This window comes from Nitrincola sp. A-D6 (genome assembly GCF_000764495.1).
In the GTDB taxonomy this organism is placed as follows: Bacteria; Pseudomonadota; Gammaproteobacteria; order Pseudomonadales; family Balneatricaceae; genus Nitrincola.
The window spans coordinates 56,439-99,963 of record NZ_JRLB01000009.1 but is presented as its reverse complement, the minus strand read 5'-3'; the positions used below and the strand labels follow the sequence as shown (position 1 = coordinate 99,963).

47 protein-coding genes, 1 tRNA gene and 6 pseudogenes are annotated in these 43,525 nt (G+C 49.2%); 35 read left to right on the top strand and 19 right to left on the bottom strand.

Annotated elements, in window-relative coordinates:
• The 4 genes and pseudogenes from LH51_RS02385 to LH51_RS18715 form a co-directional block, all read right to left on the bottom strand.
• A pseudogene (locus LH51_RS02385) lies at positions 1–336 on the bottom strand (M23 family metallopeptidase); the annotation flags it as partial.
• Positions 337–442: 106 nt separating this feature from the next.
• Positions 443–907 (bottom strand): DbpA RNA binding domain-containing protein, encoded by a 465-nt coding sequence (locus LH51_RS22015; protein ID WP_442934806.1) that lies wholly within the window; start codon positions 905–907, stop codon positions 443–445.
• A 51-nt stretch (positions 908–958) separates the two neighbouring features.
• Positions 959–2,217 (bottom strand): annotated as a pseudogene (locus tag LH51_RS22010) (DEAD/DEAH box helicase); the annotation flags it as partial.
• A gap of 211 nt (positions 2,218–2,428) precedes the next feature.
• Positions 2,429–2,893 (bottom strand): exonuclease domain-containing protein, encoded by a 465-nt coding sequence (locus LH51_RS18715; RefSeq protein WP_052063375.1) that lies wholly within the window; start codon positions 2,891–2,893, stop codon positions 2,429–2,431.
• A gap of 112 nt (positions 2,894–3,005) precedes the next feature.
• Between LH51_RS18715 and LH51_RS02370 the strand changes: the two genes are divergently transcribed.
• From LH51_RS02370 to LH51_RS02295, 17 genes are all read left to right on the top strand, one after another.
• On the top strand, positions 3,006–3,503 hold the full coding sequence (locus tag LH51_RS02370; protein WP_036519391.1) for an FKBP-type peptidyl-prolyl cis-trans isomerase: 498 nt from the start codon (positions 3,006–3,008) through the stop codon (positions 3,501–3,503).
• A 37-nt stretch (positions 3,504–3,540) separates the two neighbouring features.
• Positions 3,541–4,332, top strand: coding sequence for a PAS domain-containing protein (locus tag LH51_RS02365; protein WP_052063374.1), 792 nt, complete (start codon positions 3,541–3,543; stop codon positions 4,330–4,332).
• 144 nt (positions 4,333–4,476) lie between these two features.
• Positions 4,477–4,608 carry a hypothetical protein gene (locus LH51_RS23350; RefSeq protein WP_268746517.1) on the top strand — a complete coding sequence of 44 codons (132 nt, stop codon included), beginning with the start codon at positions 4,477–4,479 and terminating at the stop codon, positions 4,606–4,608.
• Between the two features lie 206 nt (positions 4,609–4,814).
• A complete protein-coding gene (locus LH51_RS02355; protein WP_036519388.1) occupies positions 4,815–5,180 on the top strand; it encodes a response regulator in 366 nt (121 codons plus the stop codon).
• 22 nt (positions 5,181–5,202) lie between these two features.
• Entirely contained in the window at positions 5,203–7,365 is a 2,163-nt protein-coding gene (locus LH51_RS02350) for a chemotaxis protein CheW (RefSeq protein WP_036519386.1), read from the top strand.
• Between the two features lie 9 nt (positions 7,366–7,374).
• Entirely contained in the window at positions 7,375–7,866 is a 492-nt protein-coding gene (locus LH51_RS02345) for a chemotaxis protein CheW (RefSeq protein WP_036519384.1), read from the top strand.
• 16 nt (positions 7,867–7,882) lie between these two features.
• The gene (locus tag LH51_RS20350) at positions 7,883–8,800 is read left to right on the top strand and encodes a Tar ligand binding domain-containing protein (RefSeq protein ID WP_052063373.1); all 918 of its coding nucleotides are present in this window, start codon (positions 7,883–7,885) and stop codon (positions 8,798–8,800) included.
• Entirely contained in the window at positions 8,797–10,263 is a 1,467-nt protein-coding gene (locus tag LH51_RS02340; protein WP_052063372.1) for a methyl-accepting chemotaxis protein, read from the top strand. Before LH51_RS20350 ends, LH51_RS02340 begins: the two co-directional genes overlap by 4 nt.
• A gap of 97 nt (positions 10,264–10,360) precedes the next feature.
• Positions 10,361–12,883: a methyl-accepting chemotaxis protein gene (locus LH51_RS23895; protein WP_052063371.1), complete on the top strand. Its 2,523-nt coding sequence runs from the start codon at positions 10,361–10,363 to the stop codon at positions 12,881–12,883.
• A gap of 53 nt (positions 12,884–12,936) precedes the next feature.
• Positions 12,937–13,782, top strand: a complete 846-nt coding sequence (locus LH51_RS02330) for a CheR family methyltransferase (protein WP_200881840.1) — start codon at positions 12,937–12,939, stop codon at positions 13,780–13,782.
• Positions 13,779–14,393, top strand: coding sequence for a chemoreceptor glutamine deamidase CheD (cheD, locus tag LH51_RS02325; RefSeq protein ID WP_036519382.1), 615 nt, complete (start codon positions 13,779–13,781; stop codon positions 14,391–14,393). Before LH51_RS02330 ends, cheD (LH51_RS02325) begins: the two co-directional genes overlap by 4 nt.
• Positions 14,394–14,417: 24 nt before the next feature.
• Complete coding sequence (locus LH51_RS02320) at positions 14,418–15,446, top strand: protein-glutamate methylesterase/protein-glutamine glutaminase (RefSeq protein ID WP_036519381.1); 1,029 nt, start codon at positions 14,418–14,420, stop codon at positions 15,444–15,446.
• Positions 15,447–15,457: 11 nt separating this feature from the next.
• Positions 15,458–16,600, top strand: a complete 1,143-nt coding sequence (locus LH51_RS20725; protein WP_052063370.1) for a methyl-accepting chemotaxis protein — start codon at positions 15,458–15,460, stop codon at positions 16,598–16,600.
• A 12-nt stretch (positions 16,601–16,612) separates the two neighbouring features.
• A complete protein-coding gene (locus LH51_RS02310) occupies positions 16,613–16,900 on the top strand; it encodes an STAS domain-containing protein (protein WP_036519379.1) in 288 nt (95 codons plus the stop codon).
• On the top strand, positions 16,897–18,615 hold the full coding sequence (locus tag LH51_RS02305) for a fused response regulator/phosphatase (RefSeq protein WP_036519378.1): 1,719 nt from the start codon (positions 16,897–16,899) through the stop codon (positions 18,613–18,615). The genes LH51_RS02310 and LH51_RS02305 overlap by 4 nt, the downstream gene beginning before the upstream one ends.
• Before the next feature lie 19 nt (positions 18,616–18,634).
• Positions 18,635–19,240: a chemoreceptor glutamine deamidase CheD gene (cheD, locus tag LH51_RS02300; protein WP_036519376.1), complete on the top strand. Its 606-nt coding sequence runs from the start codon at positions 18,635–18,637 to the stop codon at positions 19,238–19,240.
• 31 nt (positions 19,241–19,271) lie between these two features.
• Complete coding sequence (locus tag LH51_RS02295) at positions 19,272–19,727, top strand: ATP-dependent zinc protease family protein (protein WP_036519374.1); 456 nt, start codon at positions 19,272–19,274, stop codon at positions 19,725–19,727.
• On the opposite strand, the gene LH51_RS02290 is transcribed toward LH51_RS02295, so the two are convergent.
• The 3 genes from LH51_RS02290 to LH51_RS02280 form a co-directional block, all read right to left on the bottom strand.
• Positions 19,710–20,663: an alpha-L-glutamate ligase-like protein gene (locus LH51_RS02290; protein ID WP_036519373.1), complete on the bottom strand. Its 954-nt coding sequence runs from the start codon at positions 20,661–20,663 to the stop codon at positions 19,710–19,712. The two genes, LH51_RS02295 and LH51_RS02290, sit on opposite strands and share 18 nt — an antisense overlap.
• Complete coding sequence (locus LH51_RS02285; RefSeq protein WP_235263445.1) at positions 20,664–22,106, bottom strand: inactive transglutaminase family protein; 1,443 nt, start codon at positions 22,104–22,106, stop codon at positions 20,664–20,666.
• Positions 22,107–22,207: 101 nt separating this feature from the next.
• Positions 22,208–22,957: an ATP-dependent zinc protease family protein gene (locus LH51_RS02280; protein WP_036519369.1), complete on the bottom strand. Its 750-nt coding sequence runs from the start codon at positions 22,955–22,957 to the stop codon at positions 22,208–22,210.
• Between the two features lie 221 nt (positions 22,958–23,178).
• Between LH51_RS02280 and LH51_RS02275 the strand changes: the two genes are divergently transcribed.
• On the top strand, positions 23,179–23,493 hold the full coding sequence (locus LH51_RS02275; RefSeq protein WP_036519366.1) for an HPF/RaiA family ribosome-associated protein: 315 nt from the start codon (positions 23,179–23,181) through the stop codon (positions 23,491–23,493).
• A 38-nt stretch (positions 23,494–23,531) separates the two neighbouring features.
• On the opposite strand, the gene LH51_RS02270 is transcribed toward LH51_RS02275, so the two are convergent.
• From LH51_RS02270 to LH51_RS02265, 3 genes are read right to left on the bottom strand one after another with little or no spacing between them, the layout of a single operon-like run.
• Positions 23,532–24,080, bottom strand: coding sequence for a glutathione peroxidase (locus tag LH51_RS02270; protein WP_036519365.1), 549 nt, complete (start codon positions 24,078–24,080; stop codon positions 23,532–23,534).
• A gap of 52 nt (positions 24,081–24,132) precedes the next feature.
• Positions 24,133–24,423, bottom strand: a complete 291-nt coding sequence (locus LH51_RS23890) for a LysR substrate-binding domain-containing protein (protein ID WP_327124024.1) — start codon at positions 24,421–24,423, stop codon at positions 24,133–24,135.
• Positions 24,381–25,004, bottom strand: a complete 624-nt coding sequence (locus tag LH51_RS02265; RefSeq protein WP_327124023.1) for a LysR family transcriptional regulator — start codon at positions 25,002–25,004, stop codon at positions 24,381–24,383. The genes LH51_RS23890 and LH51_RS02265 overlap by 43 nt, the downstream gene beginning before the upstream one ends.
• A 108-nt stretch (positions 25,005–25,112) precedes the next feature.
• Between LH51_RS02265 and LH51_RS02260 the strand changes: the two genes are divergently transcribed.
• Entirely contained in the window at positions 25,113–25,712 is a 600-nt protein-coding gene (locus LH51_RS02260; RefSeq protein WP_036519362.1) for an FMN-dependent NADH-azoreductase, read from the top strand.
• 15 nt (positions 25,713–25,727) lie between these two features.
• Entirely contained in the window at positions 25,728–26,579 is an 852-nt protein-coding gene (locus LH51_RS02255; RefSeq protein WP_036519359.1) for a pirin family protein, read from the top strand.
• Between the two features lie 4 nt (positions 26,580–26,583).
• Here the strand turns inward: LH51_RS02255 and LH51_RS02250 are convergent, their stop codons facing one another.
• On the bottom strand, positions 26,584–27,315 hold the full coding sequence (locus LH51_RS02250) for a hypothetical protein (RefSeq protein WP_036519356.1): 732 nt from the start codon (positions 27,313–27,315) through the stop codon (positions 26,584–26,586).
• A 220-nt stretch (positions 27,316–27,535) separates the two neighbouring features.
• Between LH51_RS02250 and LH51_RS02245 the strand changes: the two genes are divergently transcribed.
• Positions 27,536–27,608 (top strand) — tRNA-Glu (locus LH51_RS02245).
• Positions 27,609–27,654: 46 nt separating this feature from the next.
• Here the strand turns inward: LH51_RS02245 and LH51_RS02240 are convergent.
• The gene (locus LH51_RS02240) at positions 27,655–28,098 is read right to left on the bottom strand and encodes a MerR family transcriptional regulator (protein ID WP_036519354.1); all 444 of its coding nucleotides are present in this window, start codon (positions 28,096–28,098) and stop codon (positions 27,655–27,657) included.
• 78 nt (positions 28,099–28,176) lie between these two features.
• Between LH51_RS02240 and LH51_RS02235 the strand changes: the two genes are divergently transcribed.
• The 9 genes and pseudogenes from LH51_RS02235 to LH51_RS02205 all read left to right on the top strand — a co-directional run bounded on the left by LH51_RS02235 (position 28,177) and on the right by LH51_RS02205 (position 33,847).
• Positions 28,177–29,253, top strand: a complete 1,077-nt coding sequence (locus tag LH51_RS02235; RefSeq protein ID WP_235263443.1) for a permease — start codon at positions 28,177–28,179, stop codon at positions 29,251–29,253.
• A gap of 39 nt (positions 29,254–29,292) precedes the next feature.
• The gene (locus tag LH51_RS02230; RefSeq protein ID WP_036519352.1) at positions 29,293–30,228 is read left to right on the top strand and encodes an ABC transporter ATP-binding protein; all 936 of its coding nucleotides are present in this window, start codon (positions 29,293–29,295) and stop codon (positions 30,226–30,228) included.
• A pseudogene (locus LH51_RS02225) lies at positions 30,225–30,997 on the top strand (ABC transporter permease). The gene LH51_RS02230 and the pseudogene LH51_RS02225 overlap by 4 nt, the downstream one beginning before the upstream one ends.
• On the top strand, positions 30,997–31,149 hold the full coding sequence (locus LH51_RS23885; RefSeq protein WP_327124020.1) for a hypothetical protein: 153 nt from the start codon (positions 30,997–30,999) through the stop codon (positions 31,147–31,149). Before LH51_RS02225 ends, LH51_RS23885 begins: the two are co-directional and overlap by 1 nt.
• A gap of 29 nt (positions 31,150–31,178) precedes the next feature.
• Positions 31,179–31,820 (top strand): NADPH-dependent 7-cyano-7-deazaguanine reductase QueF, encoded by a 642-nt coding sequence (gene queF / locus LH51_RS02220; RefSeq protein WP_327124018.1) that lies wholly within the window; start codon positions 31,179–31,181, stop codon positions 31,818–31,820.
• Positions 31,821–31,835: 15 nt separating this feature from the next.
• The gene (locus LH51_RS21995; RefSeq protein ID WP_235263441.1) at positions 31,836–32,156 is read left to right on the top strand and encodes a nitroreductase family protein; all 321 of its coding nucleotides are present in this window, start codon (positions 31,836–31,838) and stop codon (positions 32,154–32,156) included.
• 88 nt (positions 32,157–32,244) lie between these two features.
• On the top strand, positions 32,245–32,394 hold the full coding sequence (locus LH51_RS21990; protein ID WP_235263439.1) for a hypothetical protein: 150 nt from the start codon (positions 32,245–32,247) through the stop codon (positions 32,392–32,394).
• Positions 32,379–32,833, top strand: a pseudogene (locus tag LH51_RS02210) (YiiD C-terminal domain-containing protein). The gene LH51_RS21990 and the pseudogene LH51_RS02210 overlap by 16 nt, the downstream one beginning before the upstream one ends.
• Positions 32,834–32,923: 90 nt before the next feature.
• The gene (locus LH51_RS02205; RefSeq protein WP_442934804.1) at positions 32,924–33,847 is read left to right on the top strand and encodes a glutaminase; all 924 of its coding nucleotides are present in this window, start codon (positions 32,924–32,926) and stop codon (positions 33,845–33,847) included.
• 41 nt (positions 33,848–33,888) lie between these two features.
• On the opposite strand, the gene LH51_RS02200 is transcribed toward LH51_RS02205, so the two are convergent.
• Complete coding sequence (locus LH51_RS02200) at positions 33,889–34,461, bottom strand: peptidylprolyl isomerase (RefSeq protein ID WP_036519350.1); 573 nt, start codon at positions 34,459–34,461, stop codon at positions 33,889–33,891.
• 125 nt (positions 34,462–34,586) lie between these two features.
• On the opposite strand from LH51_RS02200, the pseudogene LH51_RS21985 reads away from it, so the two are divergent.
• The 5 genes and pseudogenes from LH51_RS21985 to LH51_RS02180 form a co-directional block, all read left to right on the top strand.
• Positions 34,587–35,098 (top strand): annotated as a pseudogene (locus LH51_RS21985) (cache domain-containing protein); the annotation flags it as partial.
• Positions 35,093–36,265, top strand: a complete 1,173-nt coding sequence (locus LH51_RS02195; protein ID WP_442934805.1) for a methyl-accepting chemotaxis protein — start codon at positions 35,093–35,095, stop codon at positions 36,263–36,265. The pseudogene LH51_RS21985 and the gene LH51_RS02195, both read left to right, overlap by 6 nt.
• Before the next feature lie 76 nt (positions 36,266–36,341).
• Complete coding sequence (locus LH51_RS02190) at positions 36,342–37,040, top strand: DUF6134 family protein (RefSeq protein ID WP_036519348.1); 699 nt, start codon at positions 36,342–36,344, stop codon at positions 37,038–37,040.
• The gene (locus tag LH51_RS02185; RefSeq protein WP_036519345.1) at positions 37,033–37,800 is read left to right on the top strand and encodes an SDR family NAD(P)-dependent oxidoreductase; all 768 of its coding nucleotides are present in this window, start codon (positions 37,033–37,035) and stop codon (positions 37,798–37,800) included. Before LH51_RS02190 ends, LH51_RS02185 begins: the two co-directional genes overlap by 8 nt.
• 14 nt (positions 37,801–37,814) lie before the next feature.
• On the top strand, positions 37,815–38,252 hold the full coding sequence (locus LH51_RS02180; RefSeq protein WP_052063368.1) for a nuclear transport factor 2 family protein: 438 nt from the start codon (positions 37,815–37,817) through the stop codon (positions 38,250–38,252).
• On the opposite strand, the gene LH51_RS02175 is transcribed toward LH51_RS02180, so the two are convergent.
• The 6 genes and pseudogenes from LH51_RS02175 to LH51_RS02155 form a co-directional block, all read right to left on the bottom strand.
• The gene (locus LH51_RS02175; protein WP_036519342.1) at positions 38,253–38,759 is read right to left on the bottom strand and encodes a DUF3833 domain-containing protein; all 507 of its coding nucleotides are present in this window, start codon (positions 38,757–38,759) and stop codon (positions 38,253–38,255) included. It abuts the gene before it with no gap.
• A 4-nt stretch (positions 38,760–38,763) separates the two neighbouring features.
• A complete protein-coding gene (locus tag LH51_RS24590) occupies positions 38,764–39,186 on the bottom strand; it encodes an MFS transporter (protein WP_442934803.1) in 423 nt (140 codons plus the stop codon).
• A 23-nt stretch (positions 39,187–39,209) separates the two neighbouring features.
• A pseudogene (locus tag LH51_RS24585) lies at positions 39,210–40,060 on the bottom strand (MFS transporter); the annotation flags it as partial.
• Between the two features lie 28 nt (positions 40,061–40,088).
• Positions 40,089–41,357 (bottom strand): SAM-dependent methyltransferase, encoded by a 1,269-nt coding sequence (locus LH51_RS02165; protein ID WP_235263433.1) that lies wholly within the window; start codon positions 41,355–41,357, stop codon positions 40,089–40,091.
• Positions 41,354–42,148 (bottom strand): DUF1365 domain-containing protein, encoded by a 795-nt coding sequence (locus LH51_RS02160; RefSeq protein WP_036519339.1) that lies wholly within the window; start codon positions 42,146–42,148, stop codon positions 41,354–41,356. Before LH51_RS02160 ends, LH51_RS02165 begins: the two co-directional genes overlap by 4 nt.
• The gene (locus tag LH51_RS02155; protein ID WP_036519337.1) at positions 42,145–43,515 is read right to left on the bottom strand and encodes an NAD(P)/FAD-dependent oxidoreductase; all 1,371 of its coding nucleotides are present in this window, start codon (positions 43,513–43,515) and stop codon (positions 42,145–42,147) included. Before LH51_RS02155 ends, LH51_RS02160 begins: the two co-directional genes overlap by 4 nt.
• Between the last annotated feature and the right edge of the window lie 10 nt (positions 43,516–43,525).

Genomic DNA, 43,525 nt, shown 5'->3' with positions numbered 1-43,525 from the left:
GATTTCTGTCAGATCGGCATCCAGGCGAATTTTTTCTTCTTCGAGCTGAGTGCGTTCGTAGAAAACTTCTGAATAACGCGTGCCTAACTCGGTCAGGTTTTCCAGATAAAGCTGTTGTGTACCAAGTGCTTCAGTGAACTGTTCTTCCAGGGTGATTTTTTCCTGTTCCAGTCCCTGTAGATCATCGCGGGTTTTAACCAGCAGCAGATTGGATATGAAGAAACTTAGTGCAGAGAGTAGTAGAAAGAGGGCTACCAGATAGCCTGCTACCTGACTTAAGGTGTATTGGCGAGAACCGCGGACGGTTGTCAGTGTGATGATCAGTTTCTGTCGCAAAATCAGAGAGTCCAGTCTGCAAGGTCGCTGTAATATAACGTTACTGGCTGGCTGGTGTCGAGTAGACAGGCACCCCTTGAGGGGGCCTGTCTGCTAGTCAGCTAAGTTAAGCGCGCGAACGTTCGCGGCTATTGCTGCTGTTACTGCTGTTACTGCGGCGTGGTGCTGGCTTGCGCTTTGGCTTGGCGGCCTGATTATCACGATCCGAAGGTAGATCATCTGACCAGGGGCGGATGTTCAGGGGTTGACCACAGATGCGTGCCCGTTTCAAAATTTGTAACATGGGTGCCGGAATGCTGTTAGGCAGATCGACAGTGCTGAAATTCTCACTGATATCTATGCGACCGATATACTGGCTTTCGACACCAGCTTCATTGGCAATCGCGCCAACGATGTTACCGGGTTTCACACCATGCTGATAACCCACACCTATCCAGTAACGCTGCATGCCTTCGGAGATGGCATCATTACCACGAGGACGGCGAGCCGCAGGCTTGCGATCACTACCGCGCTCATCTCGAGTGTCACGGGTACGTTTTTCACGCACTGGAGCTGGTTCACGCTCATCCATGAACAGCGGTATTTTTTTGTATAGCAGTTTCAGTGCAGCGGCGGCCATCTGCTCCGGGGTCATGTCCGTATTTTCAGAGAACTGCTTAATCAAGGGCAGATAGAGGTCGCAATCTGATGCGGCCGCTTCTAACTCAACTTGCAGACGGGTAACCCGCAGTGCATTGATATCTTTAGCTGTTGGCAGTTCCAGTGTTTCGATCGGTGAGCGTGTTGTGCGTTCAATCTGTTGTAACAAACGCTGTTCTCTAGGTGCAGCAAACAGGATAGCATCACCTGAACGACCCGCACGGCCGGTACGTCCGATACGGTGTATGTAAGACTCAGCATCATAAGGAATGTCGTAGTTGACCACGTGGGTAATGCGCTCGACATCCAGGCCGCGGGCCACAACATCGGTGGCTACGACTATATCCAGGGCGCCGCTTTTGAGCTTATCAACAACTTTTTCACGCTGATTCTGGGCAATGTCACCATGCAGTGCAGCGGCTGGGAAACCGGCGCGGGTAAGCTGTTCAGCCACTTCTTCCGTTGCATTTTTAGTGCGTACGAATACCAGAACACCTTCGTGTTCACGCAGTTCCAGCAGGCGCGTCAGTGCCATGGTTTTGGTCATGCCGCGTACTGTCCAGACACGCTGACGGATGGTGCTGGCCGTGGCTGTTTTGTTAACGATTTTGACAATAGCCGGATCTGACAGGTAATTGTCAGCAATACGGCGGATAACTGGTGGCATAGTCGCTGAAAACAGTGCGATCTGACGCTGTGCTGGCGTGTGCTGCAGAATCCATTCAACATCGTCAATGAAGCCCATGCGAAGCATTTCATCAGCTTCATCCAGTACCAGTGTTTGTAGTTGATCCAGTGCCAGCGTACCGCGACGGATATGGTCCATCACGCGTCCAGGCGTACCGATAACGACATGAGCGCCGCGGCGTAAACCACGCAGCTGCTCATCGTAACCCTGGCCACCGTAGATGGAGAGGGTACGTATACCGGTGAGATGTTTTGAATAGCGTTCGCAGGCTGTCGCTACCTGTAGAGCCAATTCGCGCGTTGGGCCAGAATTAATAGCTGCGGAAAGGTTTTTGATGGATCAAGGCGCTGCAGGAGTGGTAAAGCGAATGCAGCGGTTTTTCCTGTACCTGTTTGAGCCTGGCCAAGCAAGTCGCGGCCTGCCAGTAGAGCGGGAATGGTGCCAGCTTGAATAGGGGAGGGTATTTCATAACCCACATCGTTCAGTGCTTCGAGAATAGGTGCAGATAGACCCAGGTCACCAAAGTTGGTGGGGAGAGTTTCAGTATTGGACATGCTGTGATTTATACCTGATAGAAGAGAGGTGTTTTGTGAAACGTGCCGCTCAGTTAGCAAAGAGGCGGGCCGCACACATTTAAGCAGCAATGCCTCATAAAGAAGCGCAAATTGTACAGATCTACTGGACCTTTGTCTAGACGGTCTTTCCCTCGCTACGGACGCTATTCTCGGACAGCCTCCTAGTGATCTGGAAGAGAGGCGTAGCCCATTAGTATTTCACCAATGATCCTGCGTCGGCCAGCGCGCGGTGTGGCATCTGTTGTTTTTCCAATTCTGAGAAGATCAGAGCCTGGCGGCTGGGGTTAAGTACCGAATCAATTCCGGCAAGCTTAAATTGCATGCGTTGCTGCGTTGTTCTGAACAGACGACGTAACCACATGAAATCAAAATCCGGCGCATCTGAAATAACGCAGTTACTGTTGCCGGCATGCTGGTTAATATAGAGATTTAACTGATCACAGGCCAGCTCAGGTTCGATACCGTCACGAAACAGCTCGGCTCTTTCAATTCCATGAATTTCTTCGGCCACCTCATCCCAGTGAGACCAGTCTGCATGGGGTCTGATTAGAAAACTCAGGGAAGTGTCTGGTTCTTCAGTATTGTAAACACCGATTTCAATCGGGTAGGAGTGATCAGGGTCCAGACCTGAGGCTTCTATGTCAATAATCAGCATGGAAATAATCTAACCTGTGCCTGTGTTTTAAATTGTATGGGGTTGCCGCTAAGGATAGAATCAAAGCATACCATTATTACAATCAATTGACGCTCTTTACAGGAAAGGTGCAATGAAACAGATTGAAAACGATAGCGTAGTTGGTTTTTATTACACACTACGTGATGCGCAGGGTGAAGTCCTTGAAAGTAATCAAGGCGATACACCAATGGTTTATCTGCATGGGCACGATAATATGATTCCCGGGCTAGAGGCTGCTATGGCTGGCAGGTCAGCTGGAGATAGCTTTGAGATCACACTGCAGCCTGAAGATGCCTATGGTGTGCGGGAAGAGGATCAACAGCTCAAAGTGCCGGTCAAGCACCTGCAGGGCATGCCTAAGAATGTGCGTAACTGGCAAGCCGGTATGGTGGCGCTGGTTGAAACTGATCAGGGACCACGGCATGTCACTGTGGTGAAGGTCGGGCGGTTTATGGTGTCGGTAGATACTAACCATCCCCTGGCGGGTAAGGTGCTGACCTACGCCATACAGATAGACTCGGTACGCCCAGCTGAAGCTGATGAGGTGTCGCACGGTCACGCACACGGTCCGGGCGGCCATCATCACTGAAGCCATAGGCGTTAATTAATGTAGCCTGGGGGATAAGTTGTCTAGTTGGGAAGATATTTTCAGGGCGGCGGTTGAGCAGTCCTTTAATGCCGTTTTAATTACAGATGCCAACTTTGAGCAGGGTGGGCCGCACATTATTTTTGCTAATCATGCTTTTTGTCGTATGACCGGCTATTCGCAGGCCGAGCTGCTTGGGCAATCTCCGCGCATGTTGCAGGGCGAGTTTACCGATCAAAAGGTTATTGCGGAATTACGCCATTGCCTGAAACACAATCTGTATTTTCATGGCAGCACCGTGAACTATCGTAAGGAGGGTGTCCCCTACTATGTAGAGTGGAGTATTTCGCCTGTTCGCAATCATGCTGGCGAAGTCGCGAATTATGTATCTGTGCAGCAGAACATTACTGAGCATATGTTTGCAGAGCAAGAGCACAGGCTGTTATCACAAACGCTGAACTCGGCGGCCGATCCAATTGTAATAACCGACAACATGGAGCACATCCTCTTTGCCAACGCGGCTTTTGAGCAAATGACTGGCTACACTAGTGAGCAAATCATTGGTAAAACTCCTGACTCGATACGGTCTTCGGATCAAAATGAAAATTTTAACCAACAGTTGAGTGAAGCTCTCCAGCAGGGCGCTCCATTTCGTTGCGTTTTTTCCAATCGGCGCAAGGAAGGCGATCTCATTTTTACAGAACAAAACAATTCAGCAGTGAAGGGCGATAAAGAAACCGTTACGCGCCGTACAAGCGTTGGTAAGGACATCACCGATCTGCTTCAGCGCGAAATGCTATTGCAGGAAATAGCCCTTATGGACAGGGGCTAGGAGCTTGTAAGCATTATTATCTGGCTATTGGTAATGTGCTATGAGAATAGGTTCGCAATACCATGCCTTATGGCCATGATGGCTGCCACGTTAGGATCAAATTTTCGCGTAACCAGTTGTCAGCGCAGCCTGAGGTGTTCACCTGTGGATGACAAAGCGCTTTATTTCGCCAAGCATCATGGCAAAAATCAGGTTTGCTTCTATGATGAACTGGTAGAGCAAGGTCAGATTAAACCCGCTATGAGCTTTTCAGCCAATGAGGCAGAGCTTTTCTAAAGTCAGGCACATGTAGAGGTTTAATGAATCAGGGTGGAGTCCTGAGGTTGTAGGTTTGATGTGTTGGCAGCATATCACATGATCTAGTATTCAATCATCACTTCGTAAATTTCGTAATTTTGTGTATTAAAAAACACGCTTTCTAATGAAAACATAGGGCCTTTGGGGTTATAGTTTGTTTAATTCGGAAAATATAGGAAATCTTCATGGGTAAGTCCATTTTAACTGTTGATGACTCGGCATCTATCCGCCAGATGGTCAGTTTTACACTCAAGGGTGCTGGCTACACTATCACTGAAGCCGTAGATGGCAAGCAAGGGCTGGAAAAAGCTCAGGCAGGCCGCTTCGACCTGATTCTTACAGACCAGAATATGCCTAATATGGATGGTCTGACATTGATCAAAAGTCTGCGGGCTTTGCCAGCTTATCGCTCCACTCCAATTTTGGTTTTGACGACTGAAGCAGGCGATAACATGAAGTCTCAGGGGCGTGCCGCCGGTGCCACGGGTTGGCTGGTTAAGCCCTTTGATCCACAAAAGCTGATCGAGGTAGTGCGTAAGGTGATCGGTTGAATCTGCGACAGGAAAAGACAGCATGAGTATAGATCTGAGTCAGTTTCACCAGGTATTTATTGATGAGGCCTATGAACATCTCGGCACCATGGAGCAACTGCTGCTGGCTCTGGATGTTGAAGACCCCAGCCTGGAAGATCTTAATGCTATTTTTCGTGCGGCTCATTCGATCAAAGGGGGCAGTGGTACCTTTGGCTTTAGCGATATTGCTTCACTAACGCATGCACTGGAAACCCTGCTGGATAAGTTGCGTAAGCAGACCCTGGCGGTTACCGATGAGATGATCTCGGCCTTCCTTACCTGCTGCGATCTGCTCAGTGCGATGTTAGAGGCACATCAGGATGGTGCACCGGTTGATGAAGTTCAGGTGGAAACTGTACGGGCAGACTTATTACGTCTGGGCGATGAAACTACTGAAATTGCCACACCGGGTGTTGCTTTAAAATCAGCGGATAGTGAGCCTTCTGAGGATACACCGGTCTGGTTGATCGATCTGCATCCAAGAACGGATATTTTTTCCGGCGCGGCTTCGGTTGAAGCAGTTACTGAAGATTTGCAGGCTCTGGGCTTGCTTAGTGTGGTTCAGCAAGGTGCTGATAGTCATATCTGTTGGCGCTTGCAAGGTCCTGAAAACGCTGAGGCGATCAGTGAGATTTTTGCCTTTATTTGTGAGTCAGCAGAAGTCTCTATTGAGCGCGAATCAACTGTTGTCGATGAAGATGAGGGTTTTGGTTTCTTTATCGATGAAGCCGAGTTGCCAGCGCAACAGGAACAGGCGTTAAAAGAGGCTGATGAGGGGTTTGGTTTTTTTGTCGATACTGCCGAGTTGCCAGCCAGTCAGGTGGCGGCTCAGGAAACACAGCAGGGTTATGGTTTTTTTGTCGACGAAGCCAGCTTGCCAGCCTCTTCTGCTGAGGGCGGAAATCCGCCTGAACAGCAGACTGCAAAACCCCAGGCGCAAGCGACCAAAAAAGCCCGTGGCGAAGCGCCCAAAGCGCAAGCTGAAACATCAATCAGGGTGGGTGTTGAAAAAGTTGATCAGTTAATTAACCTGGTTGGAGAGTTGGTGATTACCCGCTCCATGCTGGCGCAGTCAGCGTCCCAGCTCGATGCGGTTGAATATGAAGCGATTCATAATGGCTTGGTGAATTTGGAGCGTAATTCACGTGATCTGCAAGAAGCGGTGATGTCTATCCGCATGCTACCTATCAACTTTGTATTTGGACGTTTCCCACGTGTTGTGCGTGATTTGACCCAAAAGATGAACAAAAAAGTGCGCCTAAAGCTGGTCGGTGAGGAAACCGAACTGGATAAAGGGCTGATTGAAAAGCTTGCTGATCCACTTACACACCTGCTGCGCAACAGTATCGATCATGGTATTGAAACCCCTGAAGTTCGTATGGCGGCAGGTAAGCCGGAAGAGGGAACGATCACCCTTAGTGCCAGCCATCAGGGCGGCAGTATTCTGGTCGAGATTGTTGATGATGGTGCCGGCTTGAATCGTGAGAAATTACTCCAAAAAGCCCGCGAGAAAAACCTGCCTCTCTCGGATAACCCCACAGATAAAGAAGTCTGGCAGCTGATTTTTGCCCCCGGATTTTCAACCGCTAAAGAGGTCACCGATGTGTCCGGACGCGGTGTGGGTATGGATGTGGTGCAGCGTAACATCGCCGAGATGAAAGGCCAGGTTGAAATTGAATCGGTTCCCGGTGTGGGGACGACCATTGGGCTACGCTTACCGCTTACGCTGGCGATTCTGGATGGTATGACGTTACGCGTGGGTAACGAAATTTTTATCCTGCCACTGACACGAATACTGGAATCTTTTCAGCCAGAGACGGATCAGTTGAAAACTGTATCCGGCAAAGGCCGGGTTGTACAGATGCGTGGTGAGTATCTGCCGTTACTCGAACTCTACAAAACGCTGAACCTGGAGCCTGATGTTACTGACCCTGAAAAAGGCATTCTGGTGGTGGTTGAAACCAACAGCGATAAAGTGGCTTTGTTCGTGGATGAGTTGATTGCTCAGCAGCAGGTAGTGATTAAAAGTCTGGAAACTCATTACCGCAAGGTCGATGGTATTTCTGGTGCAACCATCATGGGGGACGGACGTGTGGCACTGATTCTTGATATAGACAAGCTGGCACGCATGAGCAGCACAGATAACCCGTTACAGAAGGGTTGAGGTAGCGATATGACAGAGGCAACACAAGAAAACTCAATACTGAATCAGGCCGAGGAGTATCTTACATTTACACTCGGTGAAGAAGAATATGCGATAGATATCCTTAAAGTTCAGGAAATTCGTGGCTATGACGCGGTCACCCGCATTGCCAATACGCCTGACTACATAAAAGGTGTCATTAACATGCGTGGAGTTATCGTGCCGGTGGTAGATATGCGCCTGAAGTTTCATCTGGGTAACGCCACTTATGACCAGTTTACCGTGATGATCATTCTCAATCTTGGCCAGCGTATTGTCGGTATGGTGGTGGATTCTGTATCCGATGTGGTGGCGTTGAAGCCGGATGATATCCGTCCCGCCCCTGATTTTGGTGCAAGCTTCGACACTCAGTACTTACTGGGCCTTGCCTCTGTGGGTGAGCGTATGGCTATCGTAGTGGATATAGAAAAACTGATGACCAGTCAGGAAATGGGCCTCATTGATCAGTTAGCCACCGTTTAAATATCTGGAGTAAAGAATGAAAAATATCAGTGTTAAAGCCCGGTTGATTTTTGTTATCGGCTTGCTGTCAGTACTGCTGATTGTGATTGGTGGCATGGGGCTTAATGGTATGCGCAACGTTGACTTGCGCCTGGAAACGGTTTTTGAAGACCGGCTTGTTCCCTCACATCAACTGGCTGATATCGAATATATGATGCAGCGTAATATTATTGAGCTACAACTCGCCGGAATGCACGATCCACGACTCGAAGAGCACTCGCTGCATAACCATCCCATTCAATTGCACACTGATCGGGTACGCGAAAATATTGCCGGTATTACCCGGATTTGGGATGCCTATATGCAAACCTATTTGACAGCAGAAGAGCGTGCGCTGGCTGACAGTTTTGCTGAAGCACGCAGGGATTTTGTACAAAATGGTTTGCTGGTAGCTGTGGAGCTTTATGAGGACAGCCGCTACCGTCAGGGTAATATGCACATGATTCGTGTTGTGAACCCGGCGTTTAACAAGGCATATGATGTAGCGACAGAGTTGATGGATCTGCAGGCTGTAATCGCCGAGCAGGAATATTTGGCGGCATTGGCCGAATATGAACGTACTCGGAATATCGCCATTGCCATGATTGTTATTGGCGTACTCTTGTCAGCCCTTATTGGTTGGTTACTGATTCGCGCCATCGTTAATCCACTCAATCGTGCCGTAGGTTATTTTGGACAGATTGCCGAGGGCAAGCTGGATAATGTCATTCAGGTGGATAACCATGATGAGATAGGTAAGGTACTGCTTTCATTGGAAAGCATGCAGTCTAAACTAAACACAGATATTACTGAGAGCAAGCGCATCGCCAATATTAATCTGCGGATTAAAAATGCCCTCGACAGTGTGTCAGCTAATGTCATGGTGCTGATGCCAATTTCGATATTATTTACATGAATCCGTCTGTGCTGGATATGTTCCGCACCGCCGCAGAAGATATTCGTAAAGACCTGCCACGCTTCAATCCGGAAACACTGGTCGGCAATAGTATCGATCTATTCCACAAAAATCCTGCTCATCAGCGGCAACTATTGTCTGCACTCCAAGGCAAGCATGAAGCTACAGTGAAGATAGGTGGACGTACCTTTGATCTGGTAGCTAATCCTATTTTTAATCAGGATGGCGAGAGATTAGGGGCCGTTGTAGAGTGGAAAGATCGCACGCTAGAGGTGGCTATTGAAAGCAGTGTGACGGACCTGGTTGAAAAAGCATCACAGGGTGATTTTACTGCGCGTATCGAGTCAGATGAGTTGCAGGGCTTCTTTAAGCGTTTAGGGGAAGGTGTCAACAAGCTCATGGCAGTGACTGATACTGGCTTGCGTGAAGTCATGCGGGTTATGAACCATCTCTCTAAAGGTGAGCTGACTGAGCAGGTTACCGGTGACTACCGGGGTGCTTTTGGTGAATTGCAGAGCAGTACTAACTCCACAGTAGATCACTTGAAATCCCTGGTGAGTGAGATCAAGCAGTCAGTTGATGCCATCAATACTGCGGCACAAGAGATTGCGGCAGGTAATACCGACTTGTCGCAGCGTACTGAAGAGCAGGCCTCCAGCCTGGAAGAAACCGCGTCCAGTCTGGAAGAACTCACTTCAACTGTACGTCAGAATGCAGATAACGCGCGCCAGGCCAATCAGTTGGTGCAAAGTGCCGCTCTGGTAGCTGAAAGTGGTGGCGAGAAGGCCCGTCGTGTAGTGAAAACCATGGATGCAATCAGTGAAAGTTCCAGCAAAATTGCCGATATCACTACGCTTATTGATGGTATAGCTTTCCAGACCAATATTCTGGCATTGAATGCGGCTGTAGAAGCAGCACGTGCCGGAGAACAGGGGCGTGGCTTCGCTGTGGTTGCCGGTGAGGTACGCTCATTAGCCCAGCGATCCGCTGCTGCGGCTAAAGAGATCAAGGAGTTGATCAGCCGTTCAGTCGATATAGTACATGAAGGCAGTGACCTGGTTACTGAAACTGGCAAAACCATCGAAGAGATAGTTACATCGGTTAAACGTGTAACTGATCTGATGGGTGAAATATCTGCAGCTTCTGAAGAGCAGAGTCAGGGTATCGAACAGGTGAACCAGGCTGTTACGCAGATGGATGATGTGACCCAGCAGAATGCGGCGTTGGTTGAAGAGGCAGCGGCAGCGGCTGAATCCCTTGAAGAACAGGCCGGGTCACTGGCAACTTCCGTGGCTGTGTTCAAGCTGGATGAGCAGTCTGCGCTGACACACCGGGCACCCAGGTTAAATGCGCCACGTATGCCAGCTAAAAAGGCAGCCGCAAAACCTGCTTCGACTAAACCGGCAAAACGCTTAACACCTCCTCCGGCCAAGCCAAATGAGGATGAGTGGGAGGAATTTTAATCATTCTACTCAGTAACTTAAGCTATATTTCTTGCTGTTTTTGTACTCGAAACTTGAGTAAGCAGTTTTGTTTGGGGCACTAAAAAAAGGTATTAAAATGAAACTTAACAGTGTGCGCAGCAAAATTTTAGGGATTGTCTTTTTTATAGTCTTGGTGCCCTTGATTATTATGGGTGGTGTGACCTATAGCTTGATGAAATCTCAATTAGAAAGCGGCATTACGGCGATGCTTCAGGAAGTCGGTGATAGCACGGCTGAGCTAATGGATAACTACATTCACCAGCGCTTTGCGGAAGTTCAGTTAGTGTCAGGTTCAAGCACTCTGCGCAGGAATGATGCTGATGACGCCGCTTATGGTCTGAGTCGTTATCTCATTACCTTTGATGACTTTTCTTCACTGATCTTTGTTGATAATCGAAATCAAATAGTGGCACAACAAGGGAATGTCTTACTAAGTGATGGACAAGCCTCTGTTGAACAGGTGGTTAAGTCCTGGTTAATACAGGCTAAAGCAGGTCAAAAAATAATTGATCAAGCCACCCCGCTAGCGGGCCAAATGTCGCGTTATCTTGTTTACGTGAGCCCGGTAATTCATGAGGGAGTGAACTACGGTTGGGTTTTTGGTCAGGTTGACAGTGAAAAAATAGCGCAATATGCCATCAATGTGAACATTGGTGAGACAGGAGCCGCTACTCTATTCAATGCGGATGGTCAACTTATCGGTCATAGCAACAAGGCTCGATATGGTTATGATATGTCGGGTTACCCCATTATGGACGCTCCCATGCTTCATGACCAAGGTGATCCGGGTGCATTCTTTTTAAGTGGAGATGGGCAGACCAAGTGGGGTATGACACTTATTCTTGATCGATCTTATGAGCAGTTTGGTTTGAAATGGGGTTTGATTGTTGATCAAACAAAGGATGAACTCTATGCGCCAATCACTTTTCTGGCGAAGGTGCTGTGGGTGCTGGGTGGTGTTTCTTTAGTAATTGCGATGTTAGTACTGTTGGTATTTGCCAATAAATTGGTAAAACCCATCTCTATCATCACTACTCACCTGCAAAACCTAAAACAAAATTTTGATTTTAGCCAGCGTGTAGCAGTTAACGTACAGGATGAGACAGGGCAAATGGCGGATGCCACTAACGCACTGTTAGTTAGTTTAGAGCAAGCGATTTTAGAAGCTAACACCGCAGTCCACGCGCTATCAGAGGGCGATTTTAGTGCCAGTATGAAAGGTGAGTATTCAGGTGACCTACACAAATTGAAAGTAGGCGTTAATAAAAGCGCTGAAACGATGCAATTTTCGATGAGCGAATTATCCAAGGTAATGCAATCAATTCGTGAAGGTGAATTTAGTGTATCGATTAATCCTGAATTAGTAAGAGGTGACTATCGTTTAATTCTTGAAAATGCTGCCTATGGGATGCAGTCTCTCAAAGAGATAATGGATTCAGTAGTGTTGGTGATGACTCATGTGGCCAAGGGTGAGTTCAATAAGCGGGTTGATGCTAAAGCCTCAGGCGAAATGCTCAAACTGAAAAACATGATGAACCAGTCAGTGGCAGCGCTGGAAACGGCCTTCGTGGAAATACAAGTTGTGATGCAGGCGCTTGCCAAGGGTGATTTGATCCAGCAGGTACAAGGGCAGTACCCAGGTGATCTGGGAGCTCTGGCCAGTGCTGCAAATGCCACCGTGACGCAGTTGTCTGAGGTGGTTTATCAAATAAATTTGTCTGTAGAGAATGTTACTACAGCTGCAACAGAAATTTCTGCGGGTAATACAGATCTTTCCCAGCGTACCGAAGAGCAGGCTTCCAGCCTGGAAGAAACAGCCTCGAGCATGGAAGAGTTGACCAGTACTGTTAAGCAGAATGCGGATAATGCGCAGCAAGCAAATCAATTGGCAGGTCAGGCCAATAGTGTTGCCGAAGCAGGTGGTAGTAAAGTGCAGGAGGCCATTACTAGCATGCATGAGCTGACTGCCAGTTCCGAAAAAATTAACAACATCATTAGTGTGATTGATGGCATTGCCTTTCAGACTAATATACTGGCGCTAAATGCAGCGGTGGAGGCCGCTCGTGCGGGTGAGCAGGGGCGTGGTTTTGCCGTGGTTGCCGGTGAGGTGCGCACGCTCGCACAGCGCTCTGCTGCTGCGGCTAAAGAGATACAGGCACTCATTAAAGAAGATGCCCGAATTGTGGAAAATGGTAGCCGATTGGTGAGTGAAGCCGGTGTGTCCATGGCTGACATAGTCCAGTCAGTGAAGCGTGTCACCGATATTATGGCGGAAATATCCGCTGCATCTGAAGAGCAAAGTCAGGGTATTGAGCAGATTAATCAAGCCATTACACAAATGGATGATGTGACCCAGCAGAATGCCGCGTTGGTGGAAGAAGCAGCGGCGGCGGCTGAGTCCCTCGAAGATCAGGCCGCTTCACTCTCTGAGGCTGTTTCTGTATTCAAGATTGATCGGTCCAGAGCGGGCGGAGTACGACCACCCCGGTTGAAAGCCGATCATGTCAGTGCCGAATTGCCTGCAACACAGGCCAGACCCAACCCAAGCAAACATTTACCAGCAGCAGGCAGCGCTGAGGATGAGTGGGAAGAGTTTTGAGTCTGAAGGCTATTTTTTTTGAAGCTCTGCTTAACTAATGAGGAAATGTGTTAGTGGATCGCGAATTCGTATTCAGGAATGAAGATTTTGAACGTATCCGCGATTTAATCCGTGAGCGTGTGGGTATTTCTCTGACGGATAAAAAGCGTGACTTGGTATATAGCCGTATTGCCCGCCGCTTGCGGGCTCTGGGTCTGAGTGAGTTTTCCGGTTATCTGGATTTTCTGGAGCAGCATGAAGATGAGGCACAGGATTTTATTAACGCACTCACGACTAATTTGACCTCTTTTTTTCGGGAGTCACATCATTTTGATTATCTGTCACAGGCCATGCAGGTGGCACAGGTGACTCCAAAAAAACCGTTTCAAATCTGGTCCAGCGCCTGTTCAACGGGTGAAGAGGCTTACTCTTTGGCGATGACCGCGATTGAAACCTTTGGTCGCTGGGATCCGCCGGTCAGGATACTGGCTACAGATGTGGACACGCATGTACTGGAACATGCTCGGGCGGGAATTTATGGCATGGAGCGCTTGGAAAAGCTGCCAGTCGAACGCCTTCGCCAATTTTTTAACAAAGGGCGAGGCTCTCGTATTGGCAGTGCACGTATCCGGCCGGAAGTGCAGCAACTGGTTACCTTCCGCCCATTTAACTTACTGATGCCTCAGTGGCCGTTTAAGGGGCGCTTTGATGCTATTTTCTGCCGTAATGTGATGATCTACTTCGATAAGCCGACACAATACAAAATACTATCACGCTTTCATCCGCTGTTATCTGAGCAGGGATTACTCTATGCCGGTCATTCTGAAAGCTTTCAGCATGCCGCCGATCTGTTCCGCTCGCAGGGTCAAACTATTTTTGTGCCAGTGAGAACTGCACACTCAGTAAGGTCGAATGCATGAATGCCTCAACAGATGGCCGTCATGCGATAATGCCGGATATCTATTTTGACCCCTATTTTGAGCTGGACGCGGTCAAGCTACTTCCGGGTGAGTACTATGTAACCGCGCGAGACATGATTTTAGTAACGGTATTGGGGAGCTGTGTTTGTGCCTGCATTCGCGATCAGCTAACAGGTATCGGAGGAATGTGTCACTTTATGTTGCCAGACCAGCAAAGGGATAACGCACTTATCGATAGTTCAATGCGTTATGGTAGCCATGCTATGGAAACCTTAATCAATCAGTTACTAAAAAATGGTGCTCAACGAGAGCAGTTGCAAGCCAAAGTCTTTGGCGCCTGTAATGCATTGGCCTCACCAGGTGGGCATAAACTGGGTGAAAAAAATAGCCGCTTTGTGGTCAGATACCTTGAAAAAGAGAGAATTCCCGTTCTGGCGCGTGATTTGCTGGATGTGTACCCTCGCAAAGTCTACTTTTTCCCACGCACTGGCAGAGTCATGGTGAAAAAACTGAAAAAGCTGAATAACACCACCATTCTGGACAGAGAAGCCGATTACTATAATCGTTTGACAGAGATGGATATGTCTGGCGATATGGAGATATTTACTTGATAAGTAAAGAAAAAACTAAATTTAGTGGTAGATGATTCAGCGCTTATTCGTCAGTTGCTTACTGAAATTATCAACAGTCACGCTGACTTACAGGTGGTTGCCTGTGCACCTGATCCCATTGTGGCACGCGAACTGATTAAGCTGCACAATCCGGATGTTCTGACACTGGATGTAGAGATGCCACGTATGGACGGTCTGGAATTCCTGGATCGCCTGATGCGTTTACGTCCCATGCCGGTATTAATGGTGTCATCATTGACGGAGGCAGGTTCAGATGTAACGCTCAGAGCGTTGGAGTTAGGTGCAATAGACTATATCGCCAAACCAAAAGTTGATATTGCATCCGGTTTAATCAGTTATTCAGAGTTGATCGCTGAAAAACTACGTATTTGTGCGGCGGCCAATGTGCAGTCGGCGATACCCAAAAAGGCAGGTGTCGCCTCACGTATAAATCGAGGCTATGCGTCCACAGAAAAAGTGATTTTTGTCGGTGCGTCAACCGGTGGTACGGAAGCGATACGCCAGTTTCTAGAGCCTATACCAGCTGATATGCCAGCTATTATGATTACTCAACATATGCCTGAAAATTTTACTAAAACCTTTGCCGATCGATTGAATAAGCTCTGCACTTTGAGTGTAGAAGAAGCAACACATAATAAACGCTTACTACCAGGCCATGTCTATATTGCACCGGGTAATGCGCATCTTGAGATTGTACGTAGTGGTGCCAATTACATGACATCCCTGAGTGATTCGGCTCCCGTTAATCGTCACCGTCCGTCTGTGGATGTGCTATTTCTGTCGGCAGCCCGAGTCGCGGGAGCTAATGCTATCGGGGTCATACTCACCGGTATGGGCAAGGACGGTGCGCTGGGATTAAAAGCGATGAAGGAGGCCGGGGCAGTCACATTGGCACAGGATGAGCAAAGTTGCATCGTCTTTGGTATGCCTAAAGAGGCTATTGCCATAGGGGCTGTAGATGAAGTGTTACCTCTCACATCGCTGCCTGGTCGGGTGATTGAAAAAATTGGTCAGCGGATTAACCGGGTTTAAGGAAATGCATTATGAATAAAACCAAAATACTGATTTGGCTGGTTGCACTGGCTGTGGGTATCACCCTGGCACACTGGATTTATCCGGCATTGGGTGTGCTTGTAGCACTGGCAATTGGTCTGGCGGCTGCATTGAAAGAGGATGGTACGCGCAAGGTGGGGGATCAGCCAGCGCAAAGTAACCGCAATGATGATGTCGTTGATGAGATGCAAGAGATCGGCACCTGTATTGAGCAGGTTGTATCCGAAATAGTGAGTGATATGGATGCCCTGCAAAGTATGCAGAATGATGCCATGAACACCTTGTCAATATCATTTAGTCAGCTTAAAGAGCAGATAGAGCGGCAGCAGGCTGATGTATCCATGTTGTTATATGGAGATGTGGATGATGATGAGGGCAAGCATGTAGCGGGCCATCTGGGAGGTTTTGCACATAATACACTGGAAACGATGAATCATTTTGTTGAAACCACTGTAAGAATGAGTGCTGACTCCATGGAGATGCTTGAACGGGTATCTAAGCTATCGGAACGCATGCCGACCCTGATGAAGACCCTGGACGACATAGATAATATTGCCAAGCAGACTAATCTTCTGGCATTAAATGCGGCTATAGAGGCAGCGCGTGCTGGGGATAGTGGTCGTGGATTTTCGGTTGTAGCCGATGAGGTCCGGGCACTGTCCAGTCGTTCAGCCAACTTTAGCAAAACCATTCAGGACAATCTGAATATGATGAACGTTCAGATTTCAACACTGGTCGATGATGTCAGCCGTATAGCCTCTCAGGATATGTCCTTTATTCTGGAAGCTAAAAAAGAAGTGCAAGGCGCGATTGAGCATTTAATGAGCAAAACGGAAAAAGATCAGCAGATAACCCAAGGGATGGAGTCTATATCCCAGGAACTGATGACAGCCTTGTTTGATGCCATGCGAGCCATGCAATTCCAGGATATGAGTAGTCAGACTATCGAGCATACTACGAATGAGCAGCGCCATCTGTTGGTGTTGGCCGAAGTGCTGAAAAATGAACATAAGAATCTGGATGAAAAATCATTGCGTGACAGCATTGTGCAGTTCCGCGAAGATCGGCAATCCAGAAAATCCAATCCCGTATCCGCCAGCTCTATGAGCAGTGGCGACATTGATCTGTTTTAAGGAGTTTAACGCGTGAGCGATACAACACTATCTATCAAATTGCCGGAACGATTTGATTTTAGTTATCACAAGGAGTTTTACAATAAAATCGCCCAGGTTTTGGCTGACCAGAAGTTACAGGAAGTTGAAGTGGATTTTGCGCAAGTGGATTATCTGGACAGCTCAGCACTGGGCATGCTGGTGATGCTACAGAAAAAATGTGCTGAAGTGAGCAAGCAGGTCGTGGTTGTTAATGCGTCAGGGCTGGCGGCTGAAATTTTGAAAGTAGCCAATATGGAAAAAATTGTTGAGATCCGATGAAGCAACAGGATGTGGAAAATGATCGTTCAGGTATTACCCTACTGGTTGTTGAACATAATCCAGCGCTGAATGCATTATTCAAATCCTATCTTACTCGTCAGAGATTTAATGTTGTTACTGCCTTGTGTTTTGATGAGGCTCGGCTGATCCTGGCTTCCGGTACACGGATAGATATAGCGCTGATTGATTATGACCTTGAAGACCATAAAGGCACTGATCTGCTCAATTACTTCCCGGCTAACGCAACAAACAAAAAACTACCCGTGATCATACTCGGTTCCAGTCAGGACCAGGCTATCTTACAAGCCTGCTTTAAACTGGGTGTAGATGACTATTTGTTAAAACCGGTTAACCCCTTGTTGTTAAGCCTTAAAATTGATGCGCTGGTCTACAATATGCGGCTTCACAAGATCATCTCCGAGCAAAATGAAAAGCTGCAACTGCTGATCAATAATGCCGGGATGGAAGAGCAGATGGCATCGCATATTTTCTACAATCACCTTTTGAGTCGGCAGACAAAATCCATTGCTGGCTTTAGTCACTTTTTGAAATCTACCAGTGGCTTCGGTGGTGATATTATTCTGGCGCGTGATGCGCCCTGTGGGAGTATTTTTATACTGCATGCCGATGCCACCGGTCATGGCTTGTCCTCAACGATTACGCTGGTACCGATGGTGTCTATTTTTAAAACCATGGTGCAAAAAGGCTATCGGCTTGAACCCATCATCCGTGAAATTAATGCGCGCTTGCAAGAACAGCTGCCTGCTGATCGCTTTGTCGCTGCCTCGTTGGTTGAGATAGATATCAACCATGGCGATTTGAAGGTTTGGAACGGAGGGATGCCGGAGTTACTGCTTTTGGATGAGGGCCACAAAATTGTGCATCGTTTTCAATCCACTCATATGGCCCTGGGTATTCTGAATGATACACAGTTTGAAGTGCGCTCAACGCACCGAAAACTACCTGATAAGGGTGTGTTGTTCAGTTTCAGTGATGGGGTTGTTGAGCAGGAAGATCATATCGGACGTACTTTTGGTATTGAACGCTTAATTCAGATTGTTGTACGTACGCGTAACAACAAGATGGATACGATAGCCAAAGCCATGACTGATCACGTTCGCTCAGCTGGTTTTGATGATGATGTTTCCATGTATGAGTTGTGTTTTGACCAACTGGATGATCCCGTGACTATGAGTCGTTCTCCACGGGCTTTTGTTCGCAATATGACGGATTTGTCGCCGTTTGAATGGTCACTGGAGCTGGTTGGCACCCAGATTGCGAAGCAGGAACTGCCGTCCATGTGTAATCAGTTTCTTTCCAGTATGGGGTTTGAGCAGTCTGTGTGTCAGAGAAGTTTTACCATCATTAGTGAGCTGGTTAATAATGCTATCGATCATGGTTTGCTGGAACTGACTTCTTTATTGAAAGTTGGACCAGAGGGTTTTATGGCCTATTACCTCGAACGGGAAAAGCGCCTTGCTAATCTTCAGCAACAGGATGTGCTACGGCTGATGCTGAAATGGGGTGTGGATACACAGGGTCCTTATCTGCATATTGATGTAAAAGACAGTGGCAAGGGGTATCTACCTGAAGATGCTATTGTCGGTAGTACCAATCAGCATGCATTTGGACGCGGTATTACTTTGGTCAGACAGCTCGCCACTGACGTCGAAATGCGTGAACGCGGCACTTTCGTGCGCGCTATATTGCGTTAGTAACCCAGGATGAAGCCCCATGATCAGTGATGAACATCTCGCCACCAACAGTTACTACGATCGTTACTTTGATGCCCAGGCAGTCAAAGTACTGCCAGGGCAGTATTTTGCCACACACGGAGACATCATGATTGTCACTGTGCTGGGCTCTTGTGTATCCGTTTGTTTGCGTGATCGCTTGACTGGCGTCGGTGGGTTAAATCATTTTATGTTACCGCATGACTCCAATGCAGAAGCTAATAGCCTGGTTGCGGCATCGGGTCGTTATGGTCTTTATGCTATGGAGTTGCTGGTCAATCATCTGTTGAAGTTGGGTGCAAGTCGCAACCGCTTAGAGGCTAAAGTATTTGGTGGCGGACAGGTACTCAAAAATATGACCTTTATGAATGTTGGGCAGCGTAATGTGAAATTTGTAATGGAACATCTGCGTAATGAGTCTATTCCGGTGATAGGCAAGGATGTGTTGGATATTTACCCCCGAAAAGTGTACTTTTTTCCACAAACTGGCAAGGTTATGTTGAAAAAAATTCACTCACTGCACAATACGACTATTATTGACCGTGAAAAAGCCTATATGCATGAAATTGAAACACAACCTGTAGCGGGCGAAATCGATCTTTTTTGACTTTTATTTTTTAGGTAATGGATTGAACAGTATGACAACAACTGTGGGTAAAGCTGTACTTGGCTGGCGGGAATGGGTGGCTTTGCCACAGCTGGGCATTTCAGAGCTTAAGTGTAAGGTCGATACAGGTGCCCGAAGTTCGGCACTGCATGCCTTTGCGGTAGAAGAGTTTTACAAGGAAGATCAGCGCTGGGTGAGGTTTGGTTTGCATCCGTTGCAGCATAATGATGCAACCGAGGTCTGGTGCGAAGCCCCTGTAACTGACGTGCGCCGTGTAACCGATTCGGGTGGGCATACCACGGAGCGTTATTTTATTACCACGGATGTGGTGCTGGGCAATCAGTGCTTTCCTGTCACCCTGTCGTTAACCAGTCGCGATAATATGCTGTTTCGCATGTTATTGGGGCGTGAAGCGATGAAGGGACGTTTTCTGGTCGATTCGGGTGCATCCTATCAGCAGGGCAGGGTATCAGAGCCCTTGCGCTGAAAAGGTCTGCATCACATAGTTAACTCGCTCCTCAGCGGTTTTGTGGGGTTTGCGGATACTCTCTATATGCCGTAACCGTGGAAGCAATCCCCGGCCGTTGGCCACCTGAATCGATAAGCCTGGTCTGGCATTCAGTTCCAGTAACTGAGCGCCTCGGGACTTGTCCAGCACGATGTCCGTGCCGATATAGCCGAGGTTGCTCATTTCGTAACAACGCGAGGCCAGTAGCAACATCTCTTTCCAGTCGGGAATCACCATGTCGATTAATTGCTTGCCTGTGTCTGGGTGCTGTTCAATTGGAATAGCAAACTGCACGGCCTTCAGACTGCGTCCTGTGGCAATGTCCAGGCCGACACCCACAGCGCCCTGATGCAGGTTGGCTTTGCCATCGGAGGTGTGAGTGGCCAGGCGCAGCATCGCCATCACCGGATAACCACGAAACACTATGATACGTATATCCGGTACCCCTTCGTAAGAGTAGCCTTCAAAGGTATCATCAAACTCAATCAGATCTTCAATAATGGCGACGTCCGGATTGCCACGCAGTGAGTAAAGCCCTGCCAGAGTGTTGGTCAAATGGCGTTTGATATCTTCCAGGGTGATCTCGGTACCGGATGATTTGACGAACAAGTCATCACGACGTCCGATGATAACCAGTATACCCTTGCCGCCGGAACCTCTGGATGGCTTGATAGCAAAGTTTTTTAACTGCATCAGACGTTCTTCTACATGACTGATTTCATGCTGGGTTCTGACGACTGATATCAGTCCAGGCGTGGCTACCCCATACTCTTCAGCTAAGAGCTTGGTCTTGAGTTTGTCATCCACGAGTGGATAAAAGCGGCGTAAATTGTAACGTCCGATAAAGTCGACATTACGGCAATTCATCCCCAGAATGCCAGCTTTGTATAAGCGAAACGGACTGGCCCAGCGCATTTATGGCTGCTCCAGCATGGCACGAAATCGGCGTAACTCGGAAAGTTTATACCCTGTGTATTGTCCCATCAGCATGATGATGGCCAAAATGATCAGGTTCAGTTCCGGGAAGTTAAACGTCAGGTGACCGAACAAGGGCAGTTGCATAATCAAGTAGGCGAACACGGCTACCAGCAGACTGCCGCCACCCTGTACCACCACCTGTTTAGGGCCTTCCTCTTCCCAGAGTATGGACATGCGCTCAATGGTCCAGGCGATGATGATCATCGGGAAGAAAGTAATGGTCATGCCTGTACTGAACCCCAGTTGATAACCCACCAGGCTCAGCATGGAAACCAAAAAGACCACCAGTACCACCAGTGTGGCAATCCGTGATACCAGTAGAAGATTCAGGCGTGATAGCCAGGTACGGATAACCAGTCCCATAGCGACAATGCTGATAAAACTGATCAATCCCAGGCCCAGTGAGGTTTGTAAAAAAGCCAGGGCGATCAGAATGGGCATAAAAGTACCGGAGGTTTTTAGACCGATAATAATGCGCATGAAGACTACCACCATTGCACCTAATGGCAGTAAAAACAGCAATTTAAACATGCTTTGTTCTTCAATGGGCAGGCTGTGCACGCCCAGCCAGGCGAGCCCCTGTCCGGCAAACTGTGATTGCGCCAGTTTCAGTGAAGGTAGGGTCTGTTCTATCATTGAAAAACTCACACGTGAATTCCGCCCACCAACAACATCGAGTAATGACTCACCGCCGCGCTGCCATAACAGCAGGTTTTCCGGTAAACCCTGAAAACCAGTTTGTGGATCAAACACCAGCCAGCGGCCCTCAGTGAAGATCTCAATCATAGGGGTGAGTCCCTGACGTCGGCGAGCATCCTCAAGATACAAACCGACTGAAAGGCGTGTCGGGATGCCGGCCTGATTCAGCAGTTTATCCAGGGCTTCGGCTGTTGAGTGGTTAGTCAGCAAGAGCGCTGTATTCTGTCCAGGTTCGGGGTTGCGTAACAGGCGCAGTAATTCCCGTGTCAGGCTTTCAGGGGTACTCGACTTACTCCGTGCCTGGTCGATAATATCGGTCGCAGCTGTTGTTTCTGCATCACTCCAGAGCACCTGCCTTGCAATAGGCCTGGGTGACTCTGTCATATCTACCTTATTCGCATCAGGAATTAACTGGGCTTTATAATAGAGTGTTTGTAGTCCGGCCGCGTTATTTTTGGACCACTCTCCGCGGCGTTGCCCATCATGCTCGATAATGGCAAAGCCATACCCTGGTGAGGCGGCAACCTCATTGAGTAATGTAAAGCCCGGGGGGTTGTCTGGTAGCATCATGTTTGCCAGTACCGGCTCATTGAAGCTTTGAAAATCAATACGCGCTTCAATCAGCCAGGCCTGTTTTTGTTCACCTGGCCAAAATGGAATCCCCAACTGTATATGTCGCATAACAGCTATGCTGAGACCGGCCAGTATTAAAATGGCTATGATGGAGTAAAAAGGTACTCTGGATACCATTTAAATGCGTCCTCAAACAGGGTGTTAGCGGATCAATCCGGCTGGAATAAAAAATCTATCGGTGCAATATACTGCTTGCTGACATCAACTACCATCTGGTCACGCAACACATTGCGGCCAATCAGTAGCGGGAAGTCCAGATGGTCACGATCACTCAGAGTGAACTCAGCAGTATGGCTGATGCTGCCAAGCGTAAAGTGCAATTCCACTACAGGGCGACGTTCATAGTCATCACTAATCGATTGACTGATTCTAACCCGCCTGACGACGGGTCGTTCAAAGGAGATATCTTCTCCAGTTTCCGGATCCCTGGTGTCAAAGCGCACCCAACGACGACCATCACGTTCAAAGCGTTGAATGTTGCGGGCATCCAGTGATGAGGTGGTAGCCCCTGTGTCGATGCGGGCATTGAACACCAGATCCAGGGGGGAGATGTGCACGCGTTCAGCTTCACCTATCAGTTGTTTCTCCAACCCGCCCAGCATCAGGCTACCGTTATTATCGGCTTGTGGACATACCAGACGTGGAGCCGGTTTACATTCGGGTGGTTTAACCTGCTCAGCAATGCTGGATTGTAATTGGCTGATCACCGTTTCTTGTGCCGCTGCCAGTTGTTTAATGACTTGCAACTGCGTATCGTTCAATCGATTAATCTGATCATCCTGTGTAGCCAGTCGTTGATCGATGGATTCGACAACACCCTCTTCGATATAAAGGTGTCCGGGCGCACAACCGCCCAATAATAAGGCCGAACTGATAATTGCGATTGACCATTTAAGCATGTAGAGCTCCGACTGGCATAAGGTTCTCTGGAAAGGCGCTAATATTACGCCAATTCGTGCCTAGATAAAATTGATTCGCTGTGTTCAACACAGGTTTTATGGCGCTTGACCAAGCTAAAGGTTAAAATTCAGCAGACACTGATAATCCGTTGTGGCTCAGGCGATAAATCCTGGTGAATTCTGGAGTCAGTGGCCAATACCCGTATCTGATGGAGAAATAAATGATTATTCAGGTGAATACCGACAGCAGCATTGAAAATGATGATTCGCTGACTGCCCATGTTGAATCTGTTGTTGAAAAAGCGCTGGGACGTTTCAGCGAAAAAATTACCCGTGTTGAAGTGCATCTGCATGATGAAAATGCCCACAAACCAGGTGATCATGACAAGCGTTGTGTGCTTGAAGTGCGCTTGGCTGGTCTGCAGCCACAGGCTGTGACTGAGCATGCCGATACGGCACATAAATCCATAGCAGGTGCCTGTGATAAAATGAAAAGTTTGCTCGACAGTCTGCTGGGCCGGTTGAACAAACACTGATAGCAGTACAAAAACGGTAGGTATTCTATCCCTGCCGTCTAGCTACCGAGCAAGGCTTCTATGGCTTGCTCAACCTTCTTGGAGTCCGGGCTGGTAGTGCTTGGAAAAACCTCTACAACACGGCCGTTCTGGTCGATCAGATACTTGTAAAAGTTCCAGCGTGGTGCTCTTGACTGGCGGGCCAGTTCAGCAAAAATCGGGTGTGCATCACTGCCGCGCACGCTTACAGGTGCATACATATCAAAACTGACGCCGAAATTGAAAAAGCAGACTTTGGCCGTTTCAGCTTCATCATCGGCTTCCTGGCGAAAGCTATTGGATGGAAAGCCTGCAACGATCAATCCCCTGTCTTTGTAGCGCTGATGTAAGGCCTCAAGACCTTCGAATTGACCGGTAAAACCACAATGGCTGGCGGTGTTGACAAACAATAATGGTTTGCCTTGATACGCCGCTTTCATATCCACGGTCTCATTGGCATGCAAACGCTTGAGTTGGTGGCCGAGCAGTTGATTTACATCGACTTCGGCAGAGGTTTGTGCTGAAAATAACAAGCTGATCATGATGATTAATCCTACCAGGCGTGACATACCTTTAAGCCTGTGCTGACTGTTTGAAGGATTGTACGTAGCAAATAATGGTTCAGATGACTAAATCTTGTATAAGTCTGGCCAGACGCCTTGTGCCGGGTCCGGCAAACTCACCTTCGCTCATCACTAAATAGAGGGGCACATAGCGACTGGCTCCGGATTCCAGAGGCAGGGGTTTTAGTTCGCCTGTGTCCAGGTATTGCTGGATTTTAACTCGAGGATACCACGCAAACCCCAAACCCGCACAGACGCTTTTAATCGATGTGCTGGCGTTACTGAAGGTCCAGCGTTGTTCCGCACCTAACCAGCCAGCATCGAGCTTCCTGCTCCCTGAGTCCCGCACGACCAGTTGCCGGTGCTGACGCAGATTTTCCAGTGTGAGAGGGGTGGGAGTTGGTGTAGTGTGTGTTGTGGGTGTGCTACGGCAATAAACTCAATAGTCGTCAAGGCCTCCCCGGTAAATCCGGGGGGTACACGACCCCCGATAACCAGGTCGGCTTCGCGTCGTAGCAGAGCTTCTTCAGTTCCGCTCAGTACGCTTTCAGCCAGGACAATACGCGTTTGAGGCTGCTCCTCTGCAAAGCGGTTTAACGCCTGCAAAATAAGATCTTCAGGGAAGATGCTGTCGATGGTCAGGTGAATTTCGGCTTCCCAGCCTTGTGCAAAATGCTTAGCCAGTTTTTCGATCCTGTGAGCATGCTCGGTGAGGTCTCGTGCATGCCTGAGAAGTGCTTCACCCGCTTCAGTAAGTTGCGCGCGACGCCCCTCAATACGGAACACGGCAACACCCAGGCTTTGTTCCAGTCGATTAATGGCGTAGCTAATTGAGGACTGACTTTTACGCAGTGCCTCAGCCGCCTGCGCATAGCCTTGTGAGTCCACTACGGTGATAAAGGTATGCCACTGCTCCAGGGTAACTTGCATCGGTTATATATCTAAAAAATTGATCAAATTAAGCTAATTATTGCTGTTTATTATCTATAAATCAAACCTGATAATAACTTCATCAAAACAAATCACAGGAGTTATGTAATGAAAACCCTACTTCATGTTAAAAGCAGCGTATTTGGAGACCAAGGACAATCAGCTCAGTTAGCGGATCGACTGATTCAGCGCTGGTTGCATCAGAACCCTGAGGGGCAGGTCGTGGTACGTGATCTGGTCGCTGAACCCATTGCCCATTTTGATATGCAAACCATTTCGGCTTTGTCGACCGAGGCCGCTCAGCGCAGCCCTGATCAACAGGCTGTCGCTGCACTTTCAGACAGATTGATAGCTGAGCTTCAGGAGGCTGATACGCTGGTATTAGCTGCACCTATGTATAACTTCGCTGTACCTTCACAGCTGAAAGCCTGGTTCGACCAGATAGCCAAGAATGGCGTGACTTTTCGTTACACTGAGCAGGGGCCAGAAGGCTTATTACAAGATCGTCCTGTGTATGTGTTGGCAACACGTGGCGGTGAGTACCGTGATGCTGGCCTGGATTTTCAGATACCCTGGGTGAAACAAATTCTTGGGTTTATAGGGTTGAAGCAGATAGAGGTCGTCTACGCTGAAGGTCTCAATATGTCGGGTGCTGATGCCGCTATTGATCAGGCACACTCTGAGCTGGATAGTCTGGCATTGAGTTAAACCAGGAGGTGAGTCATGCAAACTCAAACTCGAAAAATTAAACGTATTATCAAGGGGATTGATAGCCAGGATGGCGCAGGTGTTAAGCTTAAGCGCAGTATTGGGCAGCGACAGCATCTGCGCATAGATCCATTTTTGATGCTGGATATGTTCTCATCCGATAACCCGGATGACTATATTGCCGGTTTTCCACCACACCCACACCGTGGCTTTGAAACAGTCACTTATATGTTAAACGGTAGTATGTTGCATCGTGACCATATGGGTAATGAAGGGTTGCTAAACACCGGTGGCGTACAGTGGATGACCGCCGGACGAGGGGTCATTCATGAAGAGCGTCCTCAGCAGGAGTCCGGGTTAATGCGGGGCTTTCAGCTGTGGATCAACTTGCCGGCTAGCGACAAAATGAAACCCGCTGCCTATCAGAATATTGAGCCAGAGCAGATCCCGGTGATTCAGAGTGATCAGGCGACTCTTCGATTGGTTGCTGGTGAGCTGGAGATAGGTGCAAAGGTTTACAAAGGGCCGGTTCAGGGAATCGTTACCCAGCCAGTATTTATCGATATTAGCTTGAAACCCCATAGTCAGTTGGTGTTGCCATTGGCTGCTGCCCTGAGTGGTTTTATCTACTTGTTTGAAGGTGAAGCGCTGCTACAAGATGAGACGTTGCAGACAGATGCAGCTGTTGAGCTTGATGCTGGTGAGCAGCTCAGTCTGGCCACTCACGCTAAGTCAGCCAGAATGCTGCTGGTAGCAGCAAAGCCACTGAATGAGCCTATTGCGCAGTACGGGCCCTTTGTCATGAATAATATGGAGCAGATAGAACAGGCATTGAGAGACTATCGTGATGGTGTGCTGGCTGGTTGAGTGTTCAGTTGGGTGGTGAGGCTGTTTCAGCGTTTTCTGAGAGTGAGTTTTCGTTGACTGGGTCATTGAGTTGAGCATTGAGCTGTTCTAACAGCTGATTTAGATTGAATACTTGTGTATCCAGTTGGTGCCTGGTATTCAGGCGTTTAAGCTGCATTAAGGCGCTGCGAAACTTATGTACTGCGACCTGTGCACCGCGATCATGTAATGCTTGCTGAGCATCCTGTAGCAGAAGGTCGCAGTTGCAGCGCACATAGGCACTCTTTAGTTGTTGCAGTTGTTGTTGGCAGGTCTGGCTGTTGATGGCATTTAGCTGTTTGAGATTGTTAATCAGCTCGGCTGTTTCACGTATCAGTGAGCGATTTCGTTGTGCTGTGTTACGGTCATGAAACAGCGTGACCTGATTTTCAGGGAAGGCTGGAGTCGTGAAAGTTTCTTTCTCGAGCTCATCCAGTTTCTGCAGTGCTTGCTGATGCCCGGTAGAGCGGTCCAGTTTGCTGGCGCTGTACCAGAGGTTACGCAGGTAGCCAATCAATAGCGTTCTGAGTTCCAGAGTTTGAAACTCTGCTGGCAGGTTGTCGAGTAGGTGTTCTGTGCCACGAATCCGGTTACGCACTGCAAGCAGTTGCATCTGTCTTTCCCGACGTTGGTTTTCAGCTGTTTGAATAGCAATAGCCACCATGGCCATGAAGAAAACTCCGGTCAGGATAATCGCAGCAGTTTCAGTTGGTGTCATAATGTACTTCGGTTGCTCAGGATCGACACTTTAATACTATCCTAGTCTGGCCTTTCCCGCATTGCATTTGGCTGAATCAACTGAGTTGAACGCGAAATAATCAGCCGATTTTGCATTTTTTTAATATCAGGTGTTGACGAGCATTATCTGTCTACGTATTATTTGCGCCTCTTCCAGAGCATGGCACGTCTGGAAGGGTGCATGCAAGTGCACAGGCTACGTCCCATTCGTCTAGTGGCCTAGGACACCGCCCTTTCACGGCGGTAACAGGGTCGAACCCCTATGGGACGCCACCTATCCGCATAAACTTATCCTGTCATTTCTAAATTACTCAATGGGCTAGTTTTCCATAAAGCCGGTCTTTTCTGTCGTGCTTGTGCTTTTCTGTTCAAAGAGTGTTTGAATAATCCGGCATTCAGCTGTCGTGCCGCCACGGCACTGTCTGACTACCTGACGTAATTCGTTGGCAAGTGTCTCCAGCGATGCAATGCGCTTTTCCAGTTGCTCAAGATGGTGGGTGGCAATTTCATCGGCTGCACGGCAGTCCGTATCCGGGTTGTCAGCCAGATTGAGCAGATCCTGAATGCTATGCAGATCCAGACCGAGTGAACGACCGTGGCGGATAAATCCAATGCGTTCCACCGCTCGGTGATCATAGTAGCGATAGCCCTGATCACTGCGCCCCGGCTTTTGCAATAGTCCGAGCTTTTCATAGTGACGTATGCTCTCCGCTGAACAACCCGTGAGCGCGGCCACCTGACCGATACGATATTTATCTGACATCTTACTTGACCCTGTAACGATTACAGGGTTTAGGCTAGCTAATAGAGTCTGATTATACAAGTGATGAGGGTGAAGAGAATGGCAAGTATCGCTGGGTTTCTGAGTGTCGCCTTGAGTGCGGCACCCTGGTTATTGTTGGGTTTGTTAATTGCCGGCTTGATAAAATCCTATATGCCGGAGCAGTTGTTACAGCGCTGGATGGGAGGGAAGAGTCTGGCCAGTATAGTTCGGGCGGCGATAATCGGTGTGCCTTTGCCGCTGTGTTCTTGTGGTGCGATTCCGACTGCACTGGCTTTGCATCGTGGTGGTGCTGGTCGAGGACCTACAACAGCTTTTTTGATCGGAACGCCCGGTGTTGGCGTAGATTCAATATTATTGACCAGTGTGTTGCTGGGGCCGCTAATGGCGGTTGCGCGTGTACTGGGAGCGGTAATTACGGCTATTTCAACCGGTCTATTGATTTCGCTGACCGATGCCCCCGCAGTTGTGCAACAAAACGTGACAGCAAAGCGTGCTTGCTGTGCTAATGATTGCAGTGATAGTCAGCAACAAAGTCATGCATCTGCAGCGAGCTTTCACGCAAGAGGAAAACTGGCTAGCGGACTGGCTTACGCGTTTGGTGACCTGCTCGATGATATCAGTGCCTGGTTGATCGCCGGTTTAGTGTTGGCTGGTGTGTTAGTCACACTGGTACCACCTGAGACACTGAGTGGTTTATCCGGCGGCTTTTTATCCTTGTTACTCATGGCTGTGATAGGTATCCCGCTGTATATCTGTGCCACGGCGGCGACACCGGTTGCCGCTGGGTTGCTGCTTGCAGGTATCACCCCGGCATGGCACTGGTATTTCTGCTGGCAGGCCCGATTACCAGCTGGCTACGCTGGGTGTTCTGAGACGAGAGTTTGGTACTCAGGCGCTGTTACTCTATTTAGGCAGTATTTTAGTGGTGACGACTGCGTTGGGCTGGTTGCTGGATCAGTCATTGCAATGGCTGAGGTTAGATCCGGTGATTCAGGCTACACAGGTGCAGGAACTGCTTCCAGGTTGGCTGGAAATGACTGCGTTGGCTGTGCTGTTGATGCTGGTCATACAGCCATTGCGTCGGCGCCTGCTGGGTTTTTGATACCAGTAGGCCGGTTGAAATTATCGCTTTGATCCGCATATAGACAACTTGGTTATTCGTAAGGACTATCTATGGCAATCGCACTGGCAATTAATTCACTGCAGAAAACCTACGGGAACGGCTTTGAAGCGCTAAAAGGCATCTCACTTGAGGTGAAACAGGGCGACTTTTTTGCACTGTTAGGTCCCAATGGTGCAGGTAAATCAACTACCCTGGGGATTGTTTCATCGCTGGTGAATAAAACAGCAGGTGAGGTAAAGGTCTTCGGTTATGATTTGGATAAAGACAAAACGCTGGCTAAGATGCAGCTGGGTGTGGTGCCGCAGGAGTTCAATTTCAACACCTTTGAGCGAGTGCTGGATATTCTGGTGACTCAGGCAGGGTATTACGGTATCAGTCGTAAACCGGCACTGGAGCGTTCAGAGTATTACCTGAAGAAATTGGGGTTGTGGGAAAAACGCAATGAAGCTGCCCGTATGCTGTCGGGTGGTATGAAGCGCCGTTTGATGATTGCCAGAGCGCTGGTGCATGAGCCCAAATTACTGATTCTCGATGAGCCTACCGCCGGGGTTGATATTGAGTTGCGTCGCTCTATGTGGAGTTTTCTGAAAGAGATCAATGCGCGCGGTACCACCATCATTTTGACGACTCACTACCTGGAAGAGGCTGAATCACTGTGCCGGAATATTGCCATTATCGATCAGGGTCGTATTGTTGAAAATACCAGTATGAAAAGGCTGCTACAGACGCTCAATACGGAAACCTTTATTCTGGACCTGGCAGCCGATCTGGAGGAGATGCCGGCACTCTCCGGCTACACCCTGCGTCAGATCGATGCGCATACCCTGGAAGTTGATATTCAAAAAAACATGGGGATGAATCAGGTATTTACTCAGCTGTCTGAGCAAGGTGTTACGGTGCTGAGTATGCGTAATAAATCCAACCGGCTGGAGGAGCTATTTGTGTCATTAGTTGAAAAAACCTTGAGTGCAGAGGTGTCAGTATGAATGCGCAGTTGCTGTTTACTGCCTTCTGGACGCTGTTGGTAAAAGAAATACGCCGTTTTAGCCGTATCTGGATACAAACCCTGCTGCCGCCTGCCATTACCATGACGCTGTATTTTATTATTTTCGGTAATCTGATCGGCTCACGTATTGGTGAGATGGGCGGTTTTGGTTACATGGAGTACATTGCTCCCGGACTCATCATGATGTCAGTGATTACCAATTCTTACAGCAATGTCGTGTCGTCTTTCTTTGGCACCAAGTTTCAGCGCAACATTGAAGAACTGCTGGTGGCTCCAGTACCAACTGGGTGATTCTGGCTGGCTATGTTACCGGCGGTGCTGCACGCGGGTTGGGGGTGGGGGTTATTGTGACGATCCTGTCACTGTTTTTTACTCAGTTGCATATCAGCCACTTCTGGATCACGCTGAGTACGGTGATACTGACTGCCATCGTATTTTCTCTGGGTGGCTTTATTAATGCGGTTTATGCGAATAGTTTTGATGATATCTCTATTGTACCGACCTTTATTTTGACGCCGCTGACCTATCTGGGTGGGGTGTTTTATTCCATCTCACTGCTACCGGATTTCTGGCAGGGGGTTTCCCAGTTGAATCCGATTCTGTATATGGTCAACAGCTTTCGCTACGGCATTCTGGGAGTGAGTGATATCAATATTGTGTTCGCATTTGCTATGATTATAGGCTTTATTGTTGTACTTAGTGCTTACTCGATGCACCTGCTCAATACCGGTAAAGGAATTCGCAGTTAATGACCGAAGATGATGTGGTGCTTAGTTCACCACTTGGACAAGAAACAGGCTATACGAATCAGTATGATCCGTCATTGCTTTACCCTATTGCTCGCGACTTGAACTGGCAGGCGCGCGGTGTTGGGCGTGAAAATCTGCCCTTTAAAGGGTAGATCTGTGGAACGCCTATGAGATCTCCTGGTTGAACGCACAAGGCAAGCCGCTGGTACGAATTGGTGAATTCCGTATTCCGGCCAGTTCCAGCCACATCATCGAGTCCAAGTCGTTCAAACTTTACCTGAACTCCTTCAACCTGACACGCTTTCAGTCAGACGCTGAGGTGGTCGCACGTATGCAGCAGGATCTCAGTGAAGCGGCGGGTGGCAAGGTGCTGGTGCGGCTGATTAAAGTTAATGATGCGGCAGCGATTGAGCGTCTTCAGGGGGAGTGTCTGGATGACCTGCCGCTGACGGTGACGCATTACAGCCCGGCACCAGAGTGTCTGAAAACGGCATCACGGGTGGTGGAGGAGAGCCTGGTCAGTCATCTGCTTAAATCCAACTGTCCGGTGACAGGTCAGCCTGACTGGGCGAGTATTCAGATACGTTACAAAGGTCCGGCGATAGATCATACCGGGTTGCTGGCTTATCTGATCTCTTACCGTGAAAAAGGCGATTTCCACGAACAGTGTGTCGAAAATATCTTTATGGATATCTGGCAAGCATGTAAACCGCAGAAGCTGACGGTCTATGCCCGTTATTTGCGCCGTGGTGGGCTGGATATCAATCCTTATCGCTCCAGCCTGTCGGGTGAGCCAGGCAACCCGCGCCTGTCGCGCCAATAAACTCCAGGAAAGCCCATGAATGCTATAGATCTGTTGTTAACCCGCGTCTCGTCACCGGTTTTAGAGGAACCGGCTCCCACGGCGGAGCAGTTGGACCTGATGTACCGCGCCGCGCTGCGGGGCCCAGATCATGGTGGCCTGCGTCCTTACCGTTTTCTGCAGATTGAAGGGGAAGGGCGGGAAAAGCTGGGGCAGATCTTTGTCGATGCAGCGCGTGCAGAACGCGCTGATATCAGTGAACAGGAGGTTCAGAAATTATTCAATGCGCCGTTACGTGCACCGTTGATTATTGTGGCGATCGCTCCTTGCAGTCGCATCCCAAAGTACCGGCTGTAGAGCAGCAACTGGCCGCGGGTTGTGCGGCACATGGCATACTGCTAGCGGCCTTTGCCCAAGGGTGGATGCTATCTGGCGCAGTGGAGCTATGGCCTTTAATTCACAGGTGATGTCCCGTCTGGGGCTGGAGGCCGATGAGCAGATTATCGGTTTTATCTATCTCGGTAAGGCACGTAAACACCGCGTGGTTCCCTGCCCTCAGCCAGGTGAGTTTGTGCAGAAATGGGGGCGCAGATGAAACAGATTGCCTTTTTACAGGAGCTGCAGCAATCCATACCCTTGACTCGTGCCATGGCGATTTCAGCCTGTGAGTATGATGGCCAGCAGTTGCAGTTGAGCGCCCCCTGGCGGCAAATGTGAATGACAAGGGCACCGGGTTTGCAGGCTCATTAACGGCGTTGGCTACGCTGGCAGGCTGGAGTCTGACCACCCTCTATGCGCGCGATTTGGATGAAGATGTTAATGTCGTCGCCGCTGAAAGCCACGTGCGCTACCTTAAACCTGTAACCGCCGATTTTAGTGCTTGCGTGGAACTACCAGACACCGCGTTATGTGAGCGTTTTCGTGAACGCCTGCAAAGTCGGGGAAAGGCCAGCCTGCCCTTAATCATCCAGATTTTTCAGGGAGCCGAGCTGGCGCTGCAGCTTGAGAGTGTCTATGTAGCTATAAGGCGTTAATGTCGAGCGCGAAAATGCCATTCTCCAGGTTGAATGGCATTGGCAACTGCTTGCTTGATACCCTCATCACTTAAATGAAGTGCTCCTCTCATGATACAAGACTTTTTAGATGATCTCGTGTTGGCTTTGTCGACAGAAAAAAATCCTGGCAAGGTTGCTGATTATATTCCGCAATTGGCGCATGTGGATCCGCATCAATTTGGTATAGCGGTGTGTACTCCAGAGGGGCAAATCTACTCGGCAGGCCAAGCGGATAGCCTGTTTTCCATTCAGAGTATTTCCAAAGTATTTACGCTCACCATGGCGTTAGGAAAGCTGGGTGATGGCATTTGGACCCATGTAGGACGCGAACCTTCGGGTGATCCGTTTAACTCAATTGTTCAACTTGAGCATGAGTCGGGTAAGCCACGCAATCCCTTTATCAATGCCGGTGCTCTTGCCGTGGTTGATGCCATCATGATGGGCCATGAACCTAAAGAAACGCTTGCCGAAATCTTGAACTTCGTACGCTTTATCGCCAATGATAATAGTATTTGCTTTGATCATGTTGTGGCCGCCTCTGAAATGGCCCATCGCGACCGCAACGCATCACTGGCACACTTTATGAAAGCCTTCGGACGCTTGCGTCATGATGTAGACAAGATACTCGGTACCTATTTTCATCAATGTGCTCTTGCCATGAGTTGCGAACAGCTGGCAAGAGCCGGGCTGTTTTTGGTGTCGGATGGTGTGGATAAAACAACCGGCATTCGCGTGGTATCGGCCCAGCGCGCGCGGCGCATCAATTCACTTATGATGATGTGTGGCCACTATGATGGCTCAGGCGAGTTTGCCTATCGCGTCGGCTTACCCGGAAAAAGTGGTGTGGGTGGCGGTATTCTCGCAATCGCCCCAGGTAAGGGCTCGATTGCCGTTTGGTCACCTGGGCTCGATGCACTGGGGAATAGCTATTTAGGCACCCGTGCGCTGGAGCGCTTGGTGCAGCATACCGGCTGGTCTGTGTTTGGGCATTGATCAGCGCGGTATGGCTCTGACGCCAGCTTATACGCCCAGGCTTAATCTGTCGGTGTAATGCGTTCAACTTTTTCGATGATAATCGGGGTGATGGGTACATTCTGGTGCCCGCCGCGCGAGCGTGTTGGAACTCTGGCAATACCAAACACCACATCCAGACCCGCCGTTACTTCACCAAATACAGCATAGCCGGCTCGCAACGGGTGGCCATCCAGGTTTTGGTTATTGCCGACATTGATAAAGAATTGAGACGTAGCACTGTCAGGATCATTGGTGCGCGCCATGGCAATGCTGCCGCGACGGTTGCTCAAGCCATTGGTTGACTCGTTAGCAATAGCAGGTCGCGTATCCTGCCGCTTAAGGTCGGCATCAAAGCCCCCGCCCTGAATCATAAAGTTCGGAATGACCCGATGGAAGGTCAACCCTTCATAAAACCCACTGTCCACATAAGCCAGAAAGTTTTCCACTGTGACGGGCGCGTTAACCGGATCCAGCGTCAGTTCAATGTCACCCTGGCTGGTAATCATACGTATCTGCACGGAAGATTCTTGTGCCATCACCTGTGTGGGTAAGAGTATTGATAAAAGTAAGACAAAAATACTCACAATTTTCATGGTGGAATACCTGTGTAGGTTATAGTATTAAAAAGAGGGTATTAAAAATAGAGCATGATTTTACTGACTAATTCCATCAAAATACCAGCTGTTTACAAGAAAAGTACTATCTGAGGAAGTGTGGGATGAATACATTGAAGCTCAAGTCCAAGTTGCTACTGATGGCGCTGGTACCTATGTTGATGATTACAGTGGCACTATTGTTACTGGTTAATTTTCAAATGCGCGCAGCGGGTACAGCTGAAGTAGAGCGTATTCGTGAATCCATGATGGATGCCAAGCGGGAAGCCCTGCTGCATCATGTTGAAATTGCGATTACGGCCGTTAAACCCTATGTAACAAATCTCAATCCTTCAGCAGAGCAACTGGAAGCTGCAAAATCTGTGCTGCGTAGTATGCGTTTTGGTCCAGATGGCTATATGTTCATCTTTGATCAACGTGGTAATACGCTTGTGCATGGTATGTCTCCGCAGTTGGAAGGACGTAACCTGAATGACCTGACCGATCCCGAGGGGTTTTTCTTGTCAGAGAACTGATTAAGGCTGGCCTGAATGGCGGTGGATATGTGGGCTATATATGGGATGAACCCACCCGTGATGGCCTGACTCCAAAACTTAGTTACGCCGAGCCCATGTTAAACAATGAATGGATAGTCGGAACTGGCTTCTATATTGATGATGTGGAAAAGGCTGTTGCTATCCAGAAGGCACTGTTTGAAAAAGAGGTGACGTCAGTATTGCTACGCATTGTTATCAGTGCTGTGGTCATTCTGGTACTGGTATTCCTTGCCGTATGGGCTATCGGCGGTCGAATAGTCAGACCGGCACAGCAAACATCTGCAGCACTCAAAGATATTGCTGAAGGAGAAGGAGACCTGACTAAGCGTCTTGAAGTCATCAGCCAAGATGAAATTGGTGATGTAGCCAAAGAATTCAATCTGTTCACTGACAAGATTCATCAGTTGGTTCGTGAAGTTAAAACCTCAGTAGAAGAGCTGACCGAATCCAGTGAAGCGATGAAAATCGTGGTAACCCGCAGCCATGAGGATTCCTCACTACAGCAAACAGAAACTACTCAAGTGGCGGCGGCGATTCATGAGATGTCAGCGGCTGTTGAAGAGGTTGCCGGGAGCGCATCGCGTGCGGCAGCGGCTGCTCTGGAAGCTGACCGTGAAGCTAACGATGGACAGCAGATTGTCGGCCAGACGATTCAGGCGATCAATAAGCTGGCTGATGATGTTAATCGCGCCGCTGATGTCATAGAAAAACTGGGTGATAATGCTGAACAGATAGGTACGGTTGTCAGCGTAATTAAAAATATAGCTGATCAGACCAACTTGCTGGCGTTGAATGCCGCTATCGAAGCCGCGCGTGCCGGCGAATATGGACGGGGCTTTGCTGTGGTTGCCGATGAGGTCAGAACCCTGGCAAACAGAACGCAGCAGAGCACCAATGAGATTCAACAGATGATTGACGCTCTGCAGGCGGGTACACGCGATGCGGTCAGCGTTATGCAGCGCAGTCGTGAAGCCTCAGTGGAGACGGTAAAACGTGCGGCGGGTGCCAATGAATCGCTGGAAACGATTGCCCGTTCTGTGGGCACTATCACGGAAATGAATACACAAATTGCCAGCGCGGCTGAAGAGCAAACAGCAGTTGCTAATGAGGTCAGTCAGAGTATTCAGAAGATTGCTGACACGGCTGAGCATGGTAAGCGTAATGCTGATGAAGTGGCAAACACCTCCGAGCGTATGGCATCGTTGGAACAACGTCTTAAACAGCTGGTATCGCGCTTTCGTGTGTGATTAACTCCAGCACTTCTGGAAACAACGGCTGAACTGGCTGAGCTCCTTTTACGTACCCATGTAAAAGGAGCTCATTATGTTCAAATTAACGCTTGTTACGCTATTTACGGCGGGATTACTCGGCACTTCGTCTTTGCAGGCTAATCAGTCTGAATCCAAAACCCCCGATCAGGTTATGCATTTGTATGGCGATACGCTGGTATTTGATGTACTGCGTAGTGGTCGAACCATTGGTACACACAGGCTGGACTTCAGTGAAGAGCAGGGCATGTTAAGAGTAGATGTTGAAATGGATCTGAATATCCGTTTTATGGCCCTGTTTTCTTATCAGTACCGTTACCTTGCCAGTGAGTGGTGGAGTAATGGGCAGTTGCAACGCCTGGATGTTCGTATTGATGATGATGGCGATCTCACAGAGTTATCAGCACAACGTGAGGGTGATTATATTCATCTGGTTCAGGGCAGTCAGTCACGCCAGATTCCTGCCGAATTGCTGACCACTAATCATTGGAATGTGGCCCTTTTGTCTCAATCTGCCGTGCTCAACACACTGACGGGTGAAATCAGTCAACTGGCGGTTGAGTTTCTGGGTGATGCTACGGCTCCTGCCGGTGGTAAGGAGGTGCCGGTTCGCCAGTACCGCTTGGGCGGTGAGCTGGAAGATACCGATACCTGGTATGATGATCAGGGTCGTTGGTTGGGTATGGAGTTCAGCGCACGGGATGACTCTCGTATACGCTTGATCAATCGCACTATTGGAGGTCAGGGTGAATAGTCCCTGGAAACTGGTCTGGATTACCGGTGGAGGCAGTGGTATTGGTTTGGCTGTAGCACAACAGTTAGTCGCTTTGGGTGCTCAGGTCGTTATCAGTGGTCGCCATGAATCCACGCTGATAGAAAGCTGTACTCAGGTTAATCGGCAGAACTTGCCGGGTTCCTTGCACCCGCTGGTCTGTGATGTGACTTCGTTAGAGTCTGTGCAAGTGGCCTGGCAGAGGCTTATGCTGGATTATGCCGTGCCGGATCTGGTGTTATTGAATGCCGGTAATCATCAACCCGTGAGCGTGGATGGATTCAGCCCGGAGCCATTTAAACAACTTATGGCGGTTAACTATTTTGGCGTAGTGAACTGTCTGTCGGTTTTGTTGCCTGATCTATTAAGCCGACAGCGCGGACAGGTGGGTGTGGTGGCTTCTGTAGCGGGTTACTCCGGGTTACCTACAGCCGCCGCTTATGGTGGCAGTAAAGCGGCGGTGATCAATACCTGTGAGGCTCTCTATCCCGAACTGAAAGCCCAGGGTATTCAGTTATCCTTGATTAACCCGGGGTTCGTAAAAACCCCGCTGACAGATAAAAACAGATTTACCATGCCCTTTCTGATTGAGGCTGATCAGGCGGCAGCTGCTATTATTCAAGGATTACAGCGCAAGCGTTTTGAAATTGCATTTCCCCGGACTTTTGTCATGCTGTTAAAATTTCTGCGTCTGTTACCCTATTCACTCTACTTCAGGCTGACGCGAAAACTCTTACCCTGAAGTGAGGAGATATAATGCCAGAAATGAGTCCCAAACAGCGTTGTGAGCGCTATTGCGAGGTGTTCAGTAACCTGAGCCCAGAGACTATCGATCAATTTCAGGACCTGGTTACTGAGCAAGTGCATTTTCGTGACCCTTTCAACGATGTCAGGGGTTACAGCAAAATGCGCCGGGTGTTGGAGGATATGTTCGAAAACACCGAAAACCCGGCTTTTAATGTGCTGGAGCAAAGCGTCTATGCTGATCATGCCTGGTTGCGCTGGCAGTTTACCGCCAGTGTACCGGTGATAGGCCTGTTATCTGTGGAGGGCGCTACCCGCTTGGAGTTTGATCACTATAATGGCCTGGTCACTGAGCATATTGATTATTGGGACAGTGCCCCGGTGTATCTGCGCCTGCCATTCATTGGCTGGCTGCTGCGTCGGATCAAACAACGCATGTCGGCAAGCTGATTATTCTGGAATCAGGCTGAAGGGTGCCGTCTTGAGTTGGTCAGCCCGAATAAACGATAGTGTGACCTGGCCGAGTTCCACACCCCATTTTTTTACACTGGCACGATTCATCAATACACCACCTGGCTGTAGATACATCCAGTCATCAAAGCTTACACGCCAACTGCCATCGCCCACTTTAAGATCCATCTGGTAGCGCCAGTTCAGGGCATTGCCACTGATTTGACCCACAGCGACACCGACAATATCATCTGCCTGTCCTTGATATTCACCCTCGGCTGTGGGAGTGATTCGCCATACGCGCCGGTCAGTTTCACCATCGGAGTAGAGAAAATACTCATCCAGCACCAGGGTATCGCCCTGCATCTGCGCATCAATTTCTACCTTGAATTCACGTCGCAGATTACCGAAGCGGTCTTCAAAAATACCCCAGGCATAGATCCGGCCTTGAAAGTAGTCTTCCAACACCAGTTTGGGTTCACGATCTGTAAAGTTTTCAATATTCATACGGCTACACCCTGCCAGCAGCAGACTGATCAGGAGCAAAAGGCTTAGTCGGTAGATCATCAATAGAGCTCCGTTCAGATCGTTGCGTTAGTCGATACATAATGGACTTGTGGTGACGGCTTTTCAGTGGAAACTGCCATAATATGATGATGGCAATACCCTTCAATACGCTGGGAAGCAGAGCATAGATCAGTCCAAGAGCCAGTACGGGTGCACTCATTTCAGCGTTAAAACCAGCCAGTTCCAATAGCCCCAAAGCGACCAGCGCCGCCAATGCCAATGCCAGTTTGGTGGCGGCATTCCAGAGAGCGAACAATAAACCGGTTTGGCGACGGCGATAGCGGAATTTATCCCAGTCGGTGACTTCAGCCTGAATCGCATGAGGTAGCGCCAGATCAGCCCCAGTGCCGCACCGGTTAGAATGCAAATAAGCACAAACCCATAGGTATCACCTGGTCCCAGCCATGCGGCTGGCAGGAAGGCGGCTATGGCTAGCAGCATGGCGAGTTGCCAAAGCAGCACTTTATCCAGCTGCCGGCTCAGTTTCAGCCACATAGGCAGTGCACAGCAGGCGGCGATAAAATAGATCAGAATAAATACGGGCCTTAATTCGGCATCAAGCCCGAGTACCGAGGTGATATACAGGGGGAAAAGTACAGCAGGAATGCCATTGGCGACACCGTTGGTAAACCAGGCTGCCACCAAACGCATGGCTGGACGGTTTTTGATTAAGCCACGCCAGTTTCCTTGTGACAGGTTTTCACCCGCCTGCGGAGCGGGCAGGCGGGTCAGAAGCCGGTAAATAAACCAGCCACCCGGTAGCAAGGTGATCAGCGCCATGACTTGCAGCATCTGTGTGGTGCTGAGTCCGGCAAGCACCAGCAAAGGTACACTTGCTGAGACTAATAACCCTATCAGTGCCAAACCTTCACGCAATGACACCGCCCGGGTGCGCTGCAGACTGCTGTCGCTCAGATGACTTAGCCAGGTAATATAGGCACTTGAACCAGCGTCCATCCCAGGTATAAAAACAGCGCTCCAAACAGCAACGACAGAGCCGGGGCTGACGCCAACGGGTGAATCAGTAATCCCAGAGACGGTATGCAAATTAAACCACCGATAGCCAGTGTGGTCTTGAACTGCCGTGGTGAGGCGAAATCGAGCCAACGACCAATGAGCGGATCGGTAATCACATCACTTAAACGGGCCAGCATCAGCAGCAACCCTGTGAGTAATAACGGCAAACCTATCTCTTCTACATAATAGGTGGGAAGCAGAATGTAGATGGCAACTGTCGGCACAGCCAGCGGTAAAGCAGGCAGCGCATAACTAAACAGTGCTTGTCGCGAAAGCGGCTGGCTCACGCGTGCTCCAACTGGTAAAAACCGACATCAACAGTCTGGTGGCGAAAGCCCCTTCACAATAGGCCAGATAATACAGCCACATACGCCGAAAGCGCTCATCAAAACCCTGCGCCTTTACCCTTGGCCATTGCTCGATAAAATTGTGCCGCCAGATGGTCAGGGTCTTTGCATAGTCCAGACCGAAAAACTGACTGTCGGTCAGTTTCAGTTGCTGCTGTTCCAGTGCGGTCTGCATACGTGACGGGCTGGGTAACATGCCACCAGGGAAAATATAGCGCTGAATAAAATCCGGATTGCGGCGGTATTCCTCAAACCGGTCCTCAGCAATGCTGATTACTTGCAATACGGCACGACCGCCCGGTTTCAGTACACCTTGCAGTGTCCGGAAGTAGGTGGCCCAGTGCTCTTCTCCCACGGCTTCAAACATTTCAATAGAAACTATATGGTCATACTGACCTTCAAGATCACGGTAATCGGTCAGGCTGAAGTGGCATTGTTCAGACAGGCCAGCGTTATCTATGCGTTGTTGAGCAAACAGAAGTTGTTCCTGCGACAGGGTAATGCCATGCACGCAGGCACCGAATTCAGTCGCGGCCAACTCGGCAAAACCGCCCCAACCACAGCCTACTTCAAGCACCTGTTGGCCTGGTTGCAGATCGAGCATTTGTGCAATACGTCGATATTTCTGCTGCTGCGCATCAAACAACGACTGCTCAGGTGAGCTAAACAGTGCTGATGAGTAGGTCATGCTGGGGTCCAGCCACAAGCGGTAAAAATCATTACCCAGATCGTAATGGTAGGCAATATTGCGTCGACTGCCGCGCTTGGTGTTGGCTCGGCGCAGATGTACCAGCCGGTTGAGAAGGCGCAGCCAAAGTTTGCCATTACTCAGATCCGGCATCTGACGTTCGTTGCCCAGTGCCCAGCGCATCAGTGCTACCAGATCCGGAGAGTCCCACTCACCCGCCATATAGCTTTCGGCCATGCCGAGCTGGCCACCTTGCAATAGTCGGCGCAGAGGACGGAAATTATTCAGGCGGATTTCGGCCCGGGGTTCACCATCCTGTACTTTGCCAAGCTGTAGCTGCTGCCCGTTAGGCAGCTGCAGGTCCAGAGTGCCGTAGTTCAGTTCAGGTAGCTGTCGTAAGACGCTATTAAGTAACGTACGATTAAACCAGCTATGCTCAGCCAGTAATTCATGCGAACGCGCTACTTGGTAGTGAGAAGGCTTCATGACAGCTTTACTCCTTGTGGACTGATCAGCGAAACACGGTAAGTCGGCTGTATTGGGCGAGGCTGAACTTTCATACCCTTGCGCCAGAGTCGCAGTGCTTCCCAGTGAATGCCCCCGATTACCTTTAGGGTCATGAGCGGGTGGCGGATAAAGGTTTTCAGTATCGACCGCTGTGTGATTTCTATGCGTTGACCGGAAAAAGTGGCATCAAATAGTGGTCCTTGGTCATCCGTTTGGCGAATCATAACGGCCAGATTTTTATCTGGTGGCTGTAGACGGAATTGATAAGCGGTTTGCATAGGCATAAACGGCGACACATAAAACGCCTTGTCAGCTTGTTGGCGAATAACCTCAGTGTTGAGCGGATCAACGGGGATCAGATAACTGTGACGCTGACCAAAGGTATTACTGACTTCATAAAGGATGGCACTGAGGTCACCGGATTCGTTATAGCAATAGAATACACTCAGTGGGTTAAACACATAGCCAAACAGGCGCGGGTAGCAGAGCAAGCGCACAGCGCCTGAGCCTGTGTCGATGTTGTGTTGCTGCAGAAGCGTTTTGATCTGGGTTTTCAGCGGTGTGCCTGAGCCATCACCATGATCACGCTGATGAAATGAAAACAGATTGAAGTGATCAATGGAAACACATGTAAATTGATTCAGCGTTTCAAGCTCGTCTAGGTCGATCAGCCAGGCGCTGACCCGATAAACAAAACGGTGCTTTACCGGACGCAGACGCTGATGCATCACCTCGCCAAGGTAAATGCCAGAGTGCAATACCTGGCTCATGCTACCGCCTCCCGGCATAAGCGTGATTCCGGACGGGTTCTGGGCATGACATGTATACGGCTGTTGGGGTTATCCAAATGCCAGGGGCGTCGCATACCACCGAGCGCTTCAGCTGCGGCGAGGCCGGATTGCAGCCCATCTTCGTGAAACCCATAGCCAAACCAGGCGCCACAATACCAGGTGTTCTTTACCCCTTGCAGATTCCAGAGCTTTTCTTGTGCTGCGACAGATTCCAGGTTGAATGCGGGGTGGTCGTAAAGAAAACTACGATGGATACTACCTTCTTCAGGCTCTTCAACAGGGTTGAGTGTGACAAATAAGGGCTTTTCTTCAGGCAGGTGTTGCAGTCTGTTCATCCAGTAAGTCACGCTCACATCCGCGGTCTGGTCCGCCGCTGTATTGGCCAGGTAGTTCCAGCTGGCCCAGGCGGCACGGCGTTTTGGCATCAGTGCTGTATCACTGTGCAAAATGGCGCGGTTACGCTGATAGGGAAAATGCTTTAGTAACTGCTGTTCATCATGGGTCGGAGCGGCCAGCATCTCCAGCGCCTGATCGGCGTGACAGGCCATGACAACATGATCAAAGGTTTCACGCTTGCCATGCAAATCTTCCAGAATTACCTGACCGTTGTGGCGGTGAATCCGATGAATGTGGCTGTTGAGTCTGATTGGATTTTTGAGTTCATGAAGAATCTTGTTGACGTATTCCCGACTACCACCCACAACTGTTCGCCACTGCGGGCGATCAGTGAGTTGTACCAATCCATGATTCTGACAAAAACGCAGAAACGTCAAAGCCGGGTAGTCCAGCATTTTATCTGCCGGTGTAGACCAGATGGCGGCTCCCATAGGGATCAGGTGCTGGTGAATAAAGGCGTGACTGTAACCCTGCTGATGCAGTAGCTCGCCCAGAGACAGATTAGCACTGGCAGGATTCTTTACAAAACTATCCGAGTGTTTGTAAAAGTGCAGCAGATCCCGGATTAACTTCCAGAAGGTTGGTCGTAGCAGGTTACTGCGCTGTGCAAACAAACCATTAAGACTGGTGCCACTGTATTCCAGCTGGCCCTGATCCATGCTCACGGCAAACGACATTTCCGTTTCAACACTCTCAACCTGTAACTGGTCAAAAAATTTCACCAGGTTGGGGTAGTTGACCGGATTGAATACAATAAAGCCTGTGTCGACAGCCAGACTGCTGTTGTCGGCAAAATTCACTTCAACCGTGTTGGAGTGTCCCCCTGGACGATCATCTTTTTCAAATACGGTGACATCGTGGTTTTGATTCAGCAGCCAGGCGCAGGATAAGCCTGATATGCCGGAGCCAATCACCGCTATTTTCAGGGGACGCATTACTTTTACATTCATAAACCTGGCC

Coding starts and splice junctions, on each gene's coding strand:
- LH51_RS22015 (WP_442934806.1), bottom strand. CDS start 907: ATGGATGAGCGTGAACCAGCTCCAGTGCGTGAAAAACGTACCCGTGAC.
- LH51_RS18715 (WP_052063375.1), bottom strand. CDS start 2,893: ATGCTGATTATTGACATAGAAGCCTCAGGTCTGGACCCTGATCACTCC.
- LH51_RS02370 (WP_036519391.1), top strand. CDS start 3,006: ATGAAACAGATTGAAAACGATAGCGTAGTTGGTTTTTATTACACACTA.
- LH51_RS02355 (WP_036519388.1), top strand. CDS start 4,815: ATGGGTAAGTCCATTTTAACTGTTGATGACTCGGCATCTATCCGCCAG.
- LH51_RS02350 (WP_036519386.1), top strand. CDS start 5,203: ATGAGTATAGATCTGAGTCAGTTTCACCAGGTATTTATTGATGAGGCC.
- LH51_RS02345 (WP_036519384.1), top strand. CDS start 7,375: ATGACAGAGGCAACACAAGAAAACTCAATACTGAATCAGGCCGAGGAG.
- LH51_RS20350 (WP_052063373.1), top strand. CDS start 7,883: ATGAAAAATATCAGTGTTAAAGCCCGGTTGATTTTTGTTATCGGCTTG.
- LH51_RS02340 (WP_052063372.1), top strand. CDS start 8,797: ATGAATCCGTCTGTGCTGGATATGTTCCGCACCGCCGCAGAAGATATT.
- LH51_RS23895 (WP_052063371.1), top strand. CDS start 10,361: ATGAAACTTAACAGTGTGCGCAGCAAAATTTTAGGGATTGTCTTTTTT.
- cheD (WP_036519382.1), top strand. CDS start 13,779: ATGAATGCCTCAACAGATGGCCGTCATGCGATAATGCCGGATATCTAT.
- LH51_RS20725 (WP_052063370.1), top strand. CDS start 15,458: ATGAATAAAACCAAAATACTGATTTGGCTGGTTGCACTGGCTGTGGGT.
- LH51_RS02305 (WP_036519378.1), top strand. CDS start 16,897: ATGAAGCAACAGGATGTGGAAAATGATCGTTCAGGTATTACCCTACTG.
- cheD (WP_036519376.1), top strand. CDS start 18,635: ATGATCAGTGATGAACATCTCGCCACCAACAGTTACTACGATCGTTAC.
- LH51_RS02295 (WP_036519374.1), top strand. CDS start 19,272: ATGACAACAACTGTGGGTAAAGCTGTACTTGGCTGGCGGGAATGGGTG.
- LH51_RS02290 (WP_036519373.1), bottom strand. CDS start 20,663: ATGCGCTGGGCCAGTCCGTTTCGCTTATACAAAGCTGGCATTCTGGGG.
- LH51_RS02285 (WP_235263445.1), bottom strand. CDS start 22,106: ATGCGACATATACAGTTGGGGATTCCATTTTGGCCAGGTGAACAAAAA.
- LH51_RS02280 (WP_036519369.1), bottom strand. CDS start 22,957: ATGCTTAAATGGTCAATCGCAATTATCAGTTCGGCCTTATTATTGGGC.
- LH51_RS02275 (WP_036519366.1), top strand. CDS start 23,179: ATGATTATTCAGGTGAATACCGACAGCAGCATTGAAAATGATGATTCG.
- LH51_RS02270 (WP_036519365.1), bottom strand. CDS start 24,080: ATGTCACGCCTGGTAGGATTAATCATCATGATCAGCTTGTTATTTTCA.
- LH51_RS02265 (WP_327124023.1), bottom strand. CDS start 25,004: ATGCAAGTTACCCTGGAGCAGTGGCATACCTTTATCACCGTAGTGGAC.
- LH51_RS02260 (WP_036519362.1), top strand. CDS start 25,113: ATGAAAACCCTACTTCATGTTAAAAGCAGCGTATTTGGAGACCAAGGA.
- LH51_RS02255 (WP_036519359.1), top strand. CDS start 25,728: ATGCAAACTCAAACTCGAAAAATTAAACGTATTATCAAGGGGATTGAT.
- LH51_RS02250 (WP_036519356.1), bottom strand. CDS start 27,315: ATGACACCAACTGAAACTGCTGCGATTATCCTGACCGGAGTTTTCTTC.
- LH51_RS02240 (WP_036519354.1), bottom strand. CDS start 28,098: ATGTCAGATAAATATCGTATCGGTCAGGTGGCCGCGCTCACGGGTTGT.
- LH51_RS02235 (WP_235263443.1), top strand. CDS start 28,177: ATGGCAAGTATCGCTGGGTTTCTGAGTGTCGCCTTGAGTGCGGCACCC.
- LH51_RS02230 (WP_036519352.1), top strand. CDS start 29,293: ATGGCAATCGCACTGGCAATTAATTCACTGCAGAAAACCTACGGGAAC.
- LH51_RS23885 (WP_327124020.1), top strand. CDS start 30,997: ATGACCGAAGATGATGTGGTGCTTAGTTCACCACTTGGACAAGAAACA.
- LH51_RS21995 (WP_235263441.1), top strand. CDS start 31,836: ATGAATGCTATAGATCTGTTGTTAACCCGCGTCTCGTCACCGGTTTTA.
- LH51_RS21990 (WP_235263439.1), top strand. CDS start 32,245: ATGGCCTTTAATTCACAGGTGATGTCCCGTCTGGGGCTGGAGGCCGAT.
- LH51_RS02205 (WP_442934804.1), top strand. CDS start 32,924: ATGATACAAGACTTTTTAGATGATCTCGTGTTGGCTTTGTCGACAGAA.
- LH51_RS02200 (WP_036519350.1), bottom strand. CDS start 34,461: ATGAAAATTGTGAGTATTTTTGTCTTACTTTTATCAATACTCTTACCC.
- LH51_RS02195 (WP_442934805.1), top strand. CDS start 35,093: ATGTTAAACAATGAATGGATAGTCGGAACTGGCTTCTATATTGATGAT.
- LH51_RS02190 (WP_036519348.1), top strand. CDS start 36,342: ATGTTCAAATTAACGCTTGTTACGCTATTTACGGCGGGATTACTCGGC.
- LH51_RS02180 (WP_052063368.1), top strand. CDS start 37,815: ATGCCAGAAATGAGTCCCAAACAGCGTTGTGAGCGCTATTGCGAGGTG.
- LH51_RS02175 (WP_036519342.1), bottom strand. CDS start 38,759: ATGAATATTGAAAACTTTACAGATCGTGAACCCAAACTGGTGTTGGAA.
- LH51_RS02165 (WP_235263433.1), bottom strand. CDS start 41,357: ATGAAGCCTTCTCACTACCAAGTAGCGCGTTCGCATGAATTACTGGCT.
- LH51_RS02160 (WP_036519339.1), bottom strand. CDS start 42,148: ATGAGCCAGGTATTGCACTCTGGCATTTACCTTGGCGAGGTGATGCAT.
- LH51_RS02155 (WP_036519337.1), bottom strand. CDS start 43,515: ATGAATGTAAAAGTAATGCGTCCCCTGAAAATAGCGGTGATTGGCTCC.